This is a genomic window from Clostridium sp. UBA5712 (assembly GCF_002419845.1).
In the GTDB taxonomy this organism is placed as follows: Bacteria; Bacillota; Clostridia; order Clostridiales; family Clostridiaceae; genus Clostridium_J; species Clostridium_J sulfidigenes.
This window is the reverse complement of record NZ_DIGW01000015.1, coordinates 115,343-173,013: the sequence shown is the minus strand read 5'-3', so window position 1 is coordinate 173,013 and position 57,671 is coordinate 115,343. Positions and strand designations below refer to the sequence as shown.

The window sequence follows — 57,671 nt, the reverse complement described above, 5'->3', positions numbered from 1 at the left end:
TTGATCTGCACTATCACTTGCTTTATAAATCAATTCCTTGTAAGGAATTTCACAATTTTTACTTATATATTTACAAAGTACTTCACATTGATTAAACCCTCTACTTTTTAAAGCAGATTTACTACTTGGAATAAAGGTTAATATATCTATCTTATCCTTTAAATTTTCTAATATAAAATCACTCATATAACCTGCTAATATTTTTCCTGCTAAAAAACTCTTATTGTATTTAAGTTTTAAAATCAATTTCTTTAATTCATAGCCGTAGAATCCTAAAGAATAGCTTATAAATTCATCATCTTGGTGAGTTATTGAGGACTCTAGATTAATTATATTAATGCTCTTTTTACATTTTTCACAAATATAATCCTTATCTTCATATTCATCACATATTATACATTTATCATCTATCCCATATATAGTGGACAATATATTATCTACTATCTGTTTTATAATTTCAAAACTCCCTCTTCCCAAGCTCTTTTATTTAACTCCCTTAAAATATTTTTACATCTATCCATATCCTCAGTTTCACTATTGCAAAGAAAAATAACCTCTTCTCGCTCTGTCATAGATCTTCTATTTATCTTACTAGATATATAAACCAAATCCTTATAATTAAAGTTATCATTATCTGCAAAAAAAATCATAATATTCAAAGGATGCACTTCATAATAGTTCTCATTATAATTATTAGTAACCAATATACCATACTCTGCTAGTAAAAATTTAGACAGTTCCTTCTTGTCACTATCTCCTGTTATATCTTTAAATATATTTTTTGTAAGCTTATGGTCTATATTAGAAAGATAATTATAAACCTTATGAGTTTTCTCATCATCTGGAGTATATATTAAAACCTTCTTATTAGTATTTATTGACCACTCTAGGTATTCATATACACTCATAGGTATTTCTTCTTCTATATTTACTCTAGTTACCATAACCCTAGGTTCAGCAATAGGAACTTGTTTATCTTTTCTTAAATTATATAATATTACCTCATTGTGAAAAATTGGTTCCATGGAATAACTAATCATAGTTCCATAGTTATTACATAGATACTCCATTAGCTTATTTATAGATTCATTGCTATATATAGGCCTAGAATTTATTTCATCATATATAATAAAGTCAAATTTCTCCTTTAAGTATAAGGCTCTACTGTGGGTACATATATTAACTTTACCTGTATATGCTATATCATTCTCACCTTCAATAGAATTTATAAAATTTTTATTAATGAATCCTAATATCTTTACCTCTTCTATATCTGTATTTATTATATATAATATCTTTTTACTTTCTTTAAAGCACCAGTTAAATACCTTATTAAAGATTTGTTTTTTATTATTTAATGCAGAAATTATATTTATTTTATGCATCTTCTTTTTAGCGCCATCTAATATGGTATCTTCTATAGATTTCTTTGATGCCTCCACTATCTCTCTATTGGTTTTTATAAATGACATAAAATCGCTCCTACCTACATATGAATTATCTCTCTTATTCTCCATTTAAGTCCTGAATATCTCTCAAAACTTCTATTGTTATCTTTCATAAATTCAACCACTTTAGAATTACCTACCAATACAACTAACTTCTTAGCCCTAGTTATTCCAGTGTAAAGTAAATTTCTATTCATCAGTAGCGGTGGTCCCATAAACATAGGCATAATAACTACAGGAAATTCACTTCCTTGGCTCTTATGGATAGTAACTGCATAAGCTAAAGTTATTTCATCTAAGTCGCTTTCCTCATATTCTACGATTTTATCATCTTCAAAGCATACAGTAATCTTATCCTCATCCTCACTAATTTCTGTTATATACCCCACATCTCCATTAAATACACCCTTACCTTCTTCACTGGAATTATTTTTGCTCCACTTTAGAGTATAGTTATTTTTAATTTGCATAACCTTATCTCCTACTCTAAAAATCATATCTTTAATCTCAACTTCATCCTTATCTTTACTTTTAGGATTTAACACTTGCTGAAGTTGTATATTTAAATTATCTATTCCCATAATCCCCTTACGCATAGGTGATAATACTTGTATATCTCTAACACTATCCCATTCCACATTAAACTTAGGAAGTCTCGTTTTCACTAATCCAATGATTTTTTCTAACATCACTTCACTATCTGCAGCTCTTTCAAGATAGAAATCACTATTTTTGGTATTTAAAATAGGCATCTTTCCTTCATTTATTAAGTGGGCATTTTGTACTATCATACTTTCTTGTCCTTGTCTAAATATCTCATTAAGTCTTACAACTTTTACTGCATCGCTTTCTATGATATCCCTAAGAACATTTCCTGGTCCCACTGATGGTAGCTGATCCACATCTCCTACTATTATTAGTCTAGTTCCCACTTGCATTGCTTTTAAAAGAGCATTCATAAGACTTATATCTACCATAGAGGCTTCATCCACTATTAAAACATCACACTCTATGGCAGATGTTTCATTTTCTATTTCATCTACCTCTTCTTCACTATAACTTCCTATTTCCAAAAGTCTATGGATAGTTTTTGCTTCTCTACCTGTAGCTTCAGCCATCCTTTTCGCTGCCCTTCCTGTAGGTGCAGCCATAAATACCTTAAGTCCTAAACTCTCAAAAATACTTACAATGCAATTTATAATTGTTGTCTTTCCTGTTCCAGGTCCCCCTGTTATAACCTCTATCCCATTAAAAAAAGCACCCTCTATAGCTTCTTTTTGAGAATTGGCTAATTTAATATTTACTTTACTTTCAAAGTCATTAATTTTCTCATTTACATTTAAACTTAATTTATCATAATTAGTAGTGGCTAGTTCTACTATTTTACGTGTTACAGACATCTCTAGATAAAGATAGGACATATTATATACCGCATCTATATTATCTACTACCTCTACCTTAATCTTTCCATCAATTATCAGTTCATAAACTCCTTCATCAAATTTCTCACTGTCTATCTCCAGAAGTTTCATTCCCTTATCCCTTAATCTATCCATAGGTATAAAGGTATTTCCTATAGCACAAAATTCATTAATTATATATATGACTCCACTTTTTATTCTAAATAGAGAATCCTTCTCTATGCCCAAGCTCTTAGCTATGGAATCCGCTGTTCTAAACCCAATTCCACTTATGTATTCTGTTAATATATATGGATTATCCTTAACTATATTTATGCAGTTAACTCCAAACTTCTTATAAATCTTCATGGCCATATTAACAGTTATGCCATAACTTTGAAAGAAAATAATAATATCCTTAGTAACCCTCTGCTCTAAATAAGATTTCATAATGGTATTTATCCTCTTTTTACCTATGCCAGGAATCTCTTCAAGCTTTTCTATATTACTATCTAATATTTTTATTGTATCTTCTCCAAAAAATTCTACTATTTTTTTTGCTGTAACCTTTCCTATACCTTCAATGACTCCACTAGCTAAATATTTTTCGATGCCACTAGTAGTTGTAGGTATTATTTCATGTATGCTTTCTATTTTAAACTGCTTACCAAACTTAGGATGAACAGTCCACTCTCCTTGAACACTATATTCTTGGGATTCATTTATAAATGGTATTGTTCCAACAATGGTGACAACTTCCTTATCACACCTTAGTTTACATATTGTATACCCATTATCATCATTTCTAAATACAATTGTTTCAACTATCCCTTCAATGGTTATCATAAAATCTCTCCTAATACCTATTATTATCTATCTATAACTATTATTATACCAAATTATATCTCATATATATTAATAATATAATAAGATTTAGTAATATGACTCAGTTTAAAGTAAAAATAATTATCCTTGTTAAATTTCATAATCTATGCAAATTTAATTATAGTCTTTTTAATGAAACTCGACTCAGTACCTTCGCTGAGTAAGTGATTCACACCAAATCGTAGATTTGGGTTCTCTACTTAAAAAATCCACACTAACAAATCATATTGTTAATGTGGATTCTTATTGGTAAATATATATCTTTAATTACTTATATATATTTCTTTATTTCTTCAACCTTATTTAATTGCTCCCATGGTAGGTTTAAGTCATTTCTTCCAAAGTGACCATAAGCAGCAGTTTGTTTATATATAGGTCTTCTTAAATCTAATTCTTTTATAATAGATGATGGTCTTAAGTCAAAAACTTTATTAACTATATCTACTATTTTATCTTCTGAAAGTTTTCCAGTTCCAAAAGTATCAATTTGTATAGATACTGGTCTAGCAACACCAATAGCATATGCAAGTTGTATTTCTAGCTTATCAGCAACACCAGCAGCTACTAGGTTTTTAGCTACCCATCTTGATGCATAAGCAGCAGATCTATCTACCTTTGTTGGGTCTTTTCCTGAGAAAGCCCCACCGCCATGTCTACCAGATCCACCATAGGTATCTACTATTATTTTTCTACCTGTAAGACCTGAGTCTCCTTGAGGTCCTCCAATAACAAATCTACCTGTAGGATTTATATAGTATTTTGTGCTTGCATCCAATAAATCAGCAGGTACTATCGGAGCTATAACATGCTCTTTTAAATCCTTCTCAATTTGTTCTCTTGTAACATCTGGACAATGCTGAGTTGAAATTACTATAGTATCTATTCTAACTGGCTTATTGTCTTCATACTCTACAGTTACTTGAGTTTTTCCATCTGGTCTTAAGTAAGATAAAGTTCCATTTTTTCTTACTTCTGCTAGTCTTCTTGATAATTTATGAGCCATAGCAATTGGAAGAGGCATATATTCTTCAGTTTCATTTGTAGCAAATCCGAACATCATACCTTGATCTCCAGCACCTGTAGCTTCATCATTGTTCATTTGACCTGCTTTACTTTCTAAAGCTTCATCAACTCCCATAGCAATATCACCTGATTGCTCATCTATAGATGTTAATACTGAGCATGTATTGCAATCAAATCCATATTTTGCTCTATTGTATCCAATCTCTTCAACTGTATTTCTAACAACCTTTTGGAAGTCTACATAGCAGTTTGTACTTATTTCTCCCATTACAAGAACCATTCCTGTAGTAGTTGCAGTTTCACAAGCTACCCTAGCATTGGGATCTTTTTCCAATATGGCATCTAGTATTGAATCAGATATCTGATCACACATTTTATCTGGATGTCCTTCAGTTACTGATTCTGACGTAAATAATCTTCTCATTGAATTTTCCTCCTTAAATATTTAGATATTACCGACACTTAAAATTAAAACCTCTTCTTATCAGACAAGAAGAGGTTAGTATATTTCAAACTAAACTTTCTTATCTTGCAGAAAATACTGCAGGAATTGGCACCATTGCTTTTAATAGCCGGTTGCTGGGTTTCATTGGGCCTTTGTCCCTCCACCACTCTTGATAAGAGTTATATTATTAATTTATACATAGATAATAGCATAGGGAAATTTAACTGTCAACACACTTATCTATTAATATAAATAATTAATATTTACCATTATAACAACTTTATATATGCCATTAAATATATTCTAAACTTAATAAACAGATTTATTCAATTAATATAAAACACTTATTCAATTCTTATTTTATCTTTTATTAGAAATAAAATAAGACACTAAGTAAACTTAGTGTCTTATATGGTGGAGGAGGACGGATTCGAACCATCGAAACGAAACGTAACAGATTTACAGTCTGCCCCCTTTGGCCACTCGGGAACTCCTCCATTTATGGAGCTGGCAATAGGAATCGAACCTACAACCTGCTGATTACAAATCAGCTGCTCTACCGTTGAGCCATGCCAGCATATTATATAATTTGTGTAGTTTAATGAATTTAAATTCACTATGGTGGTCGCAACAGGGATCGAACCTGTGACCCCCTGCTTGTAAGGCAGGTGCTCTCCCAGCTGAGCTATGCGACCTTATATGGTGGAGGAGGACGGATTCGAACCATCGAAACGAAACGTAACAGATTTACAGTCTGCCCCCTTTGGCCACTCGGGAACTCCTCCATAATTTTAATATAACTAGATTTTCACATTAGCTTACCTGAGCTAATTCCCAATCTTTTACATAAATAAAAATGTCACTAAACTGACAAGACTTAGTATACAATTATATTGATTTTTTTTCAACCCCTTTTTTCAATATTTTTATAAAAATTTTATTGTTTTTTTCTCAATTAATCATAATTTTTTCATTTTAGGCATTTCGTCACTTAAATTTAAATCATTATACTAATTAAAAGCATTAATAATAAACTATTATTTCAATATATTTAATTTATTTCTTACAGGATAATACCTGAAACTCGCATGAACAGAACAACTATTTTTATAGTTTTCTAGGAAACTAGATATCTATTTTCCTAGAGAACTATAAGTATAAGTTTATATTTAAATAGTTATTTATATAATTAATTTCCTTCTACTTTGTCCATATCTATATATTTAGAAAATATTTTCTTTAATTCTTCTATTTGCTCTTCATCTACCTTACGCTCTATTACATTGAGAGTTCTTAATACAGCTAATCGTTCATTATTATAAGTAAGGAATTCGTTTATCTCTGAATAGTCTTCTTCATTCAACGCTTTGCATATACCTATTATCTTTGCCTTCTCTGAAATTGTTAACTCATCTATTAATTCTTCTGGTGGTACCTTCATTACTTTGTTTTTTTCCTTAACCTGCTTATTATATTTGTCAAACTCGATTTCATCAGTTTTAACTATTTCATTATCACTCTTATAAATTTGATTTAGCTGATTTTGCCTTTCTCTATTAGCTTCAATTCTTCTTTTTTTTAATTCTTCATCTGATACACTAGTTTCATTAACCCCATTATTCTTAATTAAATCCTGTGAAGTATTTGCATCCATATTCTCCTTTTCTATACCAGTAGTAATTTCTTTATTATAATTTTCAGCTTTCTCACTGCTTTTAGCTATAACCTTATTTTCCTCTTTGTAATATAAGTTTTCATTACTTATATTAAAGCTCACTAACGCTATTATATTTACTATTGTATATAGAATTATGATTACAGAATATCCCTTTCTATTCATAACATATCCTCCTTAAATAAAAACTATCTAAATTATTCCATATTTTTTAGAATTTATACCGAAGTTGCTTCATATAAATTCATATGGAGGTGTTTCTGTGAGCAAAGTTAAGATTCATTACAAAGATTCATTAGGTTATTATACCTTATCCAACTTTTTAAAAGATGAATTAAATGCAAACACAATTATTGTTTGTATAGGAACTGATAGATGCATTGGAGACTGCTTAGGTCCTCTTATTGGTAGCATGTTAGAAGAAAAATTTTTCCCATTGCCAGTCTATGGAACTATAGCTAATCCTATACACGCATTAAATTTAGATAGTAAACTATCGGATATAAAATTAAAACATCCAGATTCTAAAATTATTGGTATCGATGCTTGTCTTGGTCCTCCTAATAAAATTGGCGAGATACAAGTTCGAGATTACCCCATTAATCCTGGAAAAGGTGTTGGTAAATCTCTTTCTCCCGTAGGTGATATATCAATAATAGGTATTGTCGATTCTAGCGATATTGATGAACCCTTTACAAGTAGAAATATACGATTAAATCTAATTTTGGAAATCTCTAAAGTAATAACTCAAGGACTTGTTCATGGGTATTATCTCAGCTCATTATGTGATTAATGATGAACGATTATTACCTAGATATTATATACAGTACATGGACTTATTTATACTATTAAAATCTTTTTAACAACCATTAATTTCGAAGATATAATTATAGTTTTTATTAACTCTCCCTTTCATAGAAAATGAGTTACTTACACCAACTAGAAATGATACAAAATAAAATATACCTACTATACAAATATTTTTTTGCATAGTAGGTATATTAAATCACATTTTTATATTTATATAACCTTTATTTTTAACTTCTATTGTTGGACATCATATAAATTTATTTACATAATTTAAAATATAGGTTTAATATTCTAACTTGTACATCTTAACTATTTATTGAAACATTATATCCTGTAAACGAATCGTCTAACTTATCTACATAGTCAAGCATTTTTCCTGTTCCAACAGCTACACAAGATACTGAATCTTCTGCTACATATACTGGTACATTAGTAACTTTTTCAATGAGTTTGTCTAATCCATCTAATAAAGCTCCTCCACCAGTCATTATTATACCTTTATCAGCTATATCTGCAGCCAGTTCAGGTGGTGTTTTTTCTAGTACAGAATGTGCACATTCAGCTATGGAAGTAACAGCTTCTTTTAATGCCTCTTCCATCTCACTAGAACAAACTGTGATATTTTTAGGTAGTCCAGTTATAAGATCTCTTCCTCTTATCTCTGCCTTAATGTCCTCATCTTTAGGATATGCGCATCCAATGTTTATTTTAAGTTCTTCTGCTGTTCTTTCTCCAATCATTAATTTATGCTTTTTCCTTATGTAACGAATTATAGCATCATCAAAATCGTCTCCAGCAACTTTAATAGACTCTCTTACAACCATTCCTCCTAGAGAAATTACTGCTATATCGGTGGTACCTCCACCTATGTCAATAACCATATTCCCACTAGCTTTAGTTATGTCTAACCCCGCTCCTATAGCTGCTGCCAAAGGTTCTTCAATTAATAAAACCTTTTTAGCTCCTGCATTTCTTGCCGCATCCTCAACAGCTCTTCTTTCTACTTCAGTAGCCTCACATGGTACGCACATTACAACTCTTGGTGTTGACATCTTTCTCTTACCGCAAGCTTTTTTAATAAAGTGCTCTAACATTTTTTCTGTAACATCATAATCTGATATTACCCCATCTCTAAGTGGACGAATTGCAACAATATTTCCTGGCGTCCTACCTATCATTTTTCTAGCTTCTTCACCTACTGCTAAGACCTTATTGGCACTTTTATCTATTGCTACAACTGAAGGTTCTTTTAGTATTATACCCTTACCCTTTGTGTAAACCAGTACTGTAGCCGTACCTAGGTCTATTCCCATATCTGTTCCTACACCGAAAAAAAACATCTTAAAATTCACTCCTGCTCTCTAGTATTTTCTTCTTATTGAAATACTATACAATATTTACTAAAACAATATACACCTATTATATTACTATTCTACCTAACCTTCAATTGTTTTATATTTCATTTTAGTAGCTTTTCCACCTCTAATGTGTCTTTCAGCTTTATTTAGATCTAAGATGTTTTTTGCTTCCTCTGCTATTTGAGCATTTATTTTAGGTAATCTCTCAGTCATATCCTTATGGATTGTACTTTTACTTACACCAAATACCGATGCTGTTTTTCTTATTGTAGCCTCGGATTCTATTATATATTTTGCTACTTCTAGTACTCTATCTTCAATATAGTCTTTCAAAGCGTTACCTCCTTAACCCTTCTATAATTATAAATATGCTAACTTCCTTATTTAAATTACATTCTTGCTAGCCTTTTACTTTAAAGTTTTAAAGCTAGCAAGAATATTAATTCTATTTTAGTTATTTCTTATAACTAACATATTTAGCTGGGTCTACTTCTTTTCCATCTTGTAATACTTGGAAGTGAAGATAATCTCCATATTCCTCATATGCAAGGTTTGTAGTTTTACCTACAGCTCCTATTTCTTTACCAGCTGTAACTTTATCTCCAGCTTTAACTAGAACCTGTTCTTTAAGGTTTCCATATATTGTAGTTAGTCCATTTTGATGGTCTATTTCTACATAGGTACCTTCTGTATTTGCATCTACTTTTTTAACCACTCCAGCACTTACTGCTACAACTGCTGAACCTTCTGCAGCTTTAACATCCATAGCTAAGTGATTTTTATAACTCTTAGTTGTTGCCCAATATACTGGATCTTCAGAATATGCTCTACCTAAAGTACCCTCTACTGGATTTTTAAAACTAACTTTAGTTTGAGATGAAACTGCTGCAGTATCATTATTCTTAACTGTTGGTACTGGCTCAAGCTCCTCTTTAACTTGTAGTGCATTCTCAGGTTTTTCTGGTTGAGTTACAACTTCTTTTTCTGTTTGTTCTAATGCTACTTTATCTTCTTCAGAATTTTTATTGTTATTTCTTCCAGCTGTTATAGCTGCAACTGTAGCAACAGCACATAGACAAACAAATAAAATTACATAGAAGCCTTCTTTTTTGAAAAATTGCTTCACTTTGTTAAGTTTATTGTTCATAAAAACACCTCCATCAGTATTGTGGACGTTTATTGGGAAATTAATACACTATAAGAAAATTTTTTTCTTATTTATCTCATTTTTTTCATATTTTTTTGCTAAAAACTAAAAAAATAGGGCAAAAGCCCTATTTCTTTCTAATTTTCATTGATTTTTTTTATTTCAATACCTGTATAATAATGTTTTAAAATCTCTTCACAACTCTTGCCTTGACTAGCCATTACATTAGCTCCCCATTGACTCATACCTACTCCATGACCAAAGCCATTACAATTTATAACAACTTGATTATTTAAAAACTCTAAAGAGAAGTTAGCGGAATTCAATCCAAACAACTGTCTAAATTTAACCCCTGTTATAGTAACATTACCAAGGGTTATTTCTTTCACTGACCCACCATCTGTATAATTATTTACTTTAATATGATCTTCTAGATTAGCTGGTGATAAATTTGCATTACTATAACTGCTATTAACCACTTGCGCAAATCTGTTTATGTCTATAGTTTCCGTACTTTTATATCTTGGTGCAATATCTTCACCTAAACTTTCAACACTTCTAAGATAAGGTAGTGCTGTAGAAAATACATCTTCAACATTTTCAGTTTTTCCACTACTTGTAGAGAAATAATACGCCCCCAATACTAATTCATTATTATATGTTAACACTTGTCCTCTAGTCTCATTCACCACATCTTCAACTAGTTTCCATTTATTTTCTCCACCTATACCTAACTGAGCTATTTTTACTTCTTTGGGTGTATATACCTGACAATGAACAGTATCACACAAATCTGCTCCTCTTCCATTGGCACATCCACTTGATACAGCTTTTGTATGAGCTAAGGTATATGTCCTTGCTGCTATAGCTTGTGCCTTCAAAGCCTCTTTATTAAAGTTTAATGGCATCTCACTACATACTACTCCCTTAATATATTCTTCTAAAGGCACCTCTATAATCCTATTTTCCTTTGTCAAATAAACCTTTATTGTATCTACATCTAGCTTAAAGGAAATGCCCTTATTTGATTTCTCACCTTTATTTTTAGATTGCATCACTTCTATAGCCTGTGATGAGTCATTTCCTTTTTTACCTATATTACCTCCTTCACCTAATATCAATTTATAGGATAATATTAGAAATCCTAGTAATACTGCTGAATAAATAGCCACCATCAATATTGGTTTAATAACAACTATAGCTTTATCATAATTAATATTTATTTTAATCCTCCCATAGTACTTCACTTTTCTTCCTCCTAATAAATAAACTTCTCTCCTATACTAGATAGACTTAGTTATATTTATTATTATATTTATGGTAATATGCTTATAATTTTGTAAATATAAAAATGCCCAGCCTTAAATTAAAAGCTGAGCTATATAAAGTATAATTATATTCTAGTTATTTCTGCGCCTAGGGCATTGAGTTTATCCTCTATTGTTACATATCCTCTATCTATATGGTATATGTGATCTACTATAGTCTCACCCTTAGCACATAAACCTGCCAAAACCAGTCCTGCTCCTGCTCGAAGATCTGGTGCTACTACTTCAGCTCCTGTAAGCTCTTTAACACCTTCTATTGTCGCAATTCTTCCGTTAACATTAATATTAGCTCCCATCCTTCTTAACTCTGCCACCTGCATAAACCTATTTTCAAATATAGTTTCTGTCACACTACTTCTTCCATGGGTAATACTTAATAATGTCATCATTTGTGATTGCATATCTGTTGGAAATCCTGGATGAGGCATAGTCATAATATCTGTGGGTTTTAATTCTACATCTCCATCTACAACAATTTTATTTCCGAATACATCAATCTTAACACCCATTTCACGTAATTTAACTATCACTGACTTGAGATGTTCTTCATCCACACCTTCTATTGTAATTTTACTTTTTGTAATGGGTGCTGCTATTATAAATGTTCCTGCTTCAATCCTATCAAATATAGGCGTATACGAAACTCCTTCTAATCTTTTTACTCCTGTTATGCATATCTTACCACTTCCTGCACCTTGAATCTTAGCCCCCATTTTATTTAAAAAATTTGCTAAGTCTACTATCTCAGGTTCCTTAGCTGCATTCTCTATAAAAGTATCTCCTTTAGCAAGAGTTGCAGCCATCATCAAGTTCTCTGTGGCTCCCACAGATGGGAAGTCTAAATAAACTGTATTACCCTCTAATTGTTCTGCAACTACTTCAACATATCCGTGTTCCTCTTTAATTGTTGCTCCTAAAGCTTTTAGTCCCTTCAAATGCAAATCTATAGGTCTAGATCCTATTTTACATCCTCCAGGCAGAGAAATTTTTGCCTTTCCAAATCTAGCTACCATAGCTCCTATAACTAGGAAAGATGCTCTCATTTTTCTTACTAAGTCATTATCTATACCTTCATATTTTAAGTTTTTTGTATTAATATCAATTTTATTATTATCTCTATCTATATTAACCTCTGCTGAAAGAGATCTTAATACCTCACATAGTACAAATACATCTTCTAGCATAGGTGATCCATTGATGGTTGATACACTATCTGTTAGTATAGTGGACACTAGTATTGGTAATACAGCATTCTTGGCTGAACTTATGTTTACACTCCCTTTTAATCTACGGTTTCCATTTATATAAAATTTACTCATGTTAATCCTCCATTTAAAATGCTATTTCTTAGTATGTTATCCTGATTACAGGTGTCCCCATTATTAAATAGCATCCTGAGGAATATCTAACTATAGCACAGTTAAAATCTATCTCCTCACCTAGTATTATTTCTTTATCGTATAAATTTGTATTGCTTATAATACTATATCCATTACTTATTTCTACTTCATCAATATTTTGTGCTTTATTTAAATATAATTGCTTTAAAATCACATCTCTTGTTTCATCTATTGTGCCGTTTAAGATTTTACTTTTTACATATAGCGAGTATTCCACCTTACTACTAATTGGGGATAAAATTTCTTTAATTTTCTTTTCTACAGTTTTTTCTTCATCAATATCTAAATTAGGTTTACAAATAGAAATTCTTAGTACAACATCATATCCTTTACCATAATCAGCTATTGAAATCCTTCCATCATATTCTTCATGGTTATAATCTATTTTAAAACTTAAGTCCTTATTAACTTCTTGGTAAACTTGTCCCATAGCCTTTTCTATATTAGTTATTATAGTTTCATATATATTTTCTTTACTTTCTTGACTATAAAACCTGCCCTCCACTACATATTCCTCAGTAGAAGCATTTACACTATTTAATATTCCACTAAACATATCCTCTTCACTCTTCCCATAAAAGGTTTTATCCCGTATAATTAATATGCTTAATGTGAACATCACCACAATTAATAACTTAATATATAACTTCATACATATCCCACCTTAATATAAGAATAAATCCACTTATATTAAATCATTAACCTTTTTACTTTTTTTATTCATATTTACATATAATGTAATAAGTTATATTTTTATTTATACTAATAATATATAGCAACTTTTAAAATGTGTTCATAAATAAATTACTTTTCAACGTAATGTAGAAAATAAAAAGATAATTTATGAAATCACATAAATTATCTTTCTATTTTCTCCCTCTATGGTACATATTTAAGATAAGGTTGGATTAATCTATATAAAAATATTAACTATACCATATTAAAGTTAAAGTCACCATATAATATCTCTAACTTGTTATACTGGTTTATAAGCCAACTACCATGTTCTTCTGAAAGATATATATCTTTATCTACCTTATGCTCCTTAACTATCTCATCTTTATCATTTTTTATAATCCAATTGAACTTAACATTAAATCTTCTCATATCATCTGACTTTTCTTTTTCCACTATCTCTACATCTTTTATTTCTGATGTGCAATTTTTTTCATAAAGTAGTTTAAATCTATAAAAAAGAGTTCTATTAATTCTATATCCATCAAATCCTTCTTCAGTCATATACTCTGCCATCTCTTTATCTTTTTTGTTTAAATTGTCCCCTATACCAATTCCATTTTTAACATAATCACCACAGGCTTCTAAATCATCTTTATCTGCTACATAGTGCCTTTCTATAAATCCTCTTATGTTTTCTTCTGCATCATCTTTCTTCGGTGTGCAGGCTACTAAAAACATGCCTACCATCATGAATGACATTATTGCTGATATAATCTTTTTTATCATAATTCACACATCCTAATTTTATTTAAATTTAAAAACCTTTTTACTATATACAGTAAAATATAAAATCATATCTAAAAATAACGCTATATAAAAACTTTTTTCTACTCTAAAAACATTGACTATCCCTTTAGAAGCCATAACCCATAACATACTAATAAAAATATTTAAGATATTTATAACAATAGCTTGAATCTTAAACTTAAAGGTTCGACTTGTAAAAATAAAATTCATAAATGTCCATATAAAAAATATGATAGTTCCTATTATGAATACTATAAAACTAAATTTAGACATGATTCTAAGGTTATAATGTGATATATCTATAATGCCTATAATCTTTAGTCGCACAAGCAATTGAATAATTATATATATAATCATACATACATAACTAGATTTAAGGATAAATAAATATTTAGTATTATTAAATATACCTGATATTCCTTCCTCAAAGTCAGAATTATTCCCTATATTATTTTTAGCTATTTCAAAAGCCTTCTCCTCAGATTTACCTGATTCTACTAAATCACTAACTTCAGTTATAATGTAACTTTTTAATTCTTCCTTTAATTCTTTAACTTCTAATGTATCTTCAAAAGCTGAACTAAAGAGCTTTCTTAAGTATCTATTTATTTTCCTCTTTAACTTAATACTTAGATTATTCACCATTAACTGCCCCCTCTCTAAACTTTAAAATAAGCTCTGTTATCTTATTAAAATCTCCATTCAATTTATTAAGTTGAACTTCACCTTCTTTTGTAATTAAATAATGCCTTCTTTTAATTCCATTATCTCCTTCTATTACTTTAGATGTGATAAAATTTTGTTTTTCTAATCTTTTTAAAGCTATATATAAAGTTCCTGTTTGAAGTTCAAAATTATCTTCAGCAGCTATATTAACTAGTTTCATTATGTTATATCCATAAATATAATCATTACCTTTAATAATAGATAAAATTAAAATGTCTATAAACCCTTTTAATAACTCTTTATCCATTTCCAATAACACCCCTCCTTTTACTTAATATGTATAATATTATTATATGTAGTAATACTATATATAGCAATACTATTCTCAAAATATTTTTATTATTTTGAATTATTGTTGAATTTTATTCCAAGGTAATTTAAAGGAGCACATTAAATGATTTTCATATCATTTAATGTGCTCCTTTTAGTTTGTCCGATGACTACCAGCTCTAATACTCCCATCTTCTTCAAAGTGGCAGTAAAGAGCTGCTACGTCCCTGGATAACGAGTTCTAAGCTTCGAAGAAGCTAAGAACTCTGTTTATATAAATATTTGAAATATATGGTACCGAAATTTATTCTACCCATTGTGCTATAGTACAGAGAATACTAACATTATTTTTCCTTACCTTTAGGACTCCGTCAGAAGTATTAACTTTGTACTTCTTTCCATCTACATCTTCAAAGGTTGTTATTGTTGGTACAAGTCCTGCAATTATAGCAGAATGATCTGGAAGAATTCCTAGTCTGCCTTCTGTAGTTTCACAGTTTAAAGAGACTGCATCTCCTTTAAAAAACTCACTCTCTGGAGTAATTATTATAAGCTTAAAGACCTTTTTCATATTTTATCACATCCAAAATAATATTAACCCAAAGTCTTAGCTTTCTCTATAACATCATCTATTGTTCCTGCAAATAAGAATGCTGACTCTGGTAAATGATCATGTTTACCTTCTAATATTTCCTTGAATCCTCTTATTGTTTCTTTTATAGGAACATATCTACCTTTTAAACCAGTGAATTGCTCTCCTACTGTAAAAGGTTGAGATAAAAATCTTTGAACTCTTCTTGCTCTATTAACAAGAATTTTATCTTCATCTGATAATTCATCTACACCTAATATAGCTATAATATCTTGAAGTTCTTTATACCTTTCAAGAATGTACTTTACTTGAGTAGATATTTCATAATGTTCCTCACCAACAATTCTAGGATCTAGTACTCTTGAGCTTGATTCTAATGGATCAACCGCAGGATATATTCCAAGCTCTACTATAGCTCTAGATAGAACTGTAGTTGCATCAAGATGGCTAAATGTTGTTGCTGGTGCTGGGTCAGTAAGGTCATCAGCAGGAACATATACTGCTTGAACAGAAGTAATTGATCCACTGTTAGTAGATGTTATACGTTCTTGTAATGCCCCCATCTCTGTTGCTAGGGTTGGTTGGTATCCTACAGCACTTGGTATTCTACCTAATAATGCAGAAACCTCTGAACCTGCCTGAGTAAATCTAAATATATTATCTATAAATAATAATACATCTTGACCTTTATCTCTGAAGTATTCAGACATAGTAAGTCCTGTAAGTGCAACTCTCATTCTAGCTCCTGGTGACTCATTCATTTGTCCAAATACTAAAGCTGTCTTATTTATAACCCCTGAATCTAGCATCTCATTGTATAAGTCATTGCCTTCTCTTGTACGCTCTCCTACACCAGTGAATACTGATAATCCACCATGTTCTCTAGCTATATTGTTGATTAATTCTTGTATAAGTACAGTTTTACCAACTCCTGCACCACCAAAAAGTCCTATCTTTCCACCCTTTTGATATGGTGCTATTAAATCTATAACCTTTATGCCAGTTTCAAACATTTCTGGTTCCACAGATTGCTCAGCAAAGCTTGGAGCTGGTCTATGAATTGTATAATAATTATTAGTATCAAGAGGACCTTTTCCATCTTTAGTTTGACCTAATACATTGAACAATCTTCCAAGTACCTGTTCTCCTACAGGCACTTCAATAGGTCTTCCTGTATCTATAGCCTTAACTCCACGTTTAAGTCCTTCTGTTGATTCCATAGATATAGTTCTAACTATATCATCACCTATATGTTGTTCAACCTCAGCAACAATAACTCTACCATCCATCTTAATTTGGATTGCATTATAAATGTTAGGCAATGAGTCTGTGTCAAATTTTATATCTATTACTGGTCCAATAATTTGAACTACTTTACCAATACGTTGTGCCATATTAATTCGCTACATCTAACTATATTAATATATAAGTTAAATATAACTCCTCCTATCTATACTTTTTATATAGGTTACTATATAATGGCTTATTAACTTTGTGCTTGAGCTCCACCAATAATTTCTGAAATCTCTTGAGTGATAGCCCCTTGTCTAACCCTATTATATTTTAACCTTAAAGAAGCTATTAATTCATCTGCATTTTGAGTCGCACTATTCATTGTCTCCATTCTATTTCCCTGTTCTGAAGCCTTAGAATTTATCATTGCATTAAGTATCATTGCATTACAATAGGATGGTACTATTGACTCTATAAGCTCTTCTTTGTTTCCTTCTATATCAAATTCATCTTCACCAATATGGTCTTCTTCGCTTTCTTCAAAAGTAAGAGGCAATAATCTACACTCTTTTGGTTCTTTTACTATTGGATTTTTAAACCAAGTATAAAGTATACTTACTTCTCCTACTTTTTCTTCACTAAACATATTGAAGCTATACTCAAAGATACTCTTAGCTTCAGTAGCTGTAGGCACATCAGAGATAGTTTGATTATATTTATCTAATGTCTTAATCCTATGTCTCTTAGCTAAGCTTTTACCTTTTTCACCAATAACTGCTATTAAATAATCCTCTTCATGGCCTTTAGTTATCCCTTTAAGCTTATCTATAACATTATTATTATAGGCACCGCACATTCCCATATCTGAAGTTATAACAATGATTAATTTCTTTTTACTTCCATTGGATTGCATATATCTATTTTCTTTTGGCAGTGATGGAATTACTTCATTCATAACTTCTCTATAGCTTTTAAAATACGTGTCATTTGTATATAAGGATACCCTTACCTTTTTTAGTTTAGATGTTGCTACTAAGGCCATAGCCTTAGTAAGCTTTTTTGTATTCTCTATAGATTTTATTCTCTTTTTTAAAATAACTAATCCTGCAACGCCCATATTTTCACCTCCTAAAAATTTAGGTGATATCTCTAAATTTCAGTTAAAAATACTTTTTTAAATTCAGTTATGGCCATATTAAGTCTTTCTTTTATTTCTGAATCTAATTCTTGTTTTTCTTTTATAGAACTTGGGATGTCTCTATAATGAGTACCTATATATTCTAAAAATTCCTTTTCAAAGGCTTTAACCTTATGAACTGGAATATCGCTTAAGAAATCATTCACTCCGCAATATATTATTATTACTTGCTTTTCTACATCCATAGGAGCATATTGTCCTTGCTTTAATATTTCTATAAGTCTTTTACCCTTTTCAAGTCTCTTAACAGTTTCCTTATCTAAATCTGATCCAAATTGAGTAAAGTTCACAAGTTCTCTATATTGAGCAAGTTCTATTCTAAGGGTTGATGATACTTGTTTCATAGCTTTAATTTGCGCATTTCCTCCAACCCTAGATACTGATATACCTGCATTTACCGCTGGTCTTTGACCTGCATGGAACAAGTCAGATTCTAAGAAAATTTGACCATCTGTTATAGATATTACATTTGTAGGAATATATGCTGTAACATCTCCTGCTAAAGTTTCTATTATTGGAAGAGCAGTTAATGATCCTCCTCCTAAGTCATCAGAAAGTTTTGAAGCTCTTTCTAAAAGTCTTGAGTGAAGATAGAATACATCTCCTGGATAAGCTTCTCTTCCTGGTGGTCTACGAAGTAATAATGACATAGTTCTATAAGCAACAGCGTGCTTAGACAAATCATCATATACTATAAGTGCATCTCCACCTTTATACATAAAATATTCAGCCATTGAACATCCTGAGAAAGGTGCTAAATATTGAAGAGATGCAGATTGTGATGCCGTTGCAGCTACAACTATTGTATAGTCCATAGCCCCCTCAGCCTTTAGTGTATTAACTATATTAGCAACAGTTGACTGCTTTTGACCTATAGCTACATAAACACAAGTTACATTTTTACCCCTTTGATTTATGATAGCATCTATTGCTAATGCACTTTTTCCAGTCTGTCTGTCTCCTACAATTAACTCTCTTTGACCTTTTCCAATTGGAATCATAGAGTCTATAGCCTTTATACCTGTTTGCATAGGACTTTTTACTGATTGTCTCTCTATAACTCCCGGAGCTTCTACTTCTACAGCTCTATATTCTGAAGTTACTATCATTCCGTTACCATCGATAGGATTTCCTAGAGAATCTACAACTCTTCCTACAAGAGCTTCACCAACAGGTACTTCTACTACTCTACCCGTTCTTTTTACTATATCGCCTTCTCTGATACCTTCTTCAGAACCTAATAATACGCATCCAACATTGTCTTGCTCTAAGTTAAGGGCAATTCCGTATACGTTATTAGGAAATTCTAATAGCTCTCCTTCTAAACAATTATCTAATCCATATATTCTAGCTATACCATCTCCAATTTGGATTATGGTTCCAGAATCTATAGTGTTAATGTGACTTTCATATCTATCTAATTCTCTTTTTATAATAGATGTTATCTCACCTGGTTTAATATGCATGATTCCACCTCTATTCTCACCACGATTTAAAGCCTGTATTACATGTCATCTCTAACATATCTAAGCTTACTTTTTACTGTTCCATCAGTAATATCATTTCCTATTTTAACTAATACTCCACCAACTATACTCTCATCTATTTCTTCATGGATTACTATTTTTCTACTATAGAACTTCTCAAGTCCTTTAGTTAACTTAATTCTCTCTTCATCAGTTAGTGGAATTACAGTCCTAACTGTGGCATTAAGAATTTTACCTTTTTCATCTAAATCTATAATACACTCTTGAGATTTAGCCTTACCAATCTTACATTTTTCACTATTAACTATCTCATCAATTGTAGCTTTAGTAGTTATATCTTCACCTATAATAACTTTGATATCATCTTTGTAAGACTCATCTACTATATTATTTATGACAATTTCTCTACTATAGAAATCCATTAACCAACCTCTTAATTTTTTTGTTTCTTCTTCATTTAGAGGTTTATTTGTTATAATATCTGCTAATAATTCTTTATTAAGCTCACTAAAGTTATATCTACCTACGTTACCTTCTGATATATTCTTAAGATCCATAAGTTTAGTCTTAATAGTTCCATCTATGGTTTCATCTCCTACAGAGATTAACATTCCACCTAATAGAGATTTATCTATTTCTTCCTCTATTATTACTGTCTTTTCATAACGTTTTTCTAACTTACTTTTAATAGTTTCTCGTTCATTATGATTTAATGGAATTACAGACTTAATTTTAGCTACAACGGTATTATTATTTTTAAGGTATACTAATCTAAACTGATTATACTTTTCCCTCAGATAAAGTATCCTTCCTTTGTCAATAAGTAATAGTAAAAAACTTAAAAGTTCATCCTCTATCTTACCCTTAAATAATTCCTCAAATATTCTCTTTTTATTGTGCTTATTAATTTGAGGATTTCTGATAATCTTTATAAGTCCTTCATTATTATCCATTTCCTCAACTACTTCACCTAGTTCTTCCAAAACAGTTTCTATATTACCTGCTTCTTTACACATTTCATAAAGAGCTAGAGCATACCGCCTATCTAAAAATTCATACATTTTTAAATACCTACCTTAGCTATAAATTTATCAATTAACTCTCTGTGACTTTCTTCATTGATTTCTTTCTCTAAAGTTTTCTCAGCAAGTTTCATGGATAAATCAATAATTTCTTGCTTAATTTCTTTACTAGCTTTTTCTCTTTCTCTTTTTATTTCTTTAGTAGCTCGTTCTTTTATGTTAGCTACTTCTCTTTGTGAGTCTTCAACTATCTCAGCATATACTTTATCAGCTTTTTGCTTATAACTCTCTACTAATTTCAAGCCATCATTTCTATATCTTTTAACATCTTCATCATACTTTTGTTTTAATAACTTCGCTCTTTCTTCTTCATCCCTAGCCTTTTTGAAAGCACTTTCCACTTCTTCTTTTCTAGTATTGATAACTGCTAAAGTCTTATTAAACACAAATTTTCTTAGTATTAAATAAAATATAAAGAAATTGATGGTTGATGGTACTATAATACTCCAATCAATATTCATAAGCTACGTTCCACATCATCCTCTTAATTTAATCACAAATATATACTACACTACCTACTATATCTTCTTCAAAATGTAACTAATTAAGATATGGAACTACACCCTCCTTCTCAATATTTTTACTAAGATATTAACCTTTTACTCCGAATAATATTAATAATAATCCAAGTAAAAATCCATATATAGCTGTTGCCTCTGATAAAGCTCCCCCTACTATTAAAGCACTCATAATTTTACTACTAGCCTCTGGTTGTTTTGCTATACTCTCTACTGCTTTACCAGTAGCATTTCCTGTTCCTAATCCTCCACCAATAACTGCAAGTGCTGCTATACCTGCTCCTAATGCTGACATTCCTGCTATAAAAGCTGCTGAATCCATTTATAATTCCTCCTCAAAAATAAATATTTTTTATATTTATAGTAATTTACTATTAATAATTTTTATTTAGTTAAATTTAGTTTTTAATGTTCTGCTGTAATCTTAATATTAATCATTGTTAACATTACAAAAATAATCATTTGTATGGTTCCATCAAATATATCAAAATAGAAATGGAACGGTATAGGTAATCCTATTGCTGCAATAAAATTTAATCCTGTAAGAGCTCCGTATAGAAGTTCCATAATCATTGTTGCTGCAAAGATATTTCCAAAAAGTCTTAGACTTAATGATATTGGAAGCATAATCCTCTCCATTATATTTATTGGTAACAATAATGGAACAGGAGATGCATATCCTTTAAAGTAACCCCAAAGACCTAACTTTTTAATAGTATGCCCTTGAATTACAAAAAAAGTAGTAAGTGCAATTCCTAAGCTTACACTAAAATCTGATGTAGGAGGCTTTATTCCAAATAACCCTACCATATTTAATAAAAATAAATAAATTCCTAAGGATCCTATGTAAGGAATAAAAGGACTTGAACCTGGTCCCATGTTATCTTTAACTACATTAGATAAAAATTCTATTCCAACTTCTACAATACTTTGTACCTTACCTGGAACTTTTTTAACCTTTCTACTATATAGAATGGATAAAACCAATGCTAATGCAATAAATACCCATTGTATAAAAACACTTGACATAACTTCATATTTATATCCAAAGATATTAATTGCAAACAAAGGTGCCATTTCTTCCATAACATCATACTCCTTTCTGGCTCTTCAAGCTAAAACCATAACATAATATAGCTAATAGCTGAGCCGTATATCCTGCAATAAAAATAAAAAAGCTCACCTCACTTTTCTTAATTATAGCGAGAGATATTCCACAAACAAGCCCTATTCTAACTATATAGGATAAAAGTATTAATAAACCTTTAAATCTCTTATCCTTCATAATAATCATTTCAGTTGTCAGTGAGTTAATAATAAAATTCACAAAACTACAAATTATCCCCAATAAAAAAAACCAGGATATCCAGTTAAAGAATAACATTAAAATTAATGAAACTATAATTCCTATAATAGAATCAAATAAGCCAACAAGCTTAATAACCTCTGAGCACTCTTTATTCATTGGATTGGACCACCTCGCTTTTGCATATATGATATTATACATCTAGGTTCAAATCTTCTAAAACCTAAATTTTCACCAAATTAGGTCAAATTAGTTCTAAAGAAGTAAATAATCAATAATAGTACAAGTTCTCTCTGCTTTGCTACATTTTTTGAGGTTTTACAATAAAAGGATTATTCCAAAAAACTTTTATTCATTTGTCTGTTAAAACTGAAAATTTACAATAAGTAGTCAAAAGAATTTAAAATATCAATTATTTTCTGAATTAAAAGATTTCTTACCAAAATGTTCCCTAATAAACTCTAATAAATCAATTTAAACCTCTACATTACACTTTATATATAAAAAAGTATATAATTGTATATTCATTGTATGCAATTTTTTATGCATTGCATTTATTAGAAAAACGGATGCTCCGTTTAATTTTACTTAATATTGATTAAATATTTACTAACTTATTCAAAATTCTAACTAATGAGGGCTACTCTCCTCTATAGAAACATTGTTTTTTGGCTTATTGCTTTATTTTTATCCCTTTAAGGTTATTTTTATTGTATCATATCGGTGCTATTTCTATACTAAACTAAATTATAAATATTTGAACTTTATATTAAAATACAGAATATTATATAATCTTAACCTTATTAAGTAATATAATAAAGTTATATTATTTTTTTATTACCTAAAAAAAATAATAAAAAATAATAATTTTCTCTTGATAATTATTATTTAATAGTATATAATAAGTTCATAAGATAAATACATCGAGAAAATCTAAAAACAAAAATTATTATAATATGAAGATTTAAGGAGGAAATATTTATGAAAAAATTTGTATGTACAGTATGTGGTTATATTCACGAGGGAGATTCAGCTCCAGAGTTTTGTCCAGTATGTAAGGCAGGTGCTGATAAATTTGTAGAAAAATCAGAAGGCAACCTAGCTTGGGCTGATGAGCACAGAATAGGAATTGCAGCAGAAGTTGATCAAGAAGTAATCGAAGGATTAAGAGCTAACTTTACTGGAGAATGTACAGAAGTTGGAATGTACTTAGCAATGAGTCGTCAAGCAGATAGAGAAGGATATCCTGAAGTAGCTGAAGCTTATAAGAGAATAGCATTTGAAGAAGCTGAACACGCAGCTAAATTTGCTGAATTATTAGGAGAAGTAGTTGTAGCAGATACAAAAACTAATTTACAAATGAGAGTTGATGCTGAGCATGGTGCTTGCCAAGGTAAAAAAGACCTTGCTACATTAGCTAAAAAATTAAACCTAGATGCAATTCACGATACAGTTCATGAAATGTGCAAAGATGAAGCTAGACACGGTGCTGCTTTCAACGGTTTATTACAAAGATATTTTGGTAAATAACTCCCATTCCCCCAATTTGATAAAATTTACCTAAATAATATATGGAGCTCTAGTATTAACTAGGGCTCCTTTTTGTATGCAATCTAATATGTTAATATTATTTTTATTAGAAAAATACCCTGATTAGAAATCTAAATCTAATCAGGGCAATATTACAATTGTAATAATATACTACTTAGTTCCGAATAAACGATCTCCAGCATCACCTAATCCTGGAACAATATATCCATGTTCATTTAATTTCTCATCTATTGAAGCTAAATATATATCTACATCTGGATGTGCTTCCATAACAGCTTTTATTCCTTCAGGAGCTCCAACAAGACACATAAGTCTTATATTTTTAGCCCCTCTTTTCTTAAGAGCATTTATTGCATCTATAGCTGAACCTCCAGTTGCAAGCATTGGGTCAGTTACTATAATATCTCTATCTTCTATATCTTGAGGTAACTTACAGAAGTATTCTACTGGCATTAAAGTTTCTTCATCTCTATACATACCTATATGTCCAACTTTAGCTGCAGGTATAAGCTTAAGCATTCCATCAACCATTCCAAGTCCAGCTCTTAATATAGGTACTATTGCCATTTTCTTTCCTGCAAGAACTTTACACTTTGTAATTCCTATAGGAGTTTCAATTTCTACTTCTTCTAGTTGCATATCTCTAGTAACCTCATAAGCCATAAGCATAGCAACCTCTTCTACTAATTCTCTAAAGTCCTTAGACCCCGTATTTATATCTCTCATGAATGCTAATTTATGTAGTATTAATGGATGGTCTATTTGTGTAACTTTACTCATATGTTCTTATCCTCCTAAAATTATTTATTATATTTTTTTTCTATCTCCATTATCTTGTTAACCCTATTCTCGTGTCTTCCACCTTCAAAGGTTGATCCAAGAAATGCATCAACTATATCTAAAGCAAGTCCGGTTCCTACAACTCTTTCTCCCATTGCTAATATATTGGCATTATTATGTTCTCTAGTAGCATGTGCACTAAAAGTATCACTGCATAGCGCCGCTCTTATTCCTGGTATTTTATTAGCTGATATACTTATTCCAATTCCTGTACCGCATATTAAAATTCCATAATCATATTCTTTAGCAACTACTGCTTCAGACACTTTTTCAGCAAAATCTGGATAGTCACAAGAATCTTCTGTATATGTACCATAATCCCTAACTTCTATATTCTTTTTTTCTAAATGTTTAATTACTTCTTTTTTTAATCTTAAACCACCATGATCACTACCTATTGCTATTTTCATATTTATCCCTCCAATTATACTTTTAATATGTTAAAGCCAGCACTTTTTTTTAGTCTATTCATTACTGCAGTACCTACTCCACTCTCTTCAAATGCTTCACAAAGAATTATATCAATGTCTATACTATCAAAACTTCTTAAAACTCTAAATAAATTTTTACCTATATCTTCTATATCACATCTTGCTCCAATAGAAATAACAGTTCCTTTATTATATAAAGATTTTGTTTCATCAGTTGCAATAATTCCAACTTTTTTACCTTGTTTAATATAATTTAATACTATTTCATTAATTTTTGCAACAACTTTATCTATATCACCGTCTACTATCTTCACAGGAGCCTTCGGTGCATAATGTCTATATTTCATTCCTGGTGCCTTAGGCTTAAAATCTTCTGTAGGCTTTGATAATACAGATGGATCTATATAAACCTTATTATCTATTTCCCTTAACATCTCTAAGGTTATAGCGCCTGGTCTTAAAATACATATAGGTGAAACTGTACAATCTACTATAGTTGATTCTACACCTACAATACTATTTTCTCCTCCTAATATATAGTCTACCTTTCCCTCTAAATCTTCAACACAACTTTCCATGTCTGTAGGACTAGGTCTACCGGATATATTAGCTGAAGGTGCTGCTATAGGTACTCCAGCGGCTTTTATTAAACCTATAGCGATATTATTTTGTGGCATTCTAATTCCCACAGTAGGCAACTTTGCACTAGTAACCTGTGGAACTAGTTCAGTCTTCTCAAGTATTATGGTTATTGGTCCTGGCCAAAACTTTTTTATTATTTCTCTTGCTACAATTGGTACATTTTTAACATAGGGCTCTATATTATAATCCCCTACATGAATAATCAGAGGATTATCTTGTGGCCTACCCTTTGCCATAAAAATTTTAGCTACTGCTTCACTATCTAACGCATTAGCACCTAATCCATATACGGTTTCCGTAGGGAAGGCTACAAGGCCACCATCTTTTATAACTTTTCCTGCTTCTTTTATCACACTTTCATCTGGAGTCTTCTCACTTAACATCACAACTTTTGTTTTCATACCTATTAACACCCACTTCAATAATCCATTAAAATAAATTTATCATTACAAACCCAAATATAATTCCAAATATAATCCACATTGCATTTGTATAACTACTATGCAATTCATTGCTTTCCGGAAGCATTTGCCCAAAAGCTACATAAAGCATAATTCCACTGGCAAAGGCAATACTATAGCCTAAAAATGCAGATGATATAGAATTAATTAACATACCTATCCAGGCTCCTATAACAGTTGGAAATGCTACTAAAAAACTATACCATAAAATTTTAAATGGTTTCTTTCCAGCAGCTATTAACGGTGTTGCCATGGCAATTCCTTCTGGGATATCATGAATTGATATTAATATACTCATCTTTATACCTAATCCCGAACCCTTAACAAATCCAAAACCCATTATAATGCCTTCTGGAAAGTTGTGCATCATTAACCCTAAAGCCATTAATATTGCAACTTTTGTATGATTTATCATATTTGGATTTCTATCATTACTGTGGCTACTTACTTTAATTAAACAATCTATAAAATATATAACTATTACTCCAATAATTATAACTATGAGAGTTCTAATAAAGCCAATCTTATCAATTGATTCTGGTATAAGTTCTAAGAAAATTATTGATATAATTATTCCTGTAGCAACTGCCAATAAAACTCCTAATAACTTGTCAGTAGGATTTTTTAAGGATACTCCAATTAATGCACCAACCATAGTTCCTATTAGAGATACTATAGCAGAAAAAACTCCTATTATAAATATAGTACTATTCATAATTTCTCCTTGAAAATTATTATTAGTAAAATATATTTATAAACTCTATATTTTATTCTGTTTTCTATATTCTTTTATATTAGCTATAGCATCCTCAGTAAATACAGCAGTTACACAATACTTAAAAAGTAAATCTAATAGCATATATTTCTTTACTCCACCTCGTTTTACTACAAAGTAATAATAGTCATCATCCTTAGGCATCTTTACTTTAACATAATATTTCCCTATACCACTGAATCTCTCTAGCACTTTATTCGTAACCAATCTCAATCTTTTATTTCTAAACTTAGACTTTGTTATTATCAATATATCAAAGTACTTTTCTTGAGGTATTGTATGAATAATTGCTACTTTACTATAGTGAATTTTATATTTTATTCTACCACCTAAAATAGATATCAGTATTTTATCTTCATATAATTGAAACTTTAAATATTCTTCATTGTATCTCATTAGTACAGAAAATAATATTAAACTTTCAATAACACAAAGATATATAATAAAAAATATATTTATTTGTTTAGCTATAAGCAACACTATAGGCAATATTATAAAAATAAAGCCCATAGATAGCATAAACCTTTTGTAAGATTTTCTTTGCTTCTTTAGGACTTTATCTATATCCATTAAGTAATCCTCCACCTTACAAACTTTAATACCTAAATACCATTTCCCATTGCCTTCATTTTTTCGGCTTGGTCAGCAGTTATTAACCCATCTAACATCTCATCTATATCTCCATCTAGGAAAGCTTCAAGTTTATAAAGAGTTAATCCTATTCTGTGATCTGAAACCCTTCCTTGAGGATAGTTATAGGTTCTAATTCTTTCACTTCTATCTCCAGTTCCAACTTGACTCTTTCTATCATCTGCAATTCCTTTAGCTCTTTCTGCTTCTGCTGCTTCATATAGTCTAGCTCTTAATATTTTCATAGCCTTTTCCTTGTTTTTAAGCTGGGATTTTTCATCTTGGCATGAAACTACAAGTCCTGTTGGTAAATGAGTCATTCTTACTGCTGAATCTGTTGTATTAACGCACTGTCCACCATTTCCTGAAGCTCTAAATACGTCTATTTTTATATCATTCATATTTATGTCGATATCTACGTCTTCAACTTCTGGAAGTACTGCAACAGTGGCTGTAGATGTATGGATTCTACCACTTGATTCCGTGTCAGGTACCCTTTGAACTCTATGCACTCCACTTTCATATTTCAGTTTACTATAAGCCTTATCACCTTTAACCATGAATACTACTTCTTTAAATCCACCGATATCAGTTTCATTAGCACTCATTATTTCTACTTTCCATCTGTTACGCTCTGCATATCTTGTATACATTCTAAATAAATTGGCTGCAAATAAAGCTGCTTCATCTCCGCCAGCTCCACCTCTAATTTCTATAAATACGTTTTTATCATCATTAGGGTCTTTAGGTAATAATAATATTCTTATTTCTTCCTTAGACTTCTCGCATTGTTCCGTTAATGCCTTTATATCTTCTTGAATCATCTCTCTCATTTCTCTATCTGATTCTTCATTTAGCATTTCTTTATTTTCAGCTAATGCATTTTCAGCATCTCTGTATTCTCTATACCTTCCTACTATTATCTCTAATTCTGCATGCTCTTTACAAAGTTTTTGCCACTCCTTTTGATTAGCCATAATACTAGGATCACTAATCATATTTGATAATTCATCATATTTGTTTTCTAAAAAACCTAATCTCTCTAACATATATTAACACTCTCCGTAATTTAATCATAAATCTTAATTTTTTACATCATTACATTATATCATAAAAATATTATTTATGGTAACTTTCCTATGACAACTCGATGATTTCCACCCAAATCCCTTAAACTATATATATCACTAAATCCTTCAGTTTTCATGATAGATTTTACTTCCATTTCCTGATCATGTCCTATTTCAAAACATAAATATCCATCAGAGGAAAGTACCTCTTTTCCTTCTTTGCATATCCTTCTATAGAAATCAAGTCCATCTTGTCCTCCCGAAAGAGCTAGGTGAGGTTCAAAGTCTTTAACATCTTCCATAAGGGTAGGAATTACTTTCTCCTTAATATATGGTGGATTTGACACTATCATATTAAATTTCAAACCTTCTTTTATAGGTAATTGAAATAAATCACTTTTATTTACATTGGTCTTTTCTCCTAAATATAAATTTGAAATATTTTTTTTAGTTACATTTAATGCTATATCACTTACGTCATATAACCATACTTTGCTATTTTTTACATAATGGCCTATGGAAATTCCAATAGCTCCACTTCCACAGCACATATCACATATTAAACTTATATTATTTTTCTTTATTATAGAAATACACTCTTCTACTAAAATCTCTGTATCTGGTCTTGGTATCAACACTCCCTCTTCTACGAAAAAGTTAATACCCATAAACTCAACTTGCCCTAGAATATATGCCATAGGCTTTTTGCAACTTCTTAAATTTATAAGTTTAAAAAACTCTTGCTCTTTATCTAAAGTTAATACTTCTGACCTGTTCATAATTATATACAACTTTTCTACATTTAAAACCCTACATAATAGAAGCTGTGCATCTATTATGTATGATTCAATATCACTACTCTTTAATATATCATATGCCTTTATTAACGCTTCATTTATATTCATATTGTTCCTCATTCACTATAATTCATTCTAACCCCTCTGCAGCTTTTAATGAAGTTATTGCAACTTCAAGCATAGATTCATCAGGTTCTTGTGTTGTTATCTTTTGCAAAAGTAACCCTGGCCATGCAATAATTTTTGATATTTTACTATCACTCTTTCCTAGCCATTTTATAACCTCATAAGTTACTCCAGATACCACTGGTAGTAATAATACTCTAGAAATCACTCTCTGACCTATAGATTGCCATCCCGTGAAGGAAAATATAATTATACTAATAACCATAACTAAGAATAAAAAATTAGTTCCACACCTTGGATGGAGTCTTCCAAACTTCTTAGCATTTTCTGGTGTTAAATTTATACCACTTTCATAGCAAAATATAGTTTTATGCTCAGCTCCATGATATTGATATACTCTTTTTATGTCTTCTAGTTTTCCAACAATAAATATATAGCTTATAAATATTATAACTCTTATTATTCCTTCTATAATATTTAAAACTACCACATTAGATGTTATTGTTTTTTTTACCAAACTAGTTAATGCCGTTGGTAAAATAAAAAAGAGTAGTATAGAAAAAGCTAGGGAAAGAACTAATGATATACCCATTAGTACACTATTTCCTTTCTCCTTAAAAACTTTATCAAACCATTTATCAAATTTGGATTCTGACTCTTCCTCATCATCCTCAAAGAAGGAAGCTGAATACTCTAAGCTTTTTATACCTATAATTAATGATTCTATAAGAGATATAAATCCTCTAATTATAGGAAATCCAAAAAATTTATTTTTCTTAGTCAAGCTTTCACTTGATTCTTTTTTAACTTCAATACTACCATTAGGAAGCCTTACAGCAGTTGCAAGCCCCTTAGATCCCCTCATCATTACACCCTCTATAACTGCCTGTCCCCCGACCGTTGTCTTCTTTTCCATTTTAACACCTGCCTTCTATTTCTTATTTCTTATTTCTAACTTCATAATATTATCTTAATATAAGCATCCTATTATTTTAGTTGTTATCTGCTATTTGCTGCTTCCTCTTCATACTTAATATAACATTCTGCACAAAGAGACTCGTACTCTACATTATCTTCATTATCAATGGCAACTTGATTACCTTCAAAAACAAATTTACCATTAATCTTTCTTCCATTTAATATAGCTTTCTTACCACATTTACAAATTGTTTTTAGCTCCTCTAAACTATGAGCTACTAGTAAAAGTCTTTCACTACCTTCAAAGCCCTCCATCTGAAAATCTGTTCTTAAACCATAGCATATTACTGGAATATTTAATTTAACAGCTATCATAAACATTTCATCAACTTGAGCTTTTGTAAAAAACTGAACTTCATCTGCTAGTATGCAGTGAATTTGTCCATTTTTCTTTATATAATCTTCTACAGTAGTAAAAATATTCTCTCCTTTAGAAAAACTTAAATCTACTTCTTTTGTAACTCCAAGCCTAGATACAATTTTATTTCCTCCCTTTGTATCAGTCTTGGGTTTAATTATTATTACTTTCATTCCTCTTTCTTCATAATTATAAGCTACTTGAAGAAGATTTGTAGACTTTCCACAATTCATTGCTCCATATCTAAAATATAGTTTACTCATAGTAATATTCCTCCAAAGTCCATCAATTAATCACATAATATTATTTTAGTAGAAAAAACTCCATTAATCAAATTAATATTATAAGTACATTTTCAAAAATAAATATTTTTATATACACTAATACTATATAATACAATTAATAATCATATTGACCTTATTTTATCTCTATGTTATAATCTAATAGTTGATAATACGGGTATGTATGTTATATCGAAAGAGGTGAAATGAAATGCAAGAAGGAATACATCCAAACTATAACGACGAAGCTGTTGTTAAGTGTGCTTGTGGTAATACTTTTGTAACAGGTTCTGTTAAATCAGAATTAAAAGTTGATATTTGTTCAAAATGTCATCCATTCTTTACTGGTAAGCAAAAGAATGTAGACGTTGGTGGAAGAGTTGACAAGTTTATGAAAAAATTCAACCTTAAAAGCGAATAATCATATATATTTTTATGTAGGAGAAGAATACTTCTCCTATTTTTTTATGTCCAAAAGCCATAGGTATAAACTCTACCTATGGCTTTTCATATAATCTATTTTAATATGTCTTGGTTTTTAGATACAATTTCAAAAAATTCTTCATTATTGTTAGTTTTTGATAAAATTCCTATAAGTTTTTCAGTAACAGCTTGAGGGTTCCCTGTCTTATACATAATCTTTCTTATGTTATAACTAACTTCAAGCTGTGATTTTGTAAGAAGCAAATCCTCTCTACGAGTTCCTGACTTATAAATATCTATAGCTGGGAAGATTCTACGTTCTTGTAGCTGTCTATCAAGGTGTACTTCCATGTTACCAGTACCCTTAAACTCTTCAAAAATCATATCATCCATCCTACTTCCAGTCTCAACCAAAGCTGTAGCAAGAATAGTTAAACTTCCGCCTTCCTCAACATTTCTAGCTGCACCAAAAAACTTTTTAGGCATAAGTAAAGCTCCTGTATCTAATCCACCTGATAGAGTTCTACCCGTTCTAGTTATTGTTAAGTTGTAAGCTCTAGCTAATCTTGTTAAACTATCTAAAAGAATTATTACATCTTGTCCTTGTTCTACCATCCTTTTTGCTCTTTCAAGTACCATATAAGCTACCTTCGCATGATGTTCTGGCTCTTCATCAAAGGTTGAGTAAATTACATCTCCCTTAATAGATCTTTGCATGTCTGTAACCTCTTCTGGTCTTTCGTCGATAAGAAGTACTATAACTTTAACTTCTGGATGATTAACTGCTATACTATGAGCAATTTTCTTTAAGATAGAAGTCTTTCCCGCTTTAGGTGGAGCAACTATTACACCTCTTTGACCTTTCCCTATAGGTGATAATATGTCCATTAATCTAGTTGATAAATCTTTAGAATCTTCAGTTTCTAATTTCAATCTCTCTGTAGGATATATAGGAGTTAGTCTCTCAAAAGATGTTCTCCCAACAGCTCTCTCTGGATTTTCACCATTTATTTTTGTTACTTGTAGAAGAGCTTGATACTTTTCTCCTTCTTTAGAGCTTCTTACTTTACCTTCTACTTCATCACCATTCTTAAGATTAAATCTTCTAACTTGGGATATTGAAACATATATATCGTTATTTCCACTTAAATAGTTATTCATTCTAAGTAATCCAAAATTAGCATTGTCACTTAATTCGAATATTCCTTTTGATGTTTCTGATTCACTTATTAAACTCTTTAATCTTTCACGCTTTTCTTCTATACTATCAACCTTTTCTTCCACTACAGTTTCCTTTGATTCTTCAATGTCCAAACCTTTACTAATAACTTCATCTTTACTATTATCTTCTTCTACATCTTTCTTAGTAAGTTTCTCCTTAAGAATTATACCTTCTTTTTTTATTTGAGCAGGTTGTATTTTTTCATCATCCTTATGGGAATCTTCTTCATTTTTAATCTCAACAGATTTTAAAGATACTCTTTCAATTTCTTCAATTAATTCATTCTTTTTAAACTTAGTAATATTTTTTATTCCTAATTCCTTTGCAATACTCTTTAATTCTATAACACTCATGCTATGTAAATTTTCACTATTCAAAGGATCACCTCCTAATTGTATATTTCATTTAAATGTAACTTTGGAAAATAATATTTATATGATTAATATAATTCGATATTATTTATAAATGATAGAAGTTTGAAGCTTTCTTTTAAAATGTATTAAAATTTTGTATTGTTTATTTTATTTGTTTAATCTATTCATATAATTATATATAACTAAACTTGCTGTAGTATAGATTTTACTATATAAGTATACACTATATTTTCAAAAAATCTATTACCAACTAAAATATTTATTGTTATATCAATAAATATTTTACTTTAAATTGAAAAATCTAAGAACTCTGTTTATTATTTTAACCAAATATTTCTATACATATACAGAACTAAGCTATTTAAATAATCTATAATAATTTAAAACTACTTATCCTTATCTATCAAATCCATTATATTATACTTAGTTATTTTATATTGAAGTGTTTGCCTTGGTATATTAAGAAATTTACTTGCTTTACTTACATTATTACTATGAATAATTAAAGCTTCCTTTATATATTTAATTTCCATATTCACAAGTTTATCTTTAAGGGACAAACTTTCAATAATATTTCCTAATTGCAAATCAGATATTTCAATAATTCCATGCCTTTTATAATTTAAAGCACCTTCGATTATATGTTCTAATTCTCTCACATTTCCATCATAGTCTTTTTTCATTAAAATTTCTAATGCATAACTATCTATTCCATTAACATTAGTACCTAATCTTTTATTATGCTTTTCTATAAACATTGATACAAGTATAGGTATGTCTTCTTTTCTAGAATTTAATTCAGGCATGTTAATTCTTATAACATTAAGTCTATAGTATAAATCTTTTCTTAATTTATTGCTCTTAACTAAAAAATCAGGATTCTCATTTACTGATGCTATTATTCTTATATCTGTTTTTCTAGTGTTAGTCTCACCGATTCTTCTAAATTCTCCTTCTTGAAGAACCCTTAAGAACTTTCCTTGAAACATTATATCCATAGAATTTAACTCATCTAAATACAAAGTACCACCATTGGCTATATCAAATAACCCTTCTGACTCTATAGCTCCAGTAAAACCACCTTTTCCTACTCCAAAAAAAATACTCTCTAATAAATTGTCTGGAATTGCAGCACAGTTCTGTGCTATAAAGGGCTTTTTTCTTCTTATTGAACTATTATGTATAGCTTGTACTATCAATTCTTTGCCTGTGCCAGTATCACCATAAACGAAAATTGGAGATTTTGAATTACATACCTTCATAGCTAATTCTTTAACATTTCTTATTTCTTTACTATTCCCAATTATATCTTCAAAGCTATACAAAATTCACAACTCCTTTAATAATAGAAGCTATGCATTATATAATTATGCATAGCTTCTAAGTAAAACATTTTTGTACTATTTAACATTTATGGTAGCTACAAGCTTAGTATTAATAATTTGGTCTTTGGCTATTATTACATCATAGTCAACTTTTACTTTTCCACCAGCTTCATTAATATCTATGTTTACATCATTAGTTTTAATTTTAATAGATAATCCACCATGAGGAGTATTATAAAGAATAGACGAACTACTCCCATTTTTAAACTCCATATTAGTATTTACATCCCCTTCTCTTATAAGATTAAAATAATTTTCACCTATTCTAAAAGTAGTTAACGTATCCCCTAACCCCGAAAGTTCTGTTTCTTCATACGTAGCAACATACTCATCATCTTCTTTGAAAAATGATCCTGGACTAACAATTTCAATGCATTCATCCTCATCATTATTCTGTATACTACTTACTCTAATTATAGCATCCTTATCCATAATATTTACCTCTATTCTTCCTAAGAATCTTATTTAAAATATATTTAAACTCTAAGGCTATTTTATTTACTCTTCTAAAAACTTTTCTATATAAGATAAGAATTTATTTCCTCATCAGTTGCACAAGTCTCTTCTACAATCCTGTGATCCTTACTTCCAAACTCTGAATATCTAACAGTGACCTTTGGTTCATCTTTACCTTTACTATATCTTATAGCAATCTTAGCTGCAATAGATATTACTTCTTCTGTAGCTTCACCTATAATTACTATCATAGAACCATTAAAGTCCTGAACTAATAGTATTGTATCACCTTCCTTAAGAAGACTTTTTATCATTTCTCCTTCTTCTTGAGTTCTTGTAGATATAACCTTAGCCTTAGGTGTAACTCTAAAATGACGACCTATTCTAAGTAATTCAAGCTCTCTTTCCTCTGGATTTTGGTTATGAGATAAAAGTTCTTTTAACCTAACAGAATAATTTGGCTCTGTTAATTTGCATCCTCCTGCTGGTGATGGATATTCCTTTATACCCCACTTATCAGCAAGCTCCATTTGAATCTTTCTTCCTCTACCTTGAATATTTAAAAGTCTTTCCCTATCTACAAGGCCATTCTCTTCCATCTCTGTAGGTTTAAGATTTTTAGCACAAAGAGGACGAAGAATTTTGCTTCCTATTCCACTTTCATTCTTAACTTTATCTAATGCACTTCTATTTTGAGACATAGGTCTTTGATTTAAAACCTCTCCAGTTATAATAAAATCTGCATCTAATTTTTCTAAGAGTTGTCCACAGTACTTCATCATCATAGCATGACAATCAATACAAGGATTCATATTTTTCCCATATCCGTTTTTAGGATTTTTAACCATCTTAAAATGTTCTTCCTTAAAATCTACTACTTCTAAAGGAATATCTATCTGTTTTACCATTCTTCTTGCATTTTCTTCGTTAAAAAAATAAGATTTAAAGCATATTCCAATAACCTCAATTCCTTGATCTTTAATTAACTTTGCTGCAAGAATACTATCTAAACCGCCTGAAACCATAGCTAATGCTCTTGTCATTTTTTTCTTCACCTAACTCTCTTAGTTTCTTTATCTTGTATCTTTTACTCTAATCTATAGTATATTAATCTCTTTATATCACATTAACTTATAGAAATATTAAAAATAACACATATAATAATATTACTATTTTCTTTTATTACTAGCAACTTGAAAGTAATGGTTAGTAAATTTTACTTACTAACCTCTTTCAACTGCCAATTCAATTAATCTATCTATAAGATTACTATAGGATAACCCTGTAGCTTCCCACATTTTAGGGTACATGCTTATACTTGTGAAGCCTGGTATAGTGTTTACTTCATTTAAATATATTTCTCCACTTTCCTTATCTACTAAAAAGTCCACTCTAGCCATGCCTGCACAATCTAATTTCTTATAAATTTTAAGGGATAAACTTCTTATAGTAGCCATCTCTTCATCATTTAAATTAGCTGGAATTAAAAGTTTAGATTCTGCATTAGAATACTTAGCTTCATAATCATAAAATTCCTTAGCTGGAATTATCTCTCCTGGAACTGAAGCTTTAGGGTCATCATTTCCAAGTACAGAAACTTCTATTTCCCTAGCATTTAATCCTTCCTCCACAAGAATCTTTCTATCATGTTTTAAAGCTTCTATTAATCCATTTTCAAGACTTTCTCTATCATGAGCTTTGGTTATTCCTACCGAAGAACCACTGTTAGCTGGTTTTACAAAACAAGGATATCCTAGCTTATGTTCAATTTTATTTATAAATTTCTCACTATCATTTCCATAATCAAAGGCATTTACCACTACATAGTCTGCTTGTTTTATACCTTCATGTTCTAAAAGATATTTCGTATAAACCTTATCCATACATACAGCTGAACTCATAACTGAAGGACCTACACATGGTAATTTCATAAGTTTACATAGCCCTTGAATAGTACCATCCTCACCATACATACCATGAAGTACAGGAAAAACTACGTCTACCTCTTTATTTAGTAATAATTTAATTCCATCTTCAACTTGATTTTTATAGTCTTCTTCCCATTTTCCATTTCCTATATTCTCTATATCACCTTTATAAAGAAACCATTTTCCCTCTTTGGTTATACCTACTGGAAATATACTATATTTTTCTTTATCTATATGATTTAGAACAGATGTTGCCGATACCCTAGACACCTCATGTTCTGTTGATTGTCCTCCAAATAGTATCGCTACCTTCTTCATATTTATCACTCCTAACAATAATTTTATCCTTGGTACAATCTATTCACTGTAAAATTAAATAGTGAACATAAATAAATTATACTCCTTATATTTTATATATGTTCACTACCATATTCAATATTATTTAAACAGATTTTTCAATATATCTTCTATTTTAAATTTTATTACTATATTATCATCTTCCGTATTATCCGCTAAAGCATCACTTACTTCTTTAATCTCTTCTATTTTTTCACTACTAACATTTTCTGAATTAGTGTTATCCACCATATTGAATTCTTCATCATCTAAAACTTTTTTCATTTCCTCTTCAGTCTCTTCATAGGCAACTTCACCTTTTGTTATATCTACAAAACATATAGGAGGAAACATAACACACCACCAATTTTGGCCTTCACCAGTTCCAATTATTATTCTATATGCTTCATATTCTCCTTGAGGCAAAGTAATATTACCATAGGTTTTAACAGGAAAGTTCTCTTTATCTAGGGTAGATTCTACAGAATAGTCATAACCATTTTCTTTTATAACTTCTCTAGCTATCTCAAGAACTTTTTCGTTTTCCCTATTTAAAATCTCTCTTGATTCTTCTATATTCTTACTGTCTTTTAAAAGTGGTTGTACATATTCTAAAACTTTATCTCTAACTTTAAGCTTTAGATTTTGATCTTTCTCACTATCACTATTAGCAATAACGTGAAACCTAATTAACTTTCCTGATATATCATCTATTGAAACATTATTAGACATCTTATTTTCAGAAATAAAATTAGCTGCTTCAACTCCCTGTACCTTAACTAAAAGTATAACTATAAAAAATATGGTAACAACTATAGATATAATTTTTTTCATTGTTTCTTCCTCCTAAAACTTAAAATCATATCTTAATTGTTACCACATGGACAAGTTATATTCACTTTTAATAATATTTTTATTAATATTTTAGAACATCATACTTTTAATATTTAATTTGATAACCCTATATTTCTTATATCATTGTTTACTTCAATAGATATTTCTGCATTTTCAAGAGCCTGTGGCCAGTTATCTTTTACTTCATTCCAAATTCCTTTATGAAACCTTCTTATATCACTTCCAATATCTAATACATCTACCTTTAAATTATTTCTAGTAAAATCTATAAGCTCTTGGAAGTCCTTTTTCATAGACTCATTAAATTGTTGTTCAATCTCCTTTATAACCTCACTATCTAAAGATTCAGCTTTAGAATAATACCCCTTTAAAGTACCTTCTGTATCAATGGTGTACTTAAGCTTTAATTTATTATCTTTATAATCTATATGTAAATCTCTATCTACATTTTTTATATAGTAGTCTATATTATGCCCTTCTTTATTTATAGCCTTTCTACAAGAACCAATATCTCCTCTAAGTATTTGAATATCTGTCATCTGATTATTATCTAAATAATCCTTTATGGTAAAATCTTTTATAACAGCCATACCTGTAAGCTGTATATCTTTTTCATTTTCAAGGGAAAAGACTGGTAACGCACTGGAATTGTAAGATTTAACCATGTCTATATATTTTGTTAAATTTACAGGTGCTACTGTCCCATTTTTACTACTGTTACCCATAAGACTAGTAATATAATTATCAATATTTTCTTCAGTTACAGGCTTAACTTCTACATAATCCTTGGCCTTTCCTTTAACTATAGTCATCATAATTGTTCTATTTAAACTTGGTTCTCTTTCAATATAATCCATTACTTCTTGTAAAACTTCAGGATACTTAAATAAGTCTTCACTTAAAAGTAATAGTTTACTATGTCCAAAGTGAAGAGTTCTACTACTCTTTGCAAGAGCTTTAAAGTATGTATCCGTCATTGAATACCCTTCTACCGTTATAGAAAGTTCTGAAGCAGTACCCTTTTTAGAATCCATATTTCTAATGTCTGGAAATCCATAAGTAACTCTTAATGTATTATTTTTTTCAATACTCTCTTCTGATGTATTCTCCTTAGAATTTATTATTTCACTCCTAGCTTTAATATCTTCACCTACATCTATTGCTATGGTAGATACAAAGGCTTTTCTATCAATCTCTACACTATCCCAACATCCAGTAAGAAGTAAAGATATCATCATTATAGGAATAAGTTTTATTATCTTATTCTTCACTTTGCATCCTCCTTTTCTTTATATAGCTTAATAATAGAGTTATTCCTATCACAACTATAATTGTTGTAATAAAACCAATTCTTAAATAGCCAAACTTAAAATTTCTTACTTCTATAATACTTTTAGGTATCATAGCTGCTAAATATACTATAGGAACATATATCATAGATGACGTTCTAATATCATCTAAATTAAGACTCTCTTTTAATATGGAAGAAGCAAAGTAATATATATTAGCAAAGGATGTAAAATAGAATATTACCCACAAGGACATAACTAAACCATCCCATTTTTCCAAAAATCCACTTCTTGAACTTATAGATTGTAGCATTGTTATGGTTGGGAATATACTTTCAGCAGTTTGTACTGATGATAAAGTAGCAGACACTAAGATAAATATTATCACATAGAACAGACCTACAAAAAGACTACTTCTTCTCAAAATAGGACCAATCTTTCCTTTTTCTCTTACATAGGGTATCAAAATAAAAGCAATAGAAAAGCCATTAAATAGAAATAGCATTTCAAAACTAGATATAAAGTAGTTTTGAATAGGCGAAGCACCTATTGGTAAAAGATTTTTAAAGTTTGCTTCAGGTAAAGTTAACAATAAAATTATTGCTAAAGGTAAAAACATAACCCAGAAGGCTATTTCATTAAAATGTACCACATTAACAAGGCCTCCACGACTTAAATACATTCCTATAAATATAAATGTTATTATTATTACTTCAGTAGGTGTGTTAACTAAAAGATACATGGTTATAACCTCAGAAAATACCCTAAGAGAAAATGCTAAAACAATTATTATCACCAATGAATATATTAAAGATATTATTGTTCCTAAAACCCCTCCATAGGTATCTTTTAATATAGGTGTAATATCCTTATATTTATTTATTTTAACTATTTCATATATACAAAAAAGAATTAAACAAATTGCAATTCCTGCTATTATTGCAGATATCCAACTATCCGCTCCTACATATTTAGCTACAATAGCGGGAGCATAAAAAACACCTACCCCTATCATGGATACTGATAAGCTAGCAAAGAGTGCAAATTCTTCAATAAATCCTTTATTTTTCATATTTCAACCTCCCAGCTATGGTAACACCTTATTTAGTACCACCTTGTCTTTTAGTTTTCTGTCTCACTTCATCTCGTGGCTTTAAGAAATGTGGCCTATCCTTAAAGACTTTAAGCGGCATTCTTACATATAGATCCTTTAAATCACTCCAAATTAAATCTACTGCTGGAGCAAGGTAAGGTATTCCAAAACTTTTTATTCTCGTTAAATGAATTATTAAGAATATAATACCTAGCATTATTCCATACAAACCAAAAACTGCTGCTAGAATAATAATCATTATTCTAAAATAAGTAAAGGCCGAAGTTACTGTATAGTTAGGTATTAAAAATGTTGTTATTGCTGTAAGTCCTAAAACTATAACCATTATAGGACTAACGAGTCCTGCCTCTACAGCTGATTGACCTATTATAAGTCCTCCAACTATACCAATAGTAGAACCAACTGGTTTCGGTAATTTTATAATAGCTTCAACTAAAAAGGCTAAACTAGCTTCCATGAGTAATACCTCTACATAGGCAGCAAAGGGTACTCCCTCTCTAGATGAAGCTATAGTATATGCTAGTTTTGTAGGAATTAAGTCTGTGTGAAATGTGGTTACAGCTACATACAAAGCGGGTAAAACTAAAGATACCAGTATTCCTACAATTCTGATGAACCTTACCATACTTCCACTTATCCAACTTGTATAGTAATCATCTGGTGATTGAAAGAAATCCACTAACACCGCTGGAACAATTAATGCAAAAGGTGAGCCATCTACAATTATTCCTATTCTTCCTTCATATAAAGCAGCAGCTACCACATCTGGTCTTTCAGTACTTTGCACTTGAGGAAATGGAGTTCTATCATTATCTTCAATAAATTGCTCAACATAACCACTATCTAAAATTGCATCAATATCAATTCTATCTAATCTTTCCTTCAATTCTTCTAATACATCAGTATTTACTATGTCATCTATGTATACTATAGCCATATCGGTTTTAGATCTAACACCACATTGTCTTCCCTCAATTTTAAGGCCTACATCCCTAATTCTTCTTCTAAGAAGTGCTGTATTAAACCTAATAGTTTCTGTAAAACCTTCTCTAGATCCACGTATTACAGTTTCTCCTGAGGGTTCACCAACTCCACGATTAGGCCAAGCTCTATTAGCTACCACTAATGCTCCTTGTAGGTTATCTATTAAAACTAAACTTTCACCTGATAATATTGCAGTAATTCCATCACTTAACTTATTAACTTCTCTCATATCAGATATAGCTATAATTCGATCTTTTATCTCCTTAGAATCAGTTACATTTCCACTCATCTTCATCATAGGTTCAAGTAAAAAATCATTTAATAATTCCTTATCTGCCATACCATCTATATATATGACTCCACAAAGAATGTCTCCAAACTTAAATTCCCTAAATACCATGTCGGATGTATCTTTAAATAATTTCTTAAGATAATCCATATTCTCTCTTGTGCTATTAGAAATATGTTCACGAATTTGATCCTTCATATAGATATCTCCTTCCCTTCAGTGCCACAAAATTAAAAATCTAATTTCTTCTGTATCTATTATTTTAGATAACGATTCCTCTCAGAATAAACATTCCAACCACAACTAACATCATAGCTATCCCAATTATTAAACTTTGTTTTTTAGCTTTTTGCTTATCCTCTCTTGAAAAATACCTTACATCGCTACCTACCATCATATACCCAGATACTAATATTAGTATTACTAGGTATATATCAAATCTTTCAATTAAAAGTCTCATCATAAATTATCATCCTTCAAATTTATATTTTAATTTATCAGCTATCTGGAACCTTAACAATTTCCTGCAAACCTAGTTTTACCTTAATATAAAGTTTATATTCATAAACAGAATTCTTTGCATAAACCTTTAACCTTCTTAAAATCTAATTTAACGAAAAAAATAAGAGTGCAATTCTCCTTGAATCACGCTCTTATCTCTAATTATATTATGGCTATTATTTTCTAAAGAAATTCTAGATGGTTCTTGTAACAAAAACCTCTTTATACTGTTCCAGTAAGCTATCCGCACACTGATTTGCTTTATTAATGTCATTAAAAAAGCCAAAAACAGTAGGTCCACTTCCACTCATCATTGCTCCTAGTGCGCCTTCTTTGCACATAAAGTCCTTTATAACCTCAATTTCCTTATGATCCTTTATTGTTACAAGCTCTAGTAAATTCATCATATTATCAGCTACATATTTAACATCATCCCTAGCCATAGCTTTTATAACACCTTCCACATTAGGATGAACCTTTACCTCATTAAGCTTAAAACCCTTATAAGTATCCACTGTAGATACCCCAAAGTTGGGCTTAACAACTACCATTAGTTTATCTTTAAAATCCTTAAGAGGAGTTATAACTTCTCCAATCCCTTCACAAAGAGCCGTTCCCCCTTCTATACAATATGGTACATCTGCTCCTAGTTTAACTCCAAGTAATCTAAGCTCTTCATTACTAACATTAGGTTTATATATATCCCTCATAGCTCTTAAAGCTGCTGCTGCATCAGTACTTCCTCCTGCCATGCCAGCTTCTACAGGAATATTCTTTTCAATATGAACTTCCATCTCTCTTTTTATGCCATAGGTATCACAAAATAACTCTATTGCTTTATACACAAGGTTTTTATTATCTGTAGGGACAAACTCCTTATTACTTGTAATATGTATTCCTTCTGCTCCTTTATTAAAAGTTAATTCATCATATATATTAACAGTTTGCATAATCATCCTTAAAAGATGATATCCATCTTCTCTTTTCCCAATAATATCAAGGACTATATTTACTTTACCATAAGCTTTTACCTTCATCTATTCATACACCTCACTACAAATGAGAATAATCCTTTTTACTCTTTACGTCAAGAACTCTGTTTATAAGTGTGATACTCAGCTTATCAAAATAAAATGCCATGAAGTATAGAGCTAATACTACCCTTCATGGCATTTCTACTTAATAAATATTAAATATATCTAATTTAAAATCTTTAAACTGTAGCTCTTCCTGGTATAATTAATTTCTGAGATGGCTTAACTTCTTCCCCTTCAGCTAATTCATTAATATTCATAATTTCATCAACTGTAGTCAAGTATTTCTTAGCTATGCTCCAAAGAGTATCCTCTGGCTGAACTACATATATTATTATACTTGCTTTTTTCTCTGGAACTTCGCCATCATTAATTGCCATGTTAACAACAAATTTATTTTTAATATTGTAATATGCCTTACAATGAACTTTAACAATGGCTCTAATAGATACATTTCCAGCTTCTAAACTTCCCTCTATCATCTCTAGAGATATATTAGCATTTGCTTGCATATTTGGATTTGTTCCAGCTATATCAACCTTGCAACTAAAAGGAATCTCATCCTCTACAGTAACTAAATACTGCTCTTCATCCTCAGTTGAATATAGCACATCAACCTTTAATAATCCTTCAATTTCTATCTTATCATTTTTAATATTTTTGTCAGTAATAGATACATTTCCTGTAGTCATTATAACTTTAATTGGTTTTAAATCATCATTCTTTACGTCAATATCTCCTTTAACCAAACTTTCAGTATATCCATGACCTTGTATCACATTAATATTATTTTCTTTAATATCCATGTTTAATAGTTTTGTAGGGCAATATACATCTTGTATAACTTCTACTTCTTCTTTATACATTACATGAGTAATAGCTTTAACTACAAATTCTACATCAATTACTCTGTTTTCACCCATATCATCTTGTCTAACATCATATTCAAAGGATTGAACTTCAAATTCAGTGAAGTATTCCATATTTGGTTTTAACTCATCAACGGTAACTTCTTTATATAAAGGTACACTTTCTGAAACACAGAACAAATCTCTTCCATTCTTGCCTTTATATAATATAGCTACATTAGCCATAGCCTCTATCTTGAGTCCACCATCATATATTCTTACATCCTTCTTACCAATAGTAACGTCATATTTTATAACCTTTAGACACTCATTTTTATCCATGTCGATTTTAACTTCTGCTTTTCCAACTAATTCAGTTTCTATAGGTTCCATAACCTTATCTACAGTCATAGGATTCTTTAAAAACTGAATATCCTTTCCTTCATGTACATCTTTAACTATCTCAAAGGAATTTATATTATATCCATTGCACTTGCATATAATAAATCCTTGAATAGCTATCTTTCTTTCATTAATAATAACACAATCCATATGTTCAATGTTTAGCTCTATATCGCAATACATATTTGATTGGGCACCAATCATGTCAATAGACTCAAAAATGTTACCATTATATACTACTGAATGAGCTTCAGTAGCTCCTCCATCTTTAGCCATATAAAGGATAGTATACTGAAGTTGCCCCTCTAAATTTACCTTATCAGTTCCAACCTCTTTATTTGTTATCATAGGCTTTACATCTAACATTAGTATATTATCCACATCTGGTAGCGTATCAGGTATAACATATTCTTCCTTTATGAACATCTTTGTGTCATTTTCAGCTATTGATTGCTCATATTCTATATAGTCTTTTATCAAATCCAAATCCATAACTTTCCCTCCTAAAATACCTACTAATAATGTATATATGAGAATGTTATGAAATATAACTACTTATATTAAATTTTCTTAAAAGAATAATTATTTATCCGATGACTACCAGCTCTAATACTCCCATCTTTTTCAAAGCTGGAGTAAAGAGCTGCTATGTCCCTGGATAACGATTTCCCCTAAAGGACAACGAATTCTAAATATCAAAAATACTGATACTAAGAATTCTGTTAGTAAAGCTTCGAAGAAGCTAAGAACTCTGTTTATACGCAAAATAAAAGAGGCATTCTTAAAAGAACACCTCTTCATTTTACCCTGCAAACACTAGCTGAACAGTTTTTGTTAGTACATCACTATAGCTATAACTAACAGTACGTTGCACATTATTATCAAGTCTAATTGTAAATATACTGTCATATGTTTTTTCCAAAACACCATCATTTACTACTACTTTACGTCTTCCTCCATTTGCCTTCAATGTCACTTTTTCGCCAACATGACTTTCGATATCTTTTTTTATCGTAGTCAATACATTTCCCATCTTCACAGTAGACACCCTCTTTCTAATATTTCCATAAAGGCTTCCAACTTTATTATAGCAGTTACCTCTCCTTATGTCAAGCAAACTAAATATTTTACAACATTTTAATAATACTTGTCAATGTTAAATATTCGTTAAATTTTTATGTATTATTTTGTTTTTTTAATCCTATGTCATTTATTTAGCTATAATGGCCAGAAACCAACTTGACATTATTATGTGTAGAATTTTTTAGAATATTCACATATAACTATATAAATCTATATTTTTAGATAAAAATGTATGGGAGTTTTAAAAAAATCTGTGGTATATATTAAAACTATGCACTTTGCACTATTAAACCATACTGGATGTACCACAAAGAGCACCTAGAAACTTGATGTGACCCTTATAATTAAGTGTTTTATATTTTATAAATTTGTCCTGTTTTTATCAGCATTTTCTTAAATGTATCTTCATATATAAATATTTATATATGAAAATAGGTATATATAAACCTATATAACTTTATACCTATATACCTATATACCTATTTAACTTCATAACTATTTGCCTATATAACTATATAAATAGTTAACTATTTGTTCTGTTCATGCGGGTTTCAGAGTTTTCACCCTATACATACTATAGTTAAAATTGTATAAATCACAGCTCATTTTTCATTTCACTTTACATACTGAGATTTAGGATATCCTTCTCTGTATTTACCTCTTGTTTGTAATCCTCCTACCCCTTTAATACCTGTAATTGTATTTTTAATTACATCTTCAATATTTACTATATCTTCGATATTTGTGTAAGCTACCTTCTCACAAATTAATACTGGATCTAAACAATGGATGAGGACCCTACTGGGGGAAGATGCAAAGTTAGCGCCTGCACACTATATGAAAATGATACATGGAAAACTATTTTTAAACCTTGTACTTACAATATATATAAATGTTTATACAATAGTCTTCCAGAAGAAACATTTGCAGAAAAAATGTTGAAACTAAGAAAAGTAAACAATTTAGAAAGATTAGAACTTGCAAAGATTTTAGATCTTCATCTAGATACTGTCCTAAAATGGGAAGTTGATGAAATAGAGCCAAAACCTAAAAATGTTAAAAATATATGTGATAAATTCAATCTTTCTTTATCTTACTTTGGAGATTATTACTTTACTTATTATAATAGTCCTGGTGAAAAAATAAGACAATGGAAAGATAAAAACAATTATACTTATACTCAATGCAGTAATATATTAAACATATCTTACTCTTGCTTTGGAAGATTACTTAGTGGGAAAAATAATCTTTCATATTATATGTATATAAAACTAAAAGAAGTAGGAGCCTTATAATTAAATTAGGCTCCTACTTCTTTAATATTTTTAAATCTATTTTCAATCCTTAAATGTCTAGGTGAAATTCTCTTTGGACTTAGTCTATTTATATAATCTCACACTGTAATTATAGAGATTAACTCTAACTTATCTAATTATGTAGCTATTTTACCATTTCTATATATTCATTAATAATTATTCTCTATTTATCAGCGAACATTTCACGTATGCCTTGTAAATATACTCGTAATAGTTTTATTTAAATATATAAATATATATCATTACATAAACAAAGCAATCTCAATGCTTTAGTAACTTATGAAATTTCATCCTAATATTTATAATTCCTATTTATATACTTAAATGTTTTTAAAAAAAAATATATAGTAATAATTATGGTAAAATGATTATTGTAGAACATTTATTATAGTTATTGTAAAGGAGTAAAAATTTATGAATGAAGAAAAAATTTTATTTAAATGTGCATTATCAAATATAACTACTAAAGAATTAAATAAAGTTGTATCACGTATAAGAAAAAAATTCTTTAATTTTTTGAAAAAAGCATGGGTTTCAATTATAATTTTAATGGTTATATTTTATATTTGGGATTTAGTTTATAATTGGGATTTTTTTTTGATTGAAGCTATTGGCATTATTCTTTCAGATAAGCTATTCATTTTACCAGTTATTTTATTAACACTTTTGATATGGTATCAGCAACATATAATTATTTGGCTTAAACTTAGAATATTTCATATGCAAATAAAAAACATTAAAAATCCTGATCCATATATTTACTTTTATCAATCATTTTATGAAACTTCATTTTTTAATCCAAAAACAAAATGTTATGATAAAGTAAGAATGAATTACTCTGATATATCAGATTTTTATGCTTATGAAAATATGTATATTATCCATATACCTAAGCCTAAATCTTTAGGAAACCTCATATTTATACAAAAGGATTCTTTTATTATAGGAACAGAGCAAGAATTTATAAAATTCATTAATTCTAAAATAGCTAGCAATCACATAGAGAGTAAATAACTTTTTCATCTAAATAGATTTTTATTAATAATTAAAAAACATAATTAAAAGAACTGTAAAACATTATAGATTTACAGTTCTTTTGTTATTAATAATTTAGGATACTATTAAGCTTTCACTATTTCTAATTTAAATACAACTACTGTATATTTAAATTGAACCACCATACATGGATAGTCTTCCTCGTGATAAAACTAATGAAATTCCGTAGGCTATTGCGACAAGTATTGCCAAAGTCCCAGCACATTGAATTCTAGCAATTTTATTGCTAGTGTAGCTTGTTACAACTGGTATAGTTACCCTTGCAAGAGCATATTCATATGGTCGCATATTAGTCATAGATATTCTTAATGATTGATAAACTTTAACTCCTCCCCCAATATCAGCAAGAGCTTCCATCTCAATTGTCATACTAGTAGGTGTAGTTGTAACTGATACCTTGACATTTTTATCAATATTAGCAGTTGCAGTAACTGAATTGAATGTTGCAGATAAATTACCTACTGATAACTTACCATCCAATGATACTCCTGCATTTAATAATTTACTTCTTACTGTAGTTGCTAACGCATTAGGAACACTTATATCTACAGTTGAACCGCCAAGATGACTTTTAAAACTAACTTTTGCTTGTAATGTTGTCGGTGGCGTAGTACTAAGAAGTGCAATACTTTGCCACGCATCAAATCCACCGAAAGAAATTCCCAAACCATTAAACAATCCATAATTTCCAGCACGTGCTAAAATTTCTGCATTAGTAAGAGCATTAGAAATTATTTCTACTTGAATACCTTCTATTGGTTGTCCATATATTCCAGCATAATCTGAAGTTCCAGTTACCCATGGAAGCCATCTCCCACCGACGTAAGCTCTATACCTAACATTATATCCTGATAAACTAACAAGTTGCATTTGTAGTCCATCTACATTCTTACCTAAAACGCCTGCGTAGTCAGTTCTATTAGTTACCCATGGTAACCATGATCCTCCTTGAGTATGTGTTCTGTATTGAATAGTCCCCCTACTTAAGCTGGCATATACACCTTGAATTGGTTGTCCATATATTCCAGCATAATCATTTAAGTTAGTTACATTAGGTAACCATCTTCCTCCTGTATATACTTGATATGTCACATTAATATCAGCCATAATTAAATACCCTCTTTCTTCTTTATTTTTGAACTTAATCGATTAAGTAATTACACTTATAAAAGAGTATAATTAATTTAATTTGTAAACCTAATTTAAAAATTTTTATTTATTTTTCATTACATATTGCTTTATATCTTCTACATCTTTCTTTACTTCATCTACTATCTCTAGCTTATCAGTAAGTTGTGATATTATATTTTGATAATTATTTTCTCTTTCTTCTTGTTTTTGATCTCTTTTTTCTTGGGCTTTTAATATATAAAATAATAAAAATATACTAAGTACCGCCCAAATTCCTTGTGATACTGCTTGTGTTAAAATCTCCTTTTCCATTGCTAACATAAATCTCCTTTAATTTAAATATTCTTTTATATTATTAATAGCTCGTCTATGTGTTTTGCTTATAGCTTGTCTACTTATATTTAAAGCCTTTGCTATTTCAATATCTGTAAAATTTTCATAATACTTTTTTACCAATATATATTTTTGCTTCTGACTTATAACTTTATTAATTACAAGTTCATCTAATAAAATTTTGTATTCAACATCTACATACTCATTTAATGTAATAGATATATTATCATTAATCTCGCATTCATTAGGTAAAATTGATTTGTTTAATTTATAACATTCTCTTCTTAGTGATGTTGATATATATTTGACTAATGCTCCTTCTGATAAGTTAATAATCTTATATAATTTAATTGAATAAATTAAATTTATAAAAAATATAGTTAGGTCAGTTTTGGCACAATCATATCCTAATTTGTAGGCTAGGCTATTTATTATTGGTTCAAACTTAATCAATAGAGTCTCCATACTATCCTTATCAAAATTTTTAGCTTCTTCTATTAATAGTAAAATAGAATTCATAAATATTTCCCCCTTAAAATTTTAGTAAATATAAGTAAAGAGACTTAATTCCCCAAAATAAGCAACTATCGTAACCCTTTTTTTTTAATATATGGTTAATTTGTCATATTTACTATTTCTAGTAGGAAATATGTATTTCATTTTTAATGTTTAAAATTGTAATACAAATGATTTAAAAGTCATTACTATAAAAAATAGCAGTATTATACTAAAAATTAGTGTGCAAAATTATGCAAAAAAATAAGGAGAGCAAGTTTTATCTCACTCTCTTTTTAATCTACTTCTTAATTACCTGTACTTGTATTCCTTCTATTGCCTTTCCATATAATCCAGCATAGTCTTGTAAGTCTAATACCCAAGGTAACCATCTACCACCTACGTAAGTTCTATACTTAACACTGTAGCCTGATAAGCCTATTGGCTCCATTTGTAATCCATCTATATTAGTTCCTAAAATACCAGCATAGTCTTGTCTATCTGTTACCCATGGAAGCCATCTGTTATTTATGTGAACTCTGTATCTTATTTTCCCTTTGCTTAAATTAGCATATACTCCTTGTACATCTTTACCATATAGTCCAGCATAATCTTGTAAGTTTACTACATCAGGTAGCCATCTTCCATTAGAGTATACTTGGTAAGTAACATCTATTGTATCCTTACTAGGTTTAGAAGTCTCTGGAGCTGGGACTTGTTTAGGTTTATTTATGGTGTTAGTATCTCCTTTATATGTTATACCTAAATATCTCAATATACCTTTAGCAACAGCTACACCATAGGCTCTTTGTTTTTCTACAGTATCTTTAAATTCCTTATCCGCAGAATCAAGGAAAACTCCTTCAAGTATTATTGCTGTCATTTTGGTATCTCTAATAAATGCAAAATAATCTTTACCCCCATATCCAACTTTTGTTTTGCATCCCCTAGAGTTTTGACCTAACTTAACAACTTCTTCTTCTATGAACTTACATAACTTTAGTCCCTCAGCATCACCTATACTATAATAAGCTTCAAACCCATCTCCTCCACCTGCATTATTATGAAAGTCAACTGCAATAACTGCTCCGGATGCATTTGCTTCTCTAACTTCTTCATCAATTGGATCAGCTTCATCTTTATATCTAGACATTGGATTTTTAACCCCATGAGCAACTAAAACCTCATTACAAGCTATTGCTTCAACTAAATTCATATCGTCTTCTCTTAACCCATTTGCTACAGCTCCATTATCATTACCACCATGTCCAACTCCACTAAAAACTATTTTACTCATAACATATTCCTCCTTAAAATTTTTAAAAATAAAAGAGTAGGATCACTCCCACTCTGTAAACTAATTATTTAATTCTTTCTTTTCTCCATCCTTAAGCTGTGCTAATGCATCCTTTATTTTTTCTGGTATAGGCAATCCAAGTCCAGCACAATTCTCTAATAAACTAATCCCCTCATTGGCAATGTAGAAATAACATACAAGAGTACGAAAAACCCAGGTACCCGTATTAATCAATCTATCTAGCATTACTGCAACTATGAGAACTACAAATATAAGTCCCTTTCTAGCTATCCCCATTAACCCAACATCACTAGACACTTCTTTATTAATCCATGCTCTTAACAAGCCTGTTCCATAATCCAGTACCATAAATACTATTAATACTACTAATGCCTTATCCCAACTTCCTAATAGCCATGTTATCCCTGTCCCTAGTGCCATAACTATTACTTTAATGTAGTTTAATATTTTTTCCATATTACACCTTCCTTTTTTCCTTTTTAATATAAAAAGAGACTAGATTTCTCTAATCTCTTAAGATCTATTTAGTTCGTAATATAATTCTATTGTTCTGGAACTTGCTCCATTGCGGTTATCTCTTCATACTCAACCTGGTTTATTTGATTTTTTACAACTCTAGCCTGTAAATACTCTTCATCTGCTTTTCTCATAATCCACATATTTTTTAAAAAATTATAAAAAGGATTCATCTATATCACTCCCATCATTAATGCCTCAAGAGCTGTAAGTCTTGCTTCTAAAGTTGGTACTTCTACAATAGGTATTGGTACTATCTCTTCAAATATTTCTTCAAAAGTTGCTCCATTTATATTTTTAATTTTATAATGTTTACCCTGCTCTAAATATTGAATATACATATTGGATATCTCTTCATTTATTCTTCTATCGCCCTTATAGAGTTGTTCATTTTCTAAAACCATAAAAGCACCATCATTTAATAATTTAATAAACATATTATACCCCCTATATTACTATTGCCCATAATAATCTACCTGATGCCCCCTGAAAAGTTGATGAACTAACAGCAAGAGTTATAGCTGATGCATTATAATATATAGATGCATCATTACTAGGTATATTATTATATACATTATTCGCTTTTGTAACATAACCACCAATTACAAAACAACTACCTCTACTAGAACCTTCTGGATAAGGTATAGTTGTATTAAGTGAATCTGTGGCTGTTGTAATGTTCACCCAACTAAATCTATACTTAACATACTGTCTTAATTCAGCCAATTGCGACTCAACTGTTTTACCATCATTACAGAATACCTGTGCTGCTTTAGTCTTAAAATGTATCTCATCAAAGTCTGTTCCATTGTCTATTTTATAAATAGCATTTTTTATTGTTCCCATCTTTCCACTCTCCTTTTACATAAGTTGTATCCATACTCGACCATTAATTTGTCCTGTAGGCTGAACTGCAGAAGTTATTATTTGAGTTCCATCTTTTCCTGGAGGACCTTGTGGCCCTGTTGCACCCACATCTCCTTTTATTCCCTGAGGACCTTGTGCTCCTGTAGCTCCAGTATCTCCTTTTACTCCTTGAATTCCCTGAATACCTTGGTCTCCTTTTTCTCCTTTAAGTCCTTGAACTCCTTGGTCTCCCTTTGGTCCTTGAATGCCCTGAGGACCTCTTAATTCTGTGTAAATATAACTACCTTCATCTTCTCTTTTTACTCCAAGACTTGTACCATTCCATAGATAATTAATACTGTATCCTTGGGGACCTCGCTCTCCTTTTGGACCATCTGCTCCTTGTACTCCTTCTTGAAGGGGAGTATCTGTCATTTGCTTTATTTTCTCACCTGCTAATGGGATTGATACACCAAAAGTCGGTTCAATTTTAAATCCACTTGACTCATATATTTCTTTAACTTCTGTTACTCTATTATTAATCTTAAAGTTATATTTTTTACTTACTGTTGTAACTATATCTCCTAAATCCCAATCTCTTTTATAATCTTTTGTATTAACTTCACATTCAAAACTTTGTATAGATACATTTTCAGCTAACTTTAACTTTCCCCTATCAGCAAGGCTTACTCCTTCTGTAATATCCCTGGCATCAATAAAGGTTTCTCTCCTATCAAATCCAGTAAGTTCATTGCTAATAACCTCAATTTGCCTATTAGCTCCCTCACCTTGACCTGCAACATACCCAACGTTCTTATATCCTATATTAGACTCTATATAATTTTGATTAATTATATTGTCATATTCAATTGAAAATATTGCTGGTGGATTAATCTTTTGGTTATATGACAAATCTCTTCCTGATAAAACTTTGAATAATAATCTTTTGTTTTTATAATCTAGAAAAATAGCAAATCCTAAGCCACTAGTCTTAGAAAGCTTAGTCAATTCATCTGATAAAGTTTTATATCTTGTTTGAAATTGAAGTATTTCACCTTTACCTTGTGATTGTTCAACTTGCAAATATGGAATTTTTCTTTTTATATCAATAGGATCTACTGCATTTGATTTTACTAAAGATATCATTATATCTTCCACACTAGTGTTAAATTCATGATATGCATATCCAACTGGAGGAACTGTAATTCTTTGAGTAAGCCAATATGACAATGAAAATCCTTTAATTGTAATATCTTCTTTATTCTCTTCCTTAATTTCTATATGCTCTATAACACCAGTTCTATATCCATCTTTATTAAGCATTATGATATTACCTTTTTTTATTAAACTAATATCTACCTCAGACATATGAAACTCAAATTCACCATAGTTTTGCCATTTTCGGATATAAAAAAGGGAAGTATAGCTATCTATCTCCCCTAAAAAGTTTAAACTTTTATCAAATATTCTTATACTAACGTTTGTATCCATATTGAACCACTCACACTCCCTACAGGAGTTCCATTTTGAATATATATGTTCCTCCATCCTTTTGCTTGTTGTGAATTAAACCATCTATCAAATTCTTCTGTAAGTCCTTTAATCATATCATTAAATTCTGTAAGATTTTTAGGTCTTATACTGCCACAAAACTCTTGTCTATATCTTTCATCAGTTATAGTAATAGCTCCTGTAGTAGTAATTTTGACTTGGGCTAATGATATTTCATAACTTAAATTATCACGTTGTAAAGTTGGTGCTAATGGTTTACTTCCTGCCACACCACTTTTAAGTTCTATTGATACTTTACCATTACTTATATTAAGTCTTACTACAACCCTATCTATCCTATCATAATTATTATCTTTTATAATATTTATACTCTTGGTGCTATCATTATAAAGATAGAATCCTTTAACAATAGCAAATCCGGGAGCAATTTTAAGCACCCCTATTTCTTGTGTTACACCTAAGGTCATGTTGTTACTATTATCAATACTTACTCCACTTTCATAAATATTATCAAAGTACCTATTAAATTCTTCTTGTCCATATTCCTGGTCTCCATTAAAGAATCCACTATACTCCAAGTTATCACCTCCTATACACCTACATATCTATTCCTATATCTAATCTCAACACTTTGAGGATCTAAATTATTTTCTGTAGTATACTCAATCATATTATCTCCAACCTGTAATTGAAAGAAGGTTGAATCTAGATCTATATAATTAAATGCATTATCTCGAACTCCATTACGTTCAATTTCAACTTTTTTATTACCGAATTCTGTTGTAATAAATAGAGTATCATCTGAGGTTAAAGTCCTCTCAACTTTTATAAATTCTCCTGTTCTATTATTTATAACAGAAGGATTTACTGCAGGTCCTTTAAATATAATTTCTATAGGAGTTTCTATATGTCCATTATTATATATATTTTTTTTAGACTCTCCCTTTTGTTTAAATTTAAAGAGAAGTTTAAATTTAAACTTCCAACCTCCAATCCATGTTGAAATGATTTCTCCCTCTTCTATTAGGTCCTTCAAATATGGATTATATGCTAATAGTGTTATTTCTCCCTCACAATATTTCTTATTGCCAATCATAGGCATAACAGGAGTACCATCTGGAGTACATTTTATTTGTCTTTCTATATTTGCATAGGAGTAAATAAGCTTTCCTTCACCCAACTTAGGATTAAACACTCTATTAACCTTTTCTCTTATATTAAGTAGTTCATTATTAGAACTTGCTATTAATAAAAATTTAATTGGTATTTCTCTTACTTTTAAAGTACTACTCTTATACATCTCTCCATCTTGATTTACTCCCTTATAGGTTATATGTTCAGCAGTTAAATCACTTAATCCACCAATTTCCTTAAGTAAAAAAGGCTTAGATATCGAAAACTCTACACTTTCATCATTAGCATTTATAAATTTTACTACTTGACCCATGCCTTAACCTCCTAAGCCATTTCTAAAGCTAATCTTTTCTGACTATTTTTAAATTGTCTTGCTAATTCACTTGGACTTTCAGTTTTAGAATAGATATTTATTTCTTGATATACATCTTTACTATTTCCCTCTTCCTTGACAATACTTCTTATGTTTTCATACATACTATCAAGCGGTACTACCGCCTCTGGATTAGAGCCTTTCCCATTGAATCTATCACCTACACCTATTCCTCCTGGTAAAACAGTAGGCTCATTGAATATACCACCTTTGTAATACCAATCCACACCAAGTTTAGGCAACCCTTGTTTTAACCATGTCTTAGGATCTAATGAACCTGTTATTTTAAAGTGTGGTAACTTAAAGAACGATTTTATACTACTCCATACATTTCCTATTGCATTGGCTGCCTTTTTAAATGGAGAACTTATTGCATCTACTATCCCACCTACTTTTTCTAATATCCATTCAATAGGTGTCCATAGAATAGCTTTAAGGCCTCCCCATATGCCCTTTAGAATACCTTTTATTCCATCCCATATTTTAGACCAGTTTCCTGAGAAAACTCCTCCAATGAAAGTAATTATTCCATCAAGAATAGGCTTTAATGTAGTATTCCATAGAGTTCCTATAAATTTAAATGCTACTTTGACTACTTCTGCCACGATATTAAATACAAATTTAAATACTGGCAATAATACATTTTGTAAAAATGCTCCTATAGCTTGCAACACAGGCTTTAGTATGTTTTGCCATAATAAACTCAATGTATCACAAAGGCCTTTAAATATATCTGCCAATATCGGAAATACAGTCTTGAATACCTCTGCTACCTTTTTAACTATTTCCATAAGGAAATTGAATACTGGTTTTCCTATACTTCCCCATATTACAGCTATATAATCCATTAGAATTAAAAACATAGTTTTAAGCCCCTCAAAGATAGGGCCTAAGTTGGTTATAACAGTTTCTATAATTGATTGAATTGCTCCAAATATGCCTTTCATAAAGTCCATTAATTCTAAAAGGGAGTTACCTACTGTTGAATCTCTCCACTCAAAAGCAGCTCTGAACGCTTCTCCAATACCTTCTCCATTTTTAATTCTGTTTATGATCTCATGAATTGCTGACATTATCATTCCTATCTCATTAAAGATAGGTAAATCCCCTATAGGTCCTGTTATAACTTCTATCATTGATTTAAAGGCTTGACCATAATCATCAAAAGATTCCATAGATGAATTAAATGTTTCTTTCATTTGAACTACTTTATCTATTATCCATCCAAACTTATCATTTAAAAAACTTGCTTGAATAGCAGCACCTTTCATAAATAAGGATACAAAGAGTTCTATACCTTTAAAAAATCCTCCTAAAACTGCTTGTATGATTGGCATCTTTGATAAAATCCAGTCCGCAAAA

The 57,671-nt window shown here is 30.2% G+C and carries 62 protein-coding genes, 4 tRNA genes, 1 pseudogene and 1 riboswitch (2 of these 68 running past the window's edge); of the genes and pseudogenes, 5 read left to right on the top strand and 62 right to left on the bottom strand.

The features are described 5' to 3' along the window. From B3B03_RS13455 to B3B03_RS13415, 9 genes are all read right to left on the bottom strand, one after another. Positions 1-477, bottom strand: partial view of a ComF family protein gene (locus B3B03_RS13455; RefSeq protein ID WP_346877572.1) — the 5' portion only. It extends 204 nt beyond the left edge of the window; only the first 477 of its 681 coding nucleotides appear in the window; its start codon is at positions 475-477; its stop codon lies off the left edge, out of view. Further along, a complete protein-coding gene (locus tag B3B03_RS13450; RefSeq protein ID WP_346847014.1) occupies positions 450-1,472 on the bottom strand; it encodes a hypothetical protein in 1,023 nt (340 codons plus the stop codon). Before B3B03_RS13450 ends, B3B03_RS13455 begins: the two co-directional genes overlap by 28 nt. A gap of 14 nt (positions 1,473-1,486) precedes the next feature. Then, positions 1,487-3,694 carry an ATP-dependent RecD-like DNA helicase gene (locus tag B3B03_RS13445; protein WP_346877571.1) on the bottom strand — a complete coding sequence of 736 codons (2,208 nt, stop codon included), beginning with the start codon at positions 3,692-3,694 and terminating at the stop codon, positions 1,487-1,489. 310 nt (positions 3,695-4,004) lie between these two features. Next, the gene (gene metK, locus B3B03_RS13440; RefSeq protein WP_346847012.1) at positions 4,005-5,180 is read right to left on the bottom strand and encodes a methionine adenosyltransferase; all 1,176 of its coding nucleotides are present in this window, start codon (positions 5,178-5,180) and stop codon (positions 4,005-4,007) included. 97 nt (positions 5,181-5,277) lie between these two features. After that, positions 5,278-5,380, bottom strand: a riboswitch (SAM riboswitch). A gap of 233 nt (positions 5,381-5,613) precedes the next feature. Beyond that, a tRNA-Tyr gene (locus B3B03_RS13435) sits at positions 5,614-5,698 on the bottom strand. Between the two features lie 5 nt (positions 5,699-5,703). Beyond that, a tRNA-Thr gene (locus B3B03_RS13430) sits at positions 5,704-5,778 on the bottom strand. 42 nt (positions 5,779-5,820) lie between these two features. After that, positions 5,821-5,896: transfer RNA gene (locus B3B03_RS13425), tRNA-Val, on the bottom strand. 5 nt (positions 5,897-5,901) lie between these two features. Next, positions 5,902-5,986, bottom strand: a tRNA-Tyr gene (locus B3B03_RS13420). Between the two features lie 404 nt (positions 5,987-6,390). Next, positions 6,391-7,041: a hypothetical protein gene (locus tag B3B03_RS13415; protein ID WP_346847011.1), complete on the bottom strand. Its 651-nt coding sequence runs from the start codon at positions 7,039-7,041 to the stop codon at positions 6,391-6,393. A 97-nt stretch (positions 7,042-7,138) separates the two neighbouring features. On the opposite strand from B3B03_RS13415, the gene yyaC reads away from it, so the two are divergent. Beyond that, positions 7,139-7,669, top strand: a complete 531-nt coding sequence (gene yyaC, locus B3B03_RS13410; protein WP_035135412.1) for a spore protease YyaC — start codon at positions 7,139-7,141, stop codon at positions 7,667-7,669. Between the two features lie 322 nt (positions 7,670-7,991). Here the strand turns inward: yyaC and B3B03_RS13405 are convergent, their stop codons facing one another. The 18 genes from B3B03_RS13405 to B3B03_RS13320 all read right to left on the bottom strand — a co-directional run bounded on the left by B3B03_RS13405 (position 7,992) and on the right by B3B03_RS13320 (position 22,975). Beyond that, entirely contained in the window at positions 7,992-9,026 is a 1,035-nt protein-coding gene (locus B3B03_RS13405) for a rod shape-determining protein (RefSeq protein WP_346847010.1), read from the bottom strand. 96 nt (positions 9,027-9,122) lie between these two features. Beyond that, complete coding sequence (gene spoIIID / locus B3B03_RS13400; RefSeq protein WP_035135408.1) at positions 9,123-9,377, bottom strand: sporulation transcriptional regulator SpoIIID; 255 nt, start codon at positions 9,375-9,377, stop codon at positions 9,123-9,125. Between the two features lie 121 nt (positions 9,378-9,498). Next, positions 9,499-10,191, bottom strand: coding sequence for a M23 family metallopeptidase (locus tag B3B03_RS13395; protein WP_346847009.1), 693 nt, complete (start codon positions 10,189-10,191; stop codon positions 9,499-9,501). Positions 10,192-10,328: 137 nt separating this feature from the next. Beyond that, complete coding sequence (gene spoIID, locus B3B03_RS13390; protein ID WP_346847008.1) at positions 10,329-11,438, bottom strand: stage II sporulation protein D; 1,110 nt, start codon at positions 11,436-11,438, stop codon at positions 10,329-10,331. 146 nt (positions 11,439-11,584) lie between these two features. Next, on the bottom strand, positions 11,585-12,838 hold the full coding sequence (murA, locus tag B3B03_RS13385) for a UDP-N-acetylglucosamine 1-carboxyvinyltransferase (protein WP_346847007.1): 1,254 nt from the start codon (positions 12,836-12,838) through the stop codon (positions 11,585-11,587). 28 nt (positions 12,839-12,866) lie between these two features. Further along, the gene (locus B3B03_RS13380) at positions 12,867-13,571 is read right to left on the bottom strand and encodes a hypothetical protein (protein ID WP_346847006.1); all 705 of its coding nucleotides are present in this window, start codon (positions 13,569-13,571) and stop codon (positions 12,867-12,869) included. 278 nt (positions 13,572-13,849) lie between these two features. Further along, positions 13,850-14,383: a hypothetical protein gene (locus B3B03_RS13375; protein ID WP_346847005.1), complete on the bottom strand. Its 534-nt coding sequence runs from the start codon at positions 14,381-14,383 to the stop codon at positions 13,850-13,852. Between the two features lie 18 nt (positions 14,384-14,401). Next, positions 14,402-15,049 (bottom strand): permease prefix domain 1-containing protein, encoded by a 648-nt coding sequence (locus B3B03_RS13370; protein ID WP_346877570.1) that lies wholly within the window; start codon positions 15,047-15,049, stop codon positions 14,402-14,404. Further along, a complete protein-coding gene (locus B3B03_RS13365) occupies positions 15,039-15,377 on the bottom strand; it encodes a PadR family transcriptional regulator (protein ID WP_346877734.1) in 339 nt (112 codons plus the stop codon). Before B3B03_RS13365 ends, B3B03_RS13370 begins: the two co-directional genes overlap by 11 nt. Positions 15,378-15,704: 327 nt before the next feature. Beyond that, complete coding sequence (locus B3B03_RS13360) at positions 15,705-15,971, bottom strand: hypothetical protein (protein WP_346847002.1); 267 nt, start codon at positions 15,969-15,971, stop codon at positions 15,705-15,707. Positions 15,972-15,994: 23 nt separating this feature from the next. Then, entirely contained in the window at positions 15,995-17,386 is a 1,392-nt protein-coding gene (gene atpD, locus B3B03_RS13355; protein ID WP_346847001.1) for a F0F1 ATP synthase subunit beta, read from the bottom strand. Positions 17,387-17,478: 92 nt separating this feature from the next. Continuing rightward, complete coding sequence (gene atpG, locus B3B03_RS13350; protein ID WP_346847000.1) at positions 17,479-18,342, bottom strand: ATP synthase F1 subunit gamma; 864 nt, start codon at positions 18,340-18,342, stop codon at positions 17,479-17,481. Positions 18,343-18,374: 32 nt separating this feature from the next. Further along, entirely contained in the window at positions 18,375-19,889 is a 1,515-nt protein-coding gene (gene atpA, locus B3B03_RS13345) for a F0F1 ATP synthase subunit alpha (protein WP_346846999.1), read from the bottom strand. A 38-nt stretch (positions 19,890-19,927) separates the two neighbouring features. After that, complete coding sequence (locus B3B03_RS13340; protein ID WP_346846998.1) at positions 19,928-20,971, bottom strand: F0F1 ATP synthase subunit delta; 1,044 nt, start codon at positions 20,969-20,971, stop codon at positions 19,928-19,930. A gap of 2 nt (positions 20,972-20,973) precedes the next feature. Next, positions 20,974-21,453 carry a F0F1 ATP synthase subunit B gene (locus B3B03_RS13335; RefSeq protein WP_035135392.1) on the bottom strand — a complete coding sequence of 160 codons (480 nt, stop codon included), beginning with the start codon at positions 21,451-21,453 and terminating at the stop codon, positions 20,974-20,976. A 130-nt stretch (positions 21,454-21,583) separates the two neighbouring features. Beyond that, positions 21,584-21,832, bottom strand: coding sequence for an ATP synthase F0 subunit C (gene atpE, locus B3B03_RS13330; RefSeq protein WP_035135390.1), 249 nt, complete (start codon positions 21,830-21,832; stop codon positions 21,584-21,586). A gap of 83 nt (positions 21,833-21,915) precedes the next feature. Then, positions 21,916-22,596, bottom strand: coding sequence for a F0F1 ATP synthase subunit A (locus B3B03_RS13325; RefSeq protein WP_035135388.1), 681 nt, complete (start codon positions 22,594-22,596; stop codon positions 21,916-21,918). Positions 22,597-22,600: 4 nt separating this feature from the next. Beyond that, complete coding sequence (locus tag B3B03_RS13320; protein ID WP_035135386.1) at positions 22,601-22,975, bottom strand: ATP synthase subunit I; 375 nt, start codon at positions 22,973-22,975, stop codon at positions 22,601-22,603. 822 nt (positions 22,976-23,797) lie between these two features. Between B3B03_RS13320 and B3B03_RS13315 the strand changes: the two genes are divergently transcribed. Then, a complete protein-coding gene (locus B3B03_RS13315; protein WP_035135384.1) occupies positions 23,798-24,346 on the top strand; it encodes an NADH peroxidase in 549 nt (182 codons plus the stop codon). A gap of 171 nt (positions 24,347-24,517) precedes the next feature. Here B3B03_RS13315 and upp read toward each other — a convergent pair whose 3' ends face one another. The 9 genes from upp to B3B03_RS13270 all read right to left on the bottom strand — a co-directional run bounded on the left by upp (position 24,518) and on the right by B3B03_RS13270 (position 31,738). Further along, complete coding sequence (gene upp / locus B3B03_RS13310; protein WP_035135383.1) at positions 24,518-25,147, bottom strand: uracil phosphoribosyltransferase; 630 nt, start codon at positions 25,145-25,147, stop codon at positions 24,518-24,520. 20 nt (positions 25,148-25,167) lie between these two features. Then, the gene (rpiB, locus tag B3B03_RS13305; protein WP_346877569.1) at positions 25,168-25,617 is read right to left on the bottom strand and encodes a ribose 5-phosphate isomerase B; all 450 of its coding nucleotides are present in this window, start codon (positions 25,615-25,617) and stop codon (positions 25,168-25,170) included. A gap of 14 nt (positions 25,618-25,631) precedes the next feature. After that, the gene (locus tag B3B03_RS13300) at positions 25,632-26,681 is read right to left on the bottom strand and encodes an L-threonylcarbamoyladenylate synthase (protein ID WP_346846997.1); all 1,050 of its coding nucleotides are present in this window, start codon (positions 26,679-26,681) and stop codon (positions 25,632-25,634) included. Between the two features lie 28 nt (positions 26,682-26,709). Further along, positions 26,710-27,456, bottom strand: coding sequence for a ZIP family metal transporter (locus tag B3B03_RS13295; RefSeq protein ID WP_346846996.1), 747 nt, complete (start codon positions 27,454-27,456; stop codon positions 26,710-26,712). A gap of 45 nt (positions 27,457-27,501) precedes the next feature. Next, positions 27,502-28,086, bottom strand: coding sequence for a hypothetical protein (locus B3B03_RS13290; RefSeq protein ID WP_150846296.1), 585 nt, complete (start codon positions 28,084-28,086; stop codon positions 27,502-27,504). A gap of 32 nt (positions 28,087-28,118) precedes the next feature. After that, positions 28,119-29,195 carry a peptide chain release factor 1 gene (gene prfA, locus B3B03_RS13285; protein ID WP_035135375.1) on the bottom strand — a complete coding sequence of 359 codons (1,077 nt, stop codon included), beginning with the start codon at positions 29,193-29,195 and terminating at the stop codon, positions 28,119-28,121. A 74-nt stretch (positions 29,196-29,269) separates the two neighbouring features. After that, positions 29,270-30,121: a peptide chain release factor N(5)-glutamine methyltransferase gene (gene prmC, locus B3B03_RS13280; protein WP_346877568.1), complete on the bottom strand. Its 852-nt coding sequence runs from the start codon at positions 30,119-30,121 to the stop codon at positions 29,270-29,272. Between the two features lie 22 nt (positions 30,122-30,143). Continuing rightward, positions 30,144-31,055 carry a DUF1385 domain-containing protein gene (locus tag B3B03_RS13275; protein WP_346877567.1) on the bottom strand — a complete coding sequence of 304 codons (912 nt, stop codon included), beginning with the start codon at positions 31,053-31,055 and terminating at the stop codon, positions 30,144-30,146. A gap of 83 nt (positions 31,056-31,138) precedes the next feature. After that, positions 31,139-31,738, bottom strand: coding sequence for a thymidine kinase (locus B3B03_RS13270; RefSeq protein ID WP_035135373.1), 600 nt, complete (start codon positions 31,736-31,738; stop codon positions 31,139-31,141). A gap of 229 nt (positions 31,739-31,967) precedes the next feature. On the opposite strand from B3B03_RS13270, the gene rpmE reads away from it, so the two are divergent. Further along, a complete protein-coding gene (gene rpmE / locus B3B03_RS13265; RefSeq protein WP_035135372.1) occupies positions 31,968-32,177 on the top strand; it encodes a 50S ribosomal protein L31 in 210 nt (69 codons plus the stop codon). A gap of 95 nt (positions 32,178-32,272) precedes the next feature. Here the strand turns inward: rpmE and rho are convergent, their stop codons facing one another. The 14 genes and pseudogenes from rho to B3B03_RS13195 all read right to left on the bottom strand — a co-directional run. Further along, positions 32,273-33,778: a transcription termination factor Rho gene (rho, locus tag B3B03_RS13260; RefSeq protein WP_346846993.1), complete on the bottom strand. Its 1,506-nt coding sequence runs from the start codon at positions 33,776-33,778 to the stop codon at positions 32,273-32,275. 383 nt (positions 33,779-34,161) lie between these two features. Beyond that, a complete protein-coding gene (locus B3B03_RS13255) occupies positions 34,162-35,100 on the bottom strand; it encodes a sigma-54 interaction domain-containing protein (protein ID WP_346846992.1) in 939 nt (312 codons plus the stop codon). 75 nt (positions 35,101-35,175) lie between these two features. Then, positions 35,176-35,592, bottom strand: a complete 417-nt coding sequence (locus tag B3B03_RS13250; RefSeq protein ID WP_346846991.1) for a DUF1934 domain-containing protein — start codon at positions 35,590-35,592, stop codon at positions 35,176-35,178. Positions 35,593-35,678: 86 nt separating this feature from the next. Continuing rightward, entirely contained in the window at positions 35,679-36,659 is a 981-nt protein-coding gene (locus B3B03_RS13245) for a tRNA 4-thiouridine(8) synthase ThiI (RefSeq protein ID WP_346846990.1), read from the bottom strand. Positions 36,660-36,839: 180 nt separating this feature from the next. Further along, positions 36,840-37,862 carry a D-alanine--D-alanine ligase family protein gene (locus B3B03_RS13240; protein WP_346846989.1) on the bottom strand — a complete coding sequence of 341 codons (1,023 nt, stop codon included), beginning with the start codon at positions 37,860-37,862 and terminating at the stop codon, positions 36,840-36,842. 120 nt (positions 37,863-37,982) lie between these two features. Next, positions 37,983-38,714, bottom strand: coding sequence for a stage II sporulation protein R (gene spoIIR, locus B3B03_RS13235; protein ID WP_346846988.1), 732 nt, complete (start codon positions 38,712-38,714; stop codon positions 37,983-37,985). A 113-nt stretch (positions 38,715-38,827) separates the two neighbouring features. Next, a complete protein-coding gene (locus B3B03_RS13230) occupies positions 38,828-40,006 on the bottom strand; it encodes a Ger(x)C family spore germination protein (RefSeq protein ID WP_346846987.1) in 1,179 nt (392 codons plus the stop codon). Further along, positions 39,996-41,096, bottom strand: coding sequence for a GerAB/ArcD/ProY family transporter (locus B3B03_RS13225; RefSeq protein ID WP_346877566.1), 1,101 nt, complete (start codon positions 41,094-41,096; stop codon positions 39,996-39,998). Before B3B03_RS13225 ends, B3B03_RS13230 begins: the two co-directional genes overlap by 11 nt. 28 nt (positions 41,097-41,124) lie before the next feature. Next, positions 41,125-42,609 (bottom strand): spore germination protein, encoded by a 1,485-nt coding sequence (locus tag B3B03_RS13220; RefSeq protein ID WP_346877565.1) that lies wholly within the window; start codon positions 42,607-42,609, stop codon positions 41,125-41,127. Positions 42,610-42,673: 64 nt separating this feature from the next. After that, the gene (locus B3B03_RS13215) at positions 42,674-42,874 is read right to left on the bottom strand and encodes a CLC_0170 family protein (protein WP_346877564.1); all 201 of its coding nucleotides are present in this window, start codon (positions 42,872-42,874) and stop codon (positions 42,674-42,676) included. Between the two features lie 232 nt (positions 42,875-43,106). Further along, on the bottom strand, positions 43,107-43,949 hold the full coding sequence (gene ispE / locus B3B03_RS13210) for a 4-(cytidine 5'-diphospho)-2-C-methyl-D-erythritol kinase (RefSeq protein WP_346877563.1): 843 nt from the start codon (positions 43,947-43,949) through the stop codon (positions 43,107-43,109). Positions 43,950-44,125: 176 nt separating this feature from the next. Further along, positions 44,126-45,688, bottom strand: a complete 1,563-nt coding sequence (locus tag B3B03_RS13205; RefSeq protein WP_346846982.1) for a DUF3794 and LysM peptidoglycan-binding domain-containing protein — start codon at positions 45,686-45,688, stop codon at positions 44,126-44,128. A gap of 310 nt (positions 45,689-45,998) precedes the next feature. Continuing rightward, positions 45,999-46,235 (bottom strand): Veg family protein, encoded by a 237-nt coding sequence (locus B3B03_RS13200; RefSeq protein ID WP_035134339.1) that lies wholly within the window; start codon positions 46,233-46,235, stop codon positions 45,999-46,001. 658 nt (positions 46,236-46,893) lie between these two features. Beyond that, a pseudogene (locus tag B3B03_RS13195) lies at positions 46,894-47,109 on the bottom strand (sporulation peptidase YabG); the annotation flags it as partial. Here B3B03_RS13195 and B3B03_RS13190 point away from each other — a divergent pair. Then, on the top strand, positions 47,065-47,574 hold the full coding sequence (locus tag B3B03_RS13190; protein ID WP_346877562.1) for a helix-turn-helix transcriptional regulator: 510 nt from the start codon (positions 47,065-47,067) through the stop codon (positions 47,572-47,574). The pseudogene B3B03_RS13195 and the gene B3B03_RS13190 sit on opposite strands and share 45 nt — an antisense overlap. 435 nt (positions 47,575-48,009) lie before the next feature. Next, positions 48,010-48,609: a hypothetical protein gene (locus B3B03_RS13185; protein WP_346874138.1), complete on the top strand. Its 600-nt coding sequence runs from the start codon at positions 48,010-48,012 to the stop codon at positions 48,607-48,609. A 150-nt stretch (positions 48,610-48,759) separates the two neighbouring features. Here B3B03_RS13185 and B3B03_RS13180 read toward each other — a convergent pair whose 3' ends face one another. The 12 genes from B3B03_RS13180 to B3B03_RS13125 all read right to left on the bottom strand — a co-directional run. After that, the gene (locus B3B03_RS13180) at positions 48,760-49,758 is read right to left on the bottom strand and encodes a hypothetical protein (protein ID WP_346874139.1); all 999 of its coding nucleotides are present in this window, start codon (positions 49,756-49,758) and stop codon (positions 48,760-48,762) included. A 105-nt stretch (positions 49,759-49,863) separates the two neighbouring features. After that, on the bottom strand, positions 49,864-50,094 hold the full coding sequence (locus tag B3B03_RS13175) for a BhlA/UviB family holin-like peptide (protein WP_346877561.1): 231 nt from the start codon (positions 50,092-50,094) through the stop codon (positions 49,864-49,866). A gap of 18 nt (positions 50,095-50,112) precedes the next feature. Then, positions 50,113-50,634: a sigma-70 family RNA polymerase sigma factor gene (locus tag B3B03_RS13170; RefSeq protein WP_346877560.1), complete on the bottom strand. Its 522-nt coding sequence runs from the start codon at positions 50,632-50,634 to the stop codon at positions 50,113-50,115. A gap of 277 nt (positions 50,635-50,911) precedes the next feature. Next, positions 50,912-51,907: an N-acetylmuramoyl-L-alanine amidase gene (locus B3B03_RS13165; protein WP_346877559.1), complete on the bottom strand. Its 996-nt coding sequence runs from the start codon at positions 51,905-51,907 to the stop codon at positions 50,912-50,914. Between the two features lie 60 nt (positions 51,908-51,967). After that, a complete protein-coding gene (locus B3B03_RS13160; protein ID WP_346877558.1) occupies positions 51,968-52,384 on the bottom strand; it encodes a phage holin family protein in 417 nt (138 codons plus the stop codon). A gap of 86 nt (positions 52,385-52,470) precedes the next feature. Further along, positions 52,471-52,617: a hypothetical protein gene (locus B3B03_RS13155; RefSeq protein WP_346877557.1), complete on the bottom strand. Its 147-nt coding sequence runs from the start codon at positions 52,615-52,617 to the stop codon at positions 52,471-52,473. Then, positions 52,618-52,881 carry a hypothetical protein gene (locus B3B03_RS13150; protein WP_346877556.1) on the bottom strand — a complete coding sequence of 88 codons (264 nt, stop codon included), beginning with the start codon at positions 52,879-52,881 and terminating at the stop codon, positions 52,618-52,620. Positions 52,882-52,891: 10 nt separating this feature from the next. Further along, entirely contained in the window at positions 52,892-53,290 is a 399-nt protein-coding gene (locus tag B3B03_RS13145) for a hypothetical protein (RefSeq protein ID WP_346877555.1), read from the bottom strand. Between the two features lie 15 nt (positions 53,291-53,305). After that, positions 53,306-54,781, bottom strand: a complete 1,476-nt coding sequence (locus B3B03_RS13140) for a Gp37-like protein (protein ID WP_346877554.1) — start codon at positions 54,779-54,781, stop codon at positions 53,306-53,308. Next, a complete protein-coding gene (locus B3B03_RS13135) occupies positions 54,760-55,380 on the bottom strand; it encodes a hypothetical protein (protein ID WP_346877553.1) in 621 nt (206 codons plus the stop codon). Before B3B03_RS13135 ends, B3B03_RS13140 begins: the two co-directional genes overlap by 22 nt. Positions 55,381-55,391: 11 nt before the next feature. Then, the gene (locus tag B3B03_RS13130; RefSeq protein WP_346877552.1) at positions 55,392-56,249 is read right to left on the bottom strand and encodes a phage tail family protein; all 858 of its coding nucleotides are present in this window, start codon (positions 56,247-56,249) and stop codon (positions 55,392-55,394) included. An 11-nt stretch (positions 56,250-56,260) separates the two neighbouring features. After that, positions 56,261-57,671, bottom strand: the 3' portion of a protein-coding gene (locus B3B03_RS13125) for a phage tail protein (RefSeq protein WP_346877551.1). Its footprint extends 743 nt past the window's final position; 1,411 of the gene's 2,154 nt are visible here — the last part of the coding sequence; the start codon falls outside the window, past its right edge — the gene reads right to left on this strand; its stop codon occupies positions 56,261-56,263.

Bases quoted from the DNA above. Each gene is read 5' to 3' on its own strand.
- B3B03_RS13450 (WP_346847014.1), bottom strand. From the start codon at position 1,472: ATGTCATTTATAAAAACCAATAGAGAGATAGTGGAGGCATCAAAGAAA.
- B3B03_RS13445 (WP_346877571.1), bottom strand. From the start codon at position 3,694: ATGATAACCATTGAAGGGATAGTTGAAACAATTGTATTTAGAAATGAT.
- metK (WP_346847012.1), bottom strand. From the start codon at position 5,180: ATGAGAAGATTATTTACGTCAGAATCAGTAACTGAAGGACATCCAGAT.
- B3B03_RS13415 (WP_346847011.1), bottom strand. From the start codon at position 7,041: ATGAATAGAAAGGGATATTCTGTAATCATAATTCTATATACAATAGTA.
- B3B03_RS13405 (WP_346847010.1), bottom strand. From the start codon at position 9,026: ATGTTTTTTTTCGGTGTAGGAACAGATATGGGAATAGACCTAGGTACG.
- B3B03_RS13395 (WP_346847009.1), bottom strand. From the start codon at position 10,191: ATGAACAATAAACTTAACAAAGTGAAGCAATTTTTCAAAAAAGAAGGC.
- murA (WP_346847007.1), bottom strand. From the start codon at position 12,838: ATGAGTAAATTTTATATAAATGGAAACCGTAGATTAAAAGGGAGTGTA.
- B3B03_RS13380 (WP_346847006.1), bottom strand. From the start codon at position 13,571: ATGAAGTTATATATTAAGTTATTAATTGTGGTGATGTTCACATTAAGC.
- B3B03_RS13375 (WP_346847005.1), bottom strand. From the start codon at position 14,383: ATGATAAAAAAGATTATATCAGCAATAATGTCATTCATGATGGTAGGC.
- B3B03_RS13370 (WP_346877570.1), bottom strand. From the start codon at position 15,049: ATGGTGAATAATCTAAGTATTAAGTTAAAGAGGAAAATAAATAGATAC.
- B3B03_RS13365 (WP_346877734.1), bottom strand. From the start codon at position 15,377: ATGGATAAAGAGTTATTAAAAGGGTTTATAGACATTTTAATTTTATCT.
- B3B03_RS13360 (WP_346847002.1), bottom strand. From the start codon at position 15,971: ATGAAAAAGGTCTTTAAGCTTATAATAATTACTCCAGAGAGTGAGTTT.
- atpD (WP_346847001.1), bottom strand. From the start codon at position 17,386: ATGGCACAACGTATTGGTAAAGTAGTTCAAATTATTGGACCAGTAATA.
- atpG (WP_346847000.1), bottom strand. From the start codon at position 18,342: ATGGGCGTTGCAGGATTAGTTATTTTAAAAAAGAGAATAAAATCTATA.
- atpA (WP_346846999.1), bottom strand. From the start codon at position 19,889: ATGCATATTAAACCAGGTGAGATAACATCTATTATAAAAAGAGAATTA.
- B3B03_RS13340 (WP_346846998.1), bottom strand. From the start codon at position 20,971: ATGTATGAATTTTTAGATAGGCGGTATGCTCTAGCTCTTTATGAAATG.
- B3B03_RS13335 (WP_035135392.1), bottom strand. From the start codon at position 21,453: ATGAATATTGATTGGAGTATTATAGTACCATCAACCATCAATTTCTTT.
- atpE (WP_035135390.1), bottom strand. From the start codon at position 21,832: ATGGATTCAGCAGCTTTTATAGCAGGAATGTCAGCATTAGGAGCAGGT.
- B3B03_RS13325 (WP_035135388.1), bottom strand. From the start codon at position 22,596: ATGGAAGAAATGGCACCTTTGTTTGCAATTAATATCTTTGGATATAAA.
- B3B03_RS13320 (WP_035135386.1), bottom strand. From the start codon at position 22,975: ATGAATAAAGAGTGCTCAGAGGTTATTAAGCTTGTTGGCTTATTTGAT.
- B3B03_RS13315 (WP_035135384.1), top strand. From the start codon at position 23,798: ATGAAAAAATTTGTATGTACAGTATGTGGTTATATTCACGAGGGAGAT.
- upp (WP_035135383.1), bottom strand. From the start codon at position 25,147: ATGAGTAAAGTTACACAAATAGACCATCCATTAATACTACATAAATTA.
- rpiB (WP_346877569.1), bottom strand. From the start codon at position 25,617: ATGAAAATAGCAATAGGTAGTGATCATGGTGGTTTAAGATTAAAAAAA.
- B3B03_RS13300 (WP_346846997.1), bottom strand. From the start codon at position 26,681: ATGAAAACAAAAGTTGTGATGTTAAGTGAGAAGACTCCAGATGAAAGT.
- B3B03_RS13295 (WP_346846996.1), bottom strand. From the start codon at position 27,456: ATGAATAGTACTATATTTATAATAGGAGTTTTTTCTGCTATAGTATCT.
- B3B03_RS13290 (WP_150846296.1), bottom strand. From the start codon at position 28,086: ATGGATATAGATAAAGTCCTAAAGAAGCAAAGAAAATCTTACAAAAGG.
- prfA (WP_035135375.1), bottom strand. From the start codon at position 29,195: ATGTTAGAGAGATTAGGTTTTTTAGAAAACAAATATGATGAATTATCA.
- prmC (WP_346877568.1), bottom strand. From the start codon at position 30,121: ATGAATATAAATGAAGCGTTAATAAAGGCATATGATATATTAAAGAGT.
- B3B03_RS13275 (WP_346877567.1), bottom strand. From the start codon at position 31,055: ATGGAAAAGAAGACAACGGTCGGGGGACAGGCAGTTATAGAGGGTGTA.
- B3B03_RS13270 (WP_035135373.1), bottom strand. From the start codon at position 31,738: ATGAGTAAACTATATTTTAGATATGGAGCAATGAATTGTGGAAAGTCT.
- rpmE (WP_035135372.1), top strand. From the start codon at position 31,968: ATGCAAGAAGGAATACATCCAAACTATAACGACGAAGCTGTTGTTAAG.
- B3B03_RS13250 (WP_346846991.1), bottom strand. From the start codon at position 35,592: ATGGATAAGGATGCTATAATTAGAGTAAGTAGTATACAGAATAATGAT.
- B3B03_RS13245 (WP_346846990.1), bottom strand. From the start codon at position 36,659: ATGACAAGAGCATTAGCTATGGTTTCAGGCGGTTTAGATAGTATTCTT.
- B3B03_RS13240 (WP_346846989.1), bottom strand. From the start codon at position 37,862: ATGAAGAAGGTAGCGATACTATTTGGAGGACAATCAACAGAACATGAG.
- spoIIR (WP_346846988.1), bottom strand. From the start codon at position 38,714: ATGAAAAAAATTATATCTATAGTTGTTACCATATTTTTTATAGTTATA.
- B3B03_RS13225 (WP_346877566.1), bottom strand. From the start codon at position 41,096: ATGAAAAATAAAGGATTTATTGAAGAATTTGCACTCTTTGCTAGCTTA.
- B3B03_RS13220 (WP_346877565.1), bottom strand. From the start codon at position 42,609: ATGAAGGATCAAATTCGTGAACATATTTCTAATAGCACAAGAGAGAAT.
- B3B03_RS13215 (WP_346877564.1), bottom strand. From the start codon at position 42,874: ATGATGAGACTTTTAATTGAAAGATTTGATATATACCTAGTAATACTA.
- ispE (WP_346877563.1), bottom strand. From the start codon at position 43,949: ATGAAGGTAAAAGCTTATGGTAAAGTAAATATAGTCCTTGATATTATT.
- B3B03_RS13205 (WP_346846982.1), bottom strand. From the start codon at position 45,688: ATGGATTTGGATTTGATAAAAGACTATATAGAATATGAGCAATCAATA.
- B3B03_RS13190 (WP_346877562.1), top strand. From the start codon at position 47,065: ATGGATGAGGACCCTACTGGGGGAAGATGCAAAGTTAGCGCCTGCACA.
- B3B03_RS13185 (WP_346874138.1), top strand. From the start codon at position 48,010: ATGAATGAAGAAAAAATTTTATTTAAATGTGCATTATCAAATATAACT.
- B3B03_RS13180 (WP_346874139.1), bottom strand. From the start codon at position 49,758: ATGGCTGATATTAATGTGACATATCAAGTATATACAGGAGGAAGATGG.
- B3B03_RS13175 (WP_346877561.1), bottom strand. From the start codon at position 50,094: ATGGAAAAGGAGATTTTAACACAAGCAGTATCACAAGGAATTTGGGCG.
- B3B03_RS13170 (WP_346877560.1), bottom strand. From the start codon at position 50,634: ATGAATTCTATTTTACTATTAATAGAAGAAGCTAAAAATTTTGATAAG.
- B3B03_RS13165 (WP_346877559.1), bottom strand. From the start codon at position 51,907: ATGAGTAAAATAGTTTTTAGTGGAGTTGGACATGGTGGTAATGATAAT.
- B3B03_RS13160 (WP_346877558.1), bottom strand. From the start codon at position 52,384: ATGGAAAAAATATTAAACTACATTAAAGTAATAGTTATGGCACTAGGG.
- B3B03_RS13155 (WP_346877557.1), bottom strand. From the start codon at position 52,617: ATGAATCCTTTTTATAATTTTTTAAAAAATATGTGGATTATGAGAAAA.
- B3B03_RS13150 (WP_346877556.1), bottom strand. From the start codon at position 52,881: ATGTTTATTAAATTATTAAATGATGGTGCTTTTATGGTTTTAGAAAAT.
- B3B03_RS13145 (WP_346877555.1), bottom strand. From the start codon at position 53,290: ATGGGAACAATAAAAAATGCTATTTATAAAATAGACAATGGAACAGAC.
- B3B03_RS13140 (WP_346877554.1), bottom strand. From the start codon at position 54,781: ATGGATACAAACGTTAGTATAAGAATATTTGATAAAAGTTTAAACTTT.
- B3B03_RS13130 (WP_346877552.1), bottom strand. From the start codon at position 56,249: ATGGGTCAAGTAGTAAAATTTATAAATGCTAATGATGAAAGTGTAGAG.